Source organism: Streptococcus suis, assembly GCF_902702775.1.
In the GTDB taxonomy this organism is placed as follows: Bacteria; Bacillota; Bacilli; order Lactobacillales; family Streptococcaceae; genus Streptococcus; species Streptococcus hashimotonensis.
Genome location: NZ_LR738724.1, coordinates 1,095,756 through 1,153,426, shown reverse-complemented (window position 1 = coordinate 1,153,426; position 57,671 = coordinate 1,095,756). Strand labels below are relative to the sequence as shown.

Genomic DNA, 57,671 nt, shown 5'->3' with positions numbered 1-57,671 from the left:
GCAGATTGGCAAGATTTTTGACAAGTATGATATTCCTTACTATTTCGGCAAGGCAGAGGAGATGAGTCATCATCCCCTGGTTCATTTTGTGGAGTCCTTGGAGCGCTTGCGCCGCTATCGTTTCCGTGCGGAAGACCTGCTCAATCTCCTCAAATCTGGTTTGTACGCCAGCATTTCCCAAAAGGAGCTGGACCTATTTGAGTCTTACATCCTCTTTGCGGATATGAAGGGGCAGGCTGCTTTTTCGCGGGCTTTTTCGGTCAATGGCAGAGCGGACTACGATGCTGAAGCCATCAAGGAGAAAAGGCTTGTCTATGATTTGACTGTCTTGGAACCCCTACGTGCTAAGATTATGGAGCCTTTGAACCAGCTGTTTAAGGCTGGACCACAATCTGGAACTGCCTTGCTTGAGAAATTTATGGCTTTTTTGGAGGCAATTGAGCTTCCTAAAAATATGGAAAAAATGTCTCGAAATTTGAGTGAGGTAGAGCAAGAAAAAGAAGAGCAGGTCTGGAAAAGTTTTACCCATATTCTAGAGAATTTTCATCAGATTTTCGGAAAAGAAAAATTGAAAATGGATGATTTTCTGGCTATTTTACAGGCCGGCATGCAGGCTAGTCACTATCGTACCGTTCCTGCAACGGTTGATGTGGTCAATGTCAAATCCTATGATTTGATTGAGCCACACACTGCTAAGTATGTTTATGCTATCGGTATGGGCCAGTCCAATTTTCCAAAAGTTGCCAAGAATACCAGTCTATTGACAGAAGAAGAGATGGAGAAAATCAATCTTGTCTCAGCTAGCTCTTCACGTTTTGATTTGGTCAGCCGAGAGAATATCAAGAAGAACCATGCTGCCATGATGTCTCTGCTGAATGCTGCGACGGAACAGTTAGTTATTTCAACTCCTCAGATATATAATGAAGGCGAGGATAGTCTCTCCCCTTATATCAAGATTCTCCAAAAAATGGGGCTGAAAACCGAAGAACGTGGAAGGATGAAAACACTTAGTTCACAAGACATCGGTCACTACAAGAGTCTCTTATCCCGTTTGATTGAGTCGGAAAGACCATCTCTTGATCATGAAGAATGGGAAGGGCAGACGGCCTTCTGGACAGTCTTGGTTCGCCATTTGAAGAAGAAATTGGAGTCGCAAGGCATTGAAATTCCGACCATTACTGGCGAAATTACTTCTAAACAGCTTGCAGCTGATACCTTGGCTGCTTTATATCCAGAGGATAAGCCGCTCAATCTTTCTGCATCCAGCTTGACCAATTTCTACAACAACCAATATCTTTACTTTGTCCGTAATGTTCTTCGCTTGCGGGAACAGGAATCCATCCATCCGACTGCCTTTCAGCATGGTTTGTTCTTGCATCGGATTTTTGAACGAGTGGTCATGGACCAATCTGATCTAGATTTTGATCAAAAAGTGGACAAGGCCATCCTGCATACGCGTGACGAGGCAGAATTTGCTATGTTTTATAACCAGGATGCGGATGCTCGTTATACGGAGGAGGTGCTGGATAAGATTGCTCGCTCCAGTGCAACCATTTTGCGGGATAATGATTTGGTTGAAATTGATGGTCAGGAAAAGAGTTTCCGTCAGGATAAGGCGCTGGTTTTTGACCTTCAAAATGGCAAGAGTGTACATGTAAATGGTACAATTGACCGCTTGGATACCTTACAAATCAATCAGGCTGTCGGTGTTGTAGATTACAAGTCCAGCGACCAATCTTTTTCAGTTGGAGAATTTTACAATGGTCTAAAACCTCAGTTGGTGACCTACCTGGCAGCCTTACAAGAGCTGGATGAAACCAAGGATAAACCTGTTTTTGGGGCTATGTATTTGCATTTGCAGGATCCGATTATCAAGTTAAAAGACACAAAGAATTTAGAACAGCTAGAAGGAGCTGCCAATACGAGCTTGGTTTACAAGGGGCTTTTCTTGAAGGAGGGAAGTCAGGGGCTCAATCATTTTTATCAGACTCGTAACCAACTCTACACGGAAGAAGAGTTTGCGGTTTTATTGAACCACAACCAAGAACTCTACAAACAAGCTGCCAAGGACATCCTAGATGGTCGCTTTGCTATTAACCCTTATACCAAAGATGGGCGTTCGGTAGCAGGTGAGCAGTTGAAGGCAATCACTGGTTTTGAGGCGGATCGGCACATGGGCATGGCGCGGCGGTTGATCAAAGAGGCCAAGCGTCAAGATTGGATGGAACGAATGAAAGGAGGTCAGGACTAATGGCTTTTGAACAATTTTTAAGCGCGGAAGAAATCAAGGCTGTGCAGCTGGCGGAAGCTAATTCTGATAAGCAACAAAAACGCACACCTGAGCAGATTGAAGCCATCTACACGCACGGTCAGAATGTTCTGGTCTCTGCATCGGCAGGGTCAGGAAAGACCTTCGTTATGGTTCAACGGATTTTGGATAAGTTGAAGCGTGGTGTGGGAATCGACCAGCTCTTTATCTCGACCTTTACAGTCAAAGCGGCTGGTGAATTGAAGGAGCGGGTTGAGAAAAATCTCAATGAAACCATTGCTGAGACGACCGATATGGAATTGCGTCGGCATTTGTCGGCCCAGTTGGCGGATTTGACCAAGGCGGACATTGGGACCATGGACTCCTTTACGCAGAAATTGGTCATAACCTATGGTTATAGTCTTGGCATTTCTCCGCAGTTTCGGATTTTACAGGATGAGACAGAAAAAGCGAGTCTGAAAAAAGAGGTTTTTGATCAGCTCTTTGCAGATTATCTTGAACAGGATGAAAATGGTACATTCCGCAAACTGGTTCACAATTTTTCAGGCAACCGCAAGGATAATAGTGGTTTTCGTCAAGTTGTTTATCAGGTGCATGATTTTAGTCAATCGACGAGCAGTCCAACTAAATGGCTGAAAGAGCAGGCTGTTCAAGCTGATTTGTACAGTCAAGAGCGTATAGAGCAGATCTTAGAGCAAGGCTTTAAGGAAAAAGTATTAGACAAGCTCTATCAAGCTACAGATTTCTTCCGCTACCATGTGGAATGGGGCAGAAATGACTTTGGTTCCGCCAAGTATTTTGCCAATGTGGAAGAAGTCTTGGATTTGTTGACAGGTTTAGATAGTCTGGACCAGAAGGGCTTGATGGAGCGGGTTGAAAGAATCCTTCTCATCAATGACCAGTCCAGAGGCAAGGGCCTGACCAATGTCAATCGACCAAAAGATGAGCATTTGATAGCCTTTAAAGAAGAATACAATGCTGGCAAGAACCAGATTATCTCAGAATTACGAGATTTGGGTCAGGAAGTTTATGAATTGACCCTGCTGAAAGATTATCAGGTTCAAGCTTTGCCACTGCTTGTATTATTACGTGACTTTGTCTTGGATTTTTCGCAGGCTTATCTGGATGTCAAAATCAAGGAAGCAGCCTTTGAATTTGGCGATATTGGGCATTTCGCTATTCGTATTTTAGAAGAAAATGCGGACATCCGCCAGTTTTTCCAAGAAAAATACCACGAAGTCATGGTGGACGAGTACCAGGATAACAACCATAGCCAAGAACGGATGTTGGACTTGCTGTCTAACGGGCATAATCGCTTTATGGTGGGCGACATTAAGCAGTCCATCTATCGATTCCGTCAGGCGGATCCGATGATTTTCCAAGAGAAATTTGAACTGTATCAGGCAAATCCTCAGGCTGGGAAATTGATTCTGCTCAAGGAAAACTTCCGTAGTCAGATTGAGGTCTTGGAGGCAACAAATGCTATTTTCACGCGCCTGATGGACCGCCAAGTAGGGGAAATCAAGTATGACGACACCCACAGTCTGGTGGCTGGTAGTCCTGGTCAAAAAATTGCCCAGCCCAAGCATGAGATGGAATACTTGATTTACGACCAGCAGGATAGTGCACCTTCTTCAACGGATGCTGAGGAGGAAACTCCTCTGACTGCTGGTGAAATTGAGGTCGTTGCAAAAGAGATTATTCGTCTTCACAATGAAGAAGGAGCAGACTTCAAAGACATCACTCTCTTGGTGCAAAAACGAACGCACAATGATCTCATTATGTCCATTTTTGAAAAACATGGGATTCCTATTGTGGCAGATGGCGGAGCAGCCTCCTATCTGCAATCTTTAGAAGTCATGATTATGCTGGATACCTTGCGGGTTATCAACAATTCGCTCAATGACTATGCCTTGGTTGCCCTTCTCAAATCGCCTATGTTCCGATTCGATGAGGATGAGCTGACACGGATTTCCTTGCAGGCTGGGACAGGTTTCTTTTACCAGAAAATGGAATTAGCCCAGCAAGCAAGTGGGCAGTACCCTGAACTGATGTCAGGAGAGTTGAAGAAGAAAATCACGGATTTCTTGTCTATTTTGAAAAACTGGCGTGCCTTTGCCAAGCTGCACTCTATTTATGACTTGATCTGGAAGATTTTCAATGAAAAATTCTACTATGACTATGTCGGTGCTCTTACAAATGGCAGCAAGCGTCAGGCCAATCTCTATGCACTAGGTCTGCGTGCCAACCAGTTTGAAAAAACAGGCTACAAGGGCTTGTCCCGCTTCATCGCCATGATTGACCGTGCCTTAGCAAACGACAAGGACTTGGCAGATGTACAAGAGTTTCTACCGCAAAATGCTGTACAGCTTATGACCATTCACAAGTCAAAAGGTTTGGAGTTCAAATATGTCTTCCTCATGAACATCGATAAGCGATTCAACTTGGAAGACCATTACCAGTCAGTCATCATCAGCCGGAAAAATGGTCTAGGTATCCAATATTTAGCGGATATGAAAGATAAGGTAAATAGCCCATTACCTCAGGTGCGAGTCTTAATGAACACCCTTCCTTATCAAAATAATCTCCAAGAGCTAAAAATTGCCAATCTTTCAGAACAAATGCGGTTGCTTTATGTTGCACTAACGCGTGCAGTGAAGAAGCTGTATCTGGTTGGAAAGGGCAATGCTGACAAGTTAGCTGAAAAATACGATGGTAAGAAGGAAGATGGCGTCCTTGCCCAATCAACTCGTGAAAGTATGGCGACCTTCCAAGACTGGATTCTAGCCATTGATGAGGCCTTCTCAGGAGAAGACTTGCACTTCAAGAAAGTCTTTGTAACGGATGAGGATTTGACAGAGGAGAAGATTGGTAAACTGACATTGAAGAATAAGCTTGAAGACGCCAGCCTTAAAGATATTCGTCAATCAGAAGATATTGTCCAGGCCTTGGACCAATTATCTTCTGTCCAAAAGTTGAATGCCCGCTATAAGGCTGCCATCGAATTACCAAGTTTACGTACTCCAAGTCAAATCAAGAAACTCTATGAGCCTGTCTTGGAACAAGAAGGCATGGAAGTTATGGAAAAATACCAGCCAAAACGAACCTTCAACTTGCCAGATTTCTCCAAGAAACCAAAAATCACTGGAGCCCAAGTCGGTTCAGCAGTCCATGAACTCATGCAACGCTTGGATCTGTCTTGGTTGGTGACAGAAGATACGGTAAGAGAAGCCCTAGAAACTGTTCATGCTGAGCAAGCGGTTAAAGACAAAATCAATATTCAGATGATTTTAGATTTCTTTGATACAGACTTAGGAAGAGAAATTCTAGCCAATACGGACAAACTCCACCGAGAAGCTCCATTTGCAAGTTTGCAGACAGATTCTTTGTCGCAGGAACAATTTGTCCTTCGTGGGATTATCGATGGCTACCTACTGTACGATGACCATATTGTCCTCTTTGATTACAAGACTGACAAGTATGACCAACCAAGCCAACTCAGCCAACGTTACCAAGCTCAAATGCAACTCTATGCCGAGGCATTGAAAAAAGCCTACAAGATAGATCGTGTAGACTGTCATTTGATTTTGCTTGGTGGGGAGAGGATTGAAGTGGTTGAAGTCAACATATAGCCATTTAGTTTTTATTTTATTACTTCGACGCAAGAGGAAACTCCGTTTCCTTATTTCCAACTTCAAACATTCCACTGGATTGTTTGAACTCGCTTTGCCGTACTCTGCAGGGGGTAACTTGCTCCGCAAGTGCTATCTCCAACCTTGCACAGTCACTCGACTGTACAAGCTGTCTGCAGCTATTGAGGCGAACTTTGTTCGCTATATCTCCAACCTCCAAAGGTTCCCCGAACCTTTGGAGCGAGTACTAAAAGTAAACTAAAAGACTATAAATGAAAAGCGAGTGGTTAAACTCGCTTTTTCTGTTTGGTTAGATTGAGTCCGAATGGGACAAGGTTCTCTTCTTTTTTCAAAATCCGCTGGATATTTTCCTTGTGGCGGATAATGACAAATAGGCCCAAAAAGACGATGATGATGGTGAAGAGCCAGTCGTAGCTTGGCAGGATGATTCCTATTACTGGAAATAGCAGAGCTCCTAAGATTGCTAAAGCAGCAGCCAATACGCTGGAGAAGGAAACCATCGAAGTGAGGTAAAGAGAAGTCACAAAGATGACAACCAGATAGAGACAGAAAGCAGGTGCGACGCCTAGAAGCATACCAGCAGATGTTGCAACCGCCTTTCCACCTTTGAATTGGGCAAAGATAGGGAAAGTATGTCCTAAGACAGCCATTAACCCAAATACAATCGGAGAAATTCCTTGGGCATGAAAGATCAGCGGAAGCAAGGCTGCCAACGTTCCCTTGAGAAAATCAATTACAAATACAATCGTTCCTGCCTTCGGACCTAAAATACGGAATGTGTTGGTTGTTCCAGTATTTCCCGAACCATGTTCGCGAATGTTGATATTGAAAAAAGTTTGACCTATCCAAAGTCCTGACGGGATAGATCCCAATAAATATGCAATAAATAGTAAAATAAGATTGACTAACATGTTTTCATTATAGCATATTTTCATCTAATTTAGTCCAAAATCTTATTTTATGAGTTGTCTCAGCCGATAGGTAGCAGAAATATTTTGCAAAAATGCTAAAAAACTTGTAATATAGAAAGGATGATAAGTATGGAGGTCAATTTTGACTAAGAAAGAGATTAACATAAATAACTATAATGACGATGCCATTCAGGTATTGGAAGGCCTAGATGCCGTTCGCAAACGCCCTGGTATGTACATCGGATCCACAGACGGAAACGGCTTGCACCATATGGTCTGGGAGATTGTCGATAACGCTGTCGATGAGGCTCTTTCAGGTTTCGGTGATCGGATTGACGTGACCATTAACAAGGACGGCAGCCTGTCTGTTTCCGACCGTGGACGTGGAATGCCCGTCGGTATGCACGTAACAGGCAAGCCAACAGTCGAAGTCATCTTCACCGTTCTCCACGCAGGTGGTAAGTTCGGTCAAGGTGGCTACAAGACTTCAGGTGGTCTCCACGGGGTTGGTTCGTCGGTGGTCAATGCCCTGTCCAGCTGGTTGGAAGTTGAGATTACCCGTGACGGAGCTGTTTACAAGCAACGGTTTGAGCAGGGCGGAAAGCCAGTTACGACTTTAGAGAAGATTGGTACCGCTCCAAAATCAAAAACAGGTACAAAGGTTACCTTTATGCCTGATGATACCATCTTCTCAACGACTGATTTCAAGTTCAACACCATTGCCGAACGCCTGAAAGAATCAGCCTTCTTGCTCAAACAAGTCACTATGACCTTGACAGATGAGCGGACGGGTGAGCAGGAAGAGTATCACTATGAAAATGGCGTGCAGGACTTTGTATCCTACCTCAACGAAGACAAGGAAACTCTGACACCAGTCCTCTATTTTGAAGGAGAAGATGCAGGATTCCAAGTCCAAGTGGCCATGCAGTACAACGACGGTTACTCAGACAACATCCTCTCCTTCGTTAACAACGTTCGGACCAAGGATGGCGGTACCCATGAAACAGGTCTCAAACTAGCCATTACCAAGGCCATGAACGACTATGCTCGTAAGACCAACTTGCTCAAGGAAAAGGACAAGAATTTGGAAGGCTCTGACTACCGTGAAGGTCTGTCTGCTGTCCTCTCTATCCTTGTACCAGAAGAGCATTTGCAGTTCGAAGGGCAGACCAAGGACAAGTTGGGAAGCCCACTTGCTCGTCCTGTGGTTGACGGCATTGTATCAGACAAATTAACCTTCTTCCTTTTGGAAAATGGGGAATTAGCTTCAAATCTAGTTCGTAAAGCTATTAAGGCGCGTGACGCCCGCGAGGCTGCGCGTAAGGCGCGTGACGAATCCCGAAATGGTAAGAAAAACAAGAAGGACAAGGGCCTCCTATCAGGAAAATTAACCCCAGCCCAGTCTAAAAATCCAGCCAAAAACGAACTCTATCTGGTCGAGGGAGATTCAGCCGGAGGCTCTGCCAAACAGGGCCGTGACCGCAAGTTCCAAGCCATTCTACCTTTGCGTGGTAAGGTGATCAACACAGCTAAGGCTAAAATGGCGGACATCCTCAAAAATGAAGAAATCAACACCATGATTTACACCATTGGTGCAGGTGTTGGCTCAGACTTTACGCTGGAAGATGTCAACTATGACAAGATTATTATCATGACCGATGCGGATACGGACGGTGCCCACATTCAGACCCTCTTGCTGACTTTCTTCTATCGCTATATGCGACCGTTAGTAGAAGCAGGACGGGTTTACATCGCCCTTCCGCCCCTCTACAAGATGTCAAAAGGCAAGGGCAAGACAGAAAAGATTGCTTATGCTTGGTCTGACGGGGAATTAGAAGATCTCCGCAAGGATTTTGGCAAGGGCTTTATCCTCCAACGCTACAAGGGTCTTGGTGAGATGAATGCCGATCAGCTCTGGGAAACAACCATGAACCCTGAAACCCGTACCCTTATCCGTGTCACCATCGAAGATCTAGCCCGTGCTGAACGCCGTGTATCCGTCCTCATGGGCGACAAGGTCGAGCCACGTCGCAAGTGGATTGAAGACAATGTCAAGTTTACCTTGGAAGAAGCGACAGCTTTTACTAAATAATCTCAGAGAGGTTGAGGTGCAGTATGGTTTTAGAAAATAAATTTGGGATTGAAAATTCGGCGGAATTAGCCCGTCTTGAAGAACAAATCAGCAAGAAAAAGGCAGCCCTCTTGTTCGAAACAGGCCAACTGTTCCAGATAGAAGTAGGGACATTTGCAGGTTTGGCACACATTCATCAAGCTTTATTTGAGGATATTTACGACTTTGCAGGGAAAATTCGTGATGTCAACATTGCCAAAGATAATTTTCAATTTGCTCCTCGAATCTTTCTTGAGCAGTCTTTAACCTATATCAACAAGCTACCTCATGAAACCTTTGACGAAATCGTTGAAAAATATGCGGATATGAACATTGCACATCCATTCCGAGAAGGAAATGGACGCAGTATGCGTATCTGGTTGGATTGTATGCTACGGGATAGTTTGGGCAAGGTGGTTGATTGGAATAGCATTGATAAAGATGAGTATTTCAATGCCATGGTTAGAAGCCATGTGTCAACAGGAGAGCTTAAATATCTGTTATTGCAAGCCTTAACGGAAGATCTTGGTCAGGCTACTTATTTCAAGGGCATCGACCATTCTTATTTCTATGAGGGTTACAACCTATATCGTACTGAGGATTTGTAAATCTAGCAAAGACAAACTATGTGAGGTGTTTTATGCCATTAATAGGAAAATTAACTGACCGTTTTCAAAAACGGTTGTCTGAATGGGCTCGAAAGCGCAAGCCATTTAAAAACAAACAGGAGTTGGAAGAGAAATTTGAACAAGCATTGAAGATTTGGCAATCTTCCAAAACTCGACAACATGCAGAAAACTTGCTATCTGAGCAAGGAAAATTAGAACATTTTTTACATAGCACGGAACGGAAACTGTCTCGTATGCCTTTTGGTGGAGATAAGTTTGCGGCTATTCCAGGCTTGATTTCCATGGTGCGAAGCTATATCCGTAGAGATTACAGCAAGTTACCCAAAGGGACAATCCTCGCAATTATAGGTGCTTTGATTTATTTTTTCAGTCCTATTGATGCCTTACCAGATTTCATCCTTGGAGCAGGTCTACTTGACGATGCCTTTGTCCTTAATGCCTGTTTGAAATTAATCAAAACAGATGTCGATGACTTTAGAAGCTGGCAAGCAAGTCAGTGGAAGGCAGAAGGGTAGCTATGATAAAGTTTTTAAGAAAAAAGCCAACTATCGAGCAACTTAAGAAAGTTCCGTATGCTTCTCAGCATACAGAGGTTCTACGTTCAATTTGGCGAGCAGATGTGCCTAAATACGGGATTTCTTCTACTTTACAAGGTAAATTACTTCGACAATTAGAAAAACTTCGCTGGGAAGCTCAAGCAAATGGCAATGTCAATTGGTGTGAAGAGCACTCAGACTACTGTCGATTCATAAAGGAGACTCTCTATAAAGGAAAAGTCCTTTCTTCTCAACAGAAGCAAGAGTTAGTTTTAATAATGGATTATCTAAAATCGTGTGGTGAATATGCTCAAGCTTATCAAGAAAATTTGATTGATGATGAGGAACTAGAAATTGAGAAATTAGCATATGTTGATGATAATCTTTATGATAGAGTAGGGGATATGATTGCTTTCTTTTATCAGAGAACTTAGGTAAAGAACTAATGTTTAGCTAAGGCTATAGCAATAGAAATTGCTATATAAGGTCTCTTCCGTTCTCACTACTTAAGGCGATTATCAAAAAAAGTAAAAAAGAAAGAAAATTTAACTACCCACCAAGAAACAAAGAAAGGAATGTTCAGCTAGTCTGTCTAACTGAACACGGGACTGAATCGTCCCTTTGTATCTTAATTTATGTCTAACATTCAAAACATGTCCCTTGAGGACATCATGGGAGAGCGTTTTGGTCGCTACTCCAAATACATTATTCAGGAGCGGGCCTTGCCGGACATTCGTGACGGTCTAAAGCCCGTGCAACGTCGGATTCTTTATTCCATGAATAAGGACGGCAACACCTTTGACAAGGGCTACCGCAAGTCCGCCAAGTCAGTCGGGAATATCATGGGGAATTTCCACCCGCACGGTGATTCCTCTATTTATGATGCCATGGTCCGTATGAGTCAGGACTGGAAAAACCGCGAGATTTTGGTGGAGATGCACGGAAACAACGGTTCCATGGACGGCGATCCGCCTGCGGCTATGCGTTACACTGAGGCTCGCCTGTCGGAAATGGCTGGCTATCTCCTTGCCGACATCGAGAAAAAAACGGTGCCATTTGCCTGGAACTTTGACGATACGGAAAAAGAACCCACGGTGCTACCAGCTGCCTTCCCAAATCTCTTGGTCAATGGAGCGACAGGAATTTCGGCTGGGTACGCGACTGACATCCCGCCGCATAATCTGGCGGAGGTCATCGATGCCGTTGTTTACATGATTGATCATCCGACTGCTAAGTTAGAAAAGTTGATGGAGTTCCTGCCTGGACCAGACTTCCCAACAGGTGCCATTATCCAAGGGGCTGACGAAATCAAGAAGGCCTATGAAACTGGTAAGGGGCGTGTTGTTGTCCGTAGCCGTTGTGACATTGAGCAACTTAAGGCTGGTAAGAAACAGATTGTCATTACTGAGATTCCTTACGAGGTCAACAAGGCTGTTCTGGTTAAGAAAATCGATGATGTCCGTGTTAACAACAAGGTGCCTGGTATTGCTGAGGTGCGTGATGAGTCAGACCGTACAGGTCTGCGGATTGCCATTGAGCTGAAAAAAGACAGCGATGAGCAAACCATTCTCAACTACCTCTACAAATACACCGACTTACAAATCAATTACAACTTCAACATGGTGGCGATTGATAACTTCACACCGCGTCAGGTTGGCTTGCAGAAGATTCTGTCTAGCTACATCGCCCACCGCCGTGAGATTATCATTGCCCGTTCTAAGTTTGACAAGGAAAAGGCAGAGAAACGCCTCCATATCGTAGAAGGCTTAATCCGTGTTATTTCTATTTTGGACGAGGTCATTGCCCTTATCCGTGCTTCTGAAAACAAGGCGGATGCTAAGGAAAACTTGAAAGTCAGCTATGATTTCAGCGAGGAACAGGCAGAAGCAATCGTGACCTTGCAACTCTACCGCTTGACCAATACCGACATTGTGACCTTGGAAAATGAAGAGGCAGCCCTACGCGAGCAGATTCAGACCTTGGCAGCCATTATCGGCGATGAGCGGACCATGTTCAATCTGATGAAGAAAGAACTGCGTGAGGTTAAGAAGCAGTTTGGCAATCCTCGTTTGAGTGAATTGCAGGATCAGGCAGAAGCGATTGAGATTGACACCGCCAGCTTGATTGTCGAAGAAGAAACCTTTATCAGCGTGACCAAGGTAGGTTACATCAAACGGACCAGTCCACGTTCTTTCAATGCCTCAACCCTTGAAGAAATGGGCAAACGAGAGGATGACCAGCTGATTTTCTTGCAGAATGCCAAGACAACCCAGCATCTCCTGCTCTTTACCAATCTTGGAAATGTTATCTACCGACCTGTCCATGAACTGACAGATATTCGTTGGAAAGACATCGGTGAACACCTGAGTCAGACCTTGATGAACTTTGATACCAATGAAGAGATTATCTTCGCTGAATTGGTTGAGAATTTTGAAGAGGGAACTTATTTCGCGGTGACTAAATACGGTCAAATCAAACGTGTGGAGCGGAAGGAGTTTACTCCATGGCGAACTTACAAGTCTAAGTCAACCAAGTATGCCAAACTCAAAGATGCGGATGATGTGGTCATTACTGTATCGCCTGTAGTCTTGGATGACATCATGCTCATCACAGAAAAGGGTTACGCTCTGCGATTTAACATCGAAGAAGTGCCAATCATCGGTGCCAAGGCGGCCGGTGTCAAGGCGGTCAACCTCAAGGATGGGGATGTGGTGGCTGCGGCCTTTATCAGCAATACCAGCTCCGTCTATCTCCTGACCCAGCGTGGTAGTTTGAAGCGGATGGCAACGGAGGAAATCCCTGTGACTAGTCGTGCCAAGCGTGGTTTGCAGGTGCTTCGCGAACTCAAGTCTAAGCCTCACCGTGTCTTTGCGGCGGGTCCAGTCTTGACGGACCAGGGGGATTTTGACCTCTTTAGCACGGCAAATGAAGATGAAACGACTAGTCAAGTGCTTCACGTGCAGTCTAAAATGGGCAAACTCTATGAGGTCGATGTGACCCAGCTTAGCCTGTCTGAACGCACTAGCAACGGCAGCTTCATTTCGGATACCATTTCTGATGAGGAAGTCTTCAGAGCCTGGATAGACTAAAAAGATGAAAAGATTGCTCGCAAAGCAGTCTTTTTGCTATACTGTAGGGGAGGTAAATGCTATGAAAGTTATCAAATTATTTTTCAGTATAAAAGTCTATCTATGGCTTGTTCTGTCCTTCCTTCTGTTATTGTGTGGTGTATGGGGATACGGCTACATCTCTGGTGAAAAGAGTAATCAGCAGGAAGTGAGTGTCCATACGGCTATTGAGTCTGTCGAGCAAGTCAATGAATTGGTATTTCTAAATACGGCTGTCCAGAAAATTGTGACCGCTAAAAACTACACGGTCTTATTTGGTCAAGAAATGCCCTTCTCAGCAAAATCAGCCCTCTTAATCATCAAGTACAAGGCAAAATTTGGTATCAAAAGTCCTGTATCCATTGAACATCTTTCTGAAAATCGGTACAAAATTTCCCTTCCAGCCTTTGAAGTCATTGGATTGGAATTAGATGCAGAAGAACCTTATACCTTATATGATAAGAGTGGAGAGATACTGAGTTTTGCGACGGAAGAAATCGATACTGCCCAACTCATCACAGATGAATTTCAGTCAGCAGAACAAGAAACGTTTCTAGCAGATTATCAGGAAGACATAAAAGAGTCAGCCAAAAACTACTATCAAAATTTATTTAATGCTATCTCACCTGAAATTCAACTAGAATTTGTTTTTAAAGAGTAAAAGTCTGGTTTACCAGGCTTTTTCTTATATTCACAAAATTTTCTGAATTTTTAATTGAAAATCACTTTCAAAAGTAGTAAAATAGTAAAAAATACCTTTGGAGAATACCTATGACAGTAACAATCGACTGGGAAAAACTTGGTTTTTCTTATATGAAACTACCTTACCGCTTCATCGCTCATTTCAAAAACGGCCAATGGTCTGAAGGGCAATTGACCGAAGATGCGGAACTGCACATTTCAGAAAGCTCACCAGCCCTTCACTATGGTCAGCAGGCCTTTGAGGGCCTTAAAGCCTATCGCACCAAGGAGGGAAAACTCCAGCTCTTTCGTCCAGACCAAAACGCTGAGCGCCTTCAACGAACTGCTGACCGCTTGCTCATGGAACCTGTACCGACGGACCTTTTCATCAAGGCTTGTAAAGAGGTGGTCAAAGCCAATGCAGATTACGTTCCTCCCTATGGAACTGGTGGCACGCTCTATCTCCGCCCGCTCCTGATTGGTGTCGGCGACATCATCGGCGTAAAACCAGCAGAAGAGTACATTTTCACCGTTTTTGCTATGCCGGTTGGCAACTACTTCAAGGGTGGTTTGGCTCCGACCAACTTCCTCATTCAGGACAAGTACGACCGTGCGGCACCAAATGGAACAGGGGCAGCTAAGGTTGGTGGCAACTACGCGGCATCGCTCTTACCGGGCCAATATGCCAAAAAGCAGGGCTTCTCAGATGTGATCTACCTGGACCCAGCTACCCACACCAAGATTGAAGAAGTAGGGTCTGCTAATTTCTTTGGTATTACAGCCAATAACGAGTTTGTTACACCGATTTCGCCATCAATCTTGCCGTCCATTACCAAGTATTCTCTCTTGTATTTGGCAGAGCATCGTCTGGGAATGAAGGCAGTGGAACGAGAAGTCCTTGTCGAAGAATTAGACCAGTTTGTCGAAGCAGGAGCTTGCGGAACAGCTGCAGTCATCTCACCAATTGGTGGTATCCAGATTGCAGACAAACTCCATGTTTTCCATAGTGAAACAGAAGTAGGACCTGTCACTCGTAAATTATATGACGAATTAACAGGTATCCAGTTTGGTGATATTGAAGCGCCAGAAGGCTGGATTGTCGAAGTAGAATAGTCATAACCACCCGTGAAAACGGGTGGCTTGTACACCGGCTATAAGCCGTTTCTCTCCAGCGACGTCTAAAGACGTTCGCTGAACTTCGTTCAGGTTAGTGCTATAATTACTTGACTAATGCCCGTAACAACGGGCTTTTATCTTGTTCTAAAACTGCCATCTGAAAATGGATCTTCATACTCTTTGACGCTCAATTTATCAAGTGCAATGTCATTTTTCTCCTGCTCGCGAATGTATTTCGCAACTGTCTTTTCGTTCAGCCCAACGGTACTAACATAGTAGCCTCGGGCCAAAACTTTCGATTCCCATACTTATATTTTAAATTGGCATGTTTATCAAATATCATTAGAGCGATTTTGCTTTGCAAATATCCCATAAAATCGGAAATTGAAAGTTTTGGAGGTATCAAGACAAGCATATGAACATGGTCTGGCATCATGTGTCCCTCAATGATTCCCACGCCCTTGTATCGACATAGATGACGGAAAATATCAATTAAGTCCTGCCTTATTTTGTAGTAAATGGATTTTCTACGGTACTTAGATGTGAAAACTATGTGATAGAGCACATCCATTTGGTATGTGATAAACTGTAACTGGTTTTAGCCATTTCTTTTTCCTCCTTTATCTAACCTGAACAATTAGATTATATCAGGAAAAAGAAATGGAAGCTCAAAGCCTTGTCAGCCACCAGCATAGCTGGTGGTTTTCTTGTTTTTCTCTACGAGAAAAACTGGCTCGAAGCCATAATTTCAGAAGGCTTGCACTTGCAAGCTCTTCTCTTTTTTTGTAGAATAGTAAAAGTGAGGTTTGAAAATGAGTAAAAAAGATAAAAAAATTGAAATTCAGATTGAAGATAGCAAAGTTCTTGTCAATAGAGAAGAGTTCCCTGGCTACCGCCTTGTTATAGGTAAAAAAGTAATTGGAGAAATTGCAGAATTGGCTGAAAATAACTTTGCAGTTATTAAAAATGGAAATACCGAAAGCTTTTACAAAAAATTAGAAAAAGCAGTCGGAAATATTATTGAAAATTATAATTTAAGTCACTAAAAGGCTTGTAATAGTCGCTATTTTATGTTAGAATAGTGACTGTTAGTGCACGGAGAGATAGCGAAGAGGCTAAACGCGGCGGACTGTAAATCCGCTCCTTCGGGTTCGGGGGTTCGAATCCCTCTCTCTCCATGTCTAAGATACTAAGGTCGTCAAACGCATATTAAAAATAGGGAGTTGACTGCAAATCCTGATTTGCTAGGCGACTTATCTTTTTTACACAGCGTTTAGCCCGAGTTCATTTCAGAATACTATCTTAGAAAATGTTTTGGGGTATCGCCAAGCGGTAAGGCAAGGGACTTTGACTCCCTCATGCGTTGGTTCGAATCCAGCTACCCCAGTAAAGGTACTAGATATAGTCTAGTTCGTCAAAGATGTCTAATTGTTGTTGTCCTTGCGTGTGCCTTAAATAAAATATATTTTATGTTGGGTCGAAAGACCTGATTGTCGGAGGTTTTTTTATAATGAACGAATTTGAAGATTTGTTGAACAGTGTAAGCGAAGTTACACCTGGTGATGTGGTAACTGCAGAAGTATTGACAGTTGATGCTGGTCAAGCAAACGTAGCTATCTCAGGTACTGGTGTTGAAGGCGTATTGACTCTTCGTGAGTTGACTAACGACCGTGATGCTGATATCAACGACCTTGTAAAAGTTGGTGAAACACTTGAATTGTTAGTACTTCGCCAAGTTGTTGGTAAAGATACAGACACTGTTACTTATCTTGTATCTAAAAAACGTTTGGAAGCACGTAAAGCATGGGACAAGCTTGTTGGTCGTGAAGAAGAAGTTGTTACAGTTAAAGTAACTCGTGCAGTTAAAGGTGGTCTTGCAGTTGAATTTGAAGGTCTTCGTGGTTTCATCCCAGCTTCAATGATCGACAGCCGTTTCACTCGTAACACTGAGCGTTTTGTAGGTCAAGAATTTGATGCTAAAATCAAAGAAGTTGATCCTGCTGAGAACCGTTTCATCTTGTCACGTCGTGACGTTGTTGAAGCAGAAGCTGCAGCTGCACGTGCTGAAGTATTCGGTAAATTGGCAGTTGGTGAAGTTGTGACTGGTAAAGTTGCACGTATCACAAGCTTTGGTGCCTTCATCGACCTTGGTGGTGTAGATGGTTTGGTACACTTGACTGAATTGTCACACGAGCGTAACGTATCTCCTAAATCAGCTGTAACAGTTGGTGAAGAAGTTGAAGTTAAAGTTCTTGCAATCGACGAAGTTGAAGGTCGCGTATCATTGTCATTGAAAGCTACACAGCCTGGTCCATGGGATGGCGTTGAGCAAAAATTGGCAGCTGGCGATGTCATCGAAGGTAAAGTAAAACGCTTGACTGACTTCGGTGCTTTCGTTGAAGTATTGCCAGGTATCGATGGTTTGGTACATATCTCACAAATTTCACACAAACGTGTTGAAAATCCAAAAGATGCTTTGTCAGTAGGTCAAGAAGTAACTGTTAAAGTTCTTGAAGTAAACGCAGCTGATGAGCGTGTATCACTTTCTATCAAAGCTTTGGAAGAGCGTCCAGCAGCAGTTGAAGGTGAAGAAAAAGCTGAAAAACGTGCTCCACGTCCACGTCGTCAAAAACGTGAAGAAAAACGTGATTACGAATTGCCAGAAACTCAATCTGGATTCTCAATGGCTGACCTTTTCGGTGACATTGAATTGTAATTCATATAAAAACTTGCCTTGTGCAAGTTTTTCCTTTCCACCCTTAGTGTAATGGATATCACGTAAGATTCCGGTTCTTGAGATGGGGGTTCGATTCCCTCAGGGTGGACTAAATTGAAAAGCCTGCATTAACAGGCTTTTTTGTTATATTATATCAAGGAGGCTATGATATGTTACATTTTGAAAATGACTATAACAAAGGTGCCTATCCTGCCTTGCTAGAAGCCTTAGTTGCAAGCAACCAAGAAGGTTTATCTGGATATGGCACTGATAAATATACTGAATCTGCTATCGAAAAAATTAAAGTGGCAACTGCCTGCCCTCATGCACAAGTTACGTTTTTAGCAGATGGCACTCAGACCAATCAAATTGTCATTTCGTCTATGTTAGCTTCCTATGAAGGAGTCATTGTAGCGGATACTGGTCATATTGCAGTTCATGAAGCGGGGGCAATTGAATTCACAGGCCATAAAGTGTTGGCTTTACCGCATACGGATGGTAAACTTGTCGCAAGTGAAGTTGAGAACTATATTTCCGATTTCTACGCAGATGCTAATCATGCCCATATGGTTCATCCTGGTATGGTCTATATTTCCCATCCAACAGAGTATGGTACACTTTATAGCAAGTCAGAGTTGGAAGAATTATCCCAAGTTTGCCGCACCCATAATATTCCGATTTTTTTAGATGGAGCTCGTTTGGGTTACGGTCTTGCAGCTCGCGATACGGATCTTGATTTGCCAACAATTGCAGAGCTGACCGATGTTTTTTATATCGGAGGGACAAAACTTGGTGCTTTGTTGGGAGAAGCTCTGGTCTTCACCAAGAATAATCAGCCTAAGAATTTCGTATCGATCGTCAAACACCATGGTGCCTTGTTGGCGAAAGGACGAGTGACGGGTGTCCAGTTTGATTGCTTATTTACTGATGACTTGTATCTTGAATTGGGGTGTCATGCTATCGAAATGGCAGAGCAACTGATCCAGATTTTGGAAGAGAAAGGTTTTCAATTCTATCTCAAATCCCCGACCAATCAGCAATTCGTTATTGTTAAGAATGAAGAATTGGATAGATTGACAGAAGCTGGAATTGCCTATGGCTTCTGGGAAAAATACGACGATAGCCACAGTATCATCCGCTTTGCGACCAGCTGGTCAACTAGTCAAGCAGATATTGATGAATTGAGAAATAGATTATAGCAAGCAAAAAAGAAAGGGTTAGCCTTTCTTTTTAGTCTGTAAATAATGATAGCGATAAACTGCATAACGTTCAATAAGGCGGTAGCCTATTCCTCCTGCGATTGCATGTACAATTAGGGCAATGTGCAATTCTAGTGGTGCTTTTATAGTGATACCAAATAGAATACCGATTACAGTCCATCCTAGTATGACCCACCATAAGTACTTAAATGGAGCATACTGGCCATCCTGGTCTTTAACTTCACTGGAAACCTTGATTGAACAGCCGATTAATATTCCCATGGGGAGCAATGAACGAGTATCAAATGGTTCTGGTAAAAATGACGATAAGGCGAAGATTTGTATAAGCGCAAAAATCAGTAGCCAAACGAAAATCGGCGTTTTTAGAATGACGTATTTCATATTGTACCCTCCTGAAATTAGTATATCAAATCCAAGAAAGCAAAACAAATATTTATGTGCTATTGATTAGAAGTCGTTTCGGATGCTCCACTAGTTACCTCTGTATTAGTGCTGGTTTCTGTCATTGTCTCCGAAGCTTGGGTAGCAGACGTTTCTGTAGACGAGGAAGAGGCAGTAGACTCTACTGAAGAGCTGGTCTCGGTTTGGGTTGAGGATGTTGTTTCGGAGCTTGAACTTGTTGAATCTTGTTCTTCTGTTAACGGATTGCCGTTTGATGATTGGCTGGGGCTAGTGGCACTGGATGATGAAATGGTAGTACTTGGAGATGTTGAGGATGTTGCAGGTTTTGCTGTAAAGGTGTAGATAGTGATGCAGGCAGTGATAATCCCTAAAATAGATCCGATAAAGGTTAAATATTTTTGAAAATTAGTTAAACCAGCCGTTTTTTTATTTGTATTCTTACGTGTATTCATGATGTACCTCCACCTTTAGTTTAAGATAGGAAGTTTAAAACTATCTTAAAGATTGCCGAAAGGCATGAAAACATGATAAAATAGGACTATTGCAAGCAAAGGAATGAAAAAATGATTTATTTTGACAATGCAGCCACGACTCAGGTCTATCCAGAAGTTCTCAAGACCTATACGGAAGTGGCGACAAAAATCTGGGGAAATCCCTCTAGCCTCCATAGTCTCGGCAGTCAGGCAACCCGTATTTTGGAAGCATCTCGCAAGCAAATCGCAGAATTGCTTGGCAAGGATAGCAAGGAAATCTTTTTTACCTCAGGTGGTACGGAAGGTGACAACTGGGTCATCAAGGGAGTGGCATTTGAAAAGGCACATCTGGGCAAGCACATCATCGTGTCAGCAATTGAGCATCCAGCGGTAAAAGAATCAGCACTTTGGCTCAAAACGCAAGGTTTTGAGGTTGATTTGGCTCCGGTCAATGCCCAAGGTTTTGTGGATGTTTCAGCCTTAGAAAGCTTGATTCGTCCAGATACCACACTGGTTTCTATCATGGCCGTCAACAATGAAATTGGTTCCATTCAGCCCATTCAGGAAATATCTCAACTGTTAGCTGATAAGCCAACCATTTCCTTCCATGTGGATGCTGTGCAGGCTATCGGCAAGGTGCCAACGGAAGGGTATCTGACAGACCGAGTTGATTTTGCTAGTTTTTCAGGTCACAAATTCCACTCTGTCAGAGGAGTCGGTTTCGTCTATGTCAAAGCTGGCAAGAAAATCGCTCCGCTATTGACAGGAGGAGGGCAGGAAAGCGACAAACGCTCAACAACGGAAAATGTGGCTGGTATCGCCGCGACTGCTAAGGCGCTCCGCTTGACCTTGGACAAGGCGGTAGATAGCCAGAAGCGGCTGGCAGCTATGAAGCAGATTCTTGTGGATGAATTGGGCAAATATGCCGATGTGACAGTCTTTTCTGGGCTAGAGGACTTTGTGCCAAGCATTGTGACCTTTGGGATTAAGAATATTCGAGGCGAAGTCATTGTCCACGCCTTTGAAGATCACCAGATTTACATTTCGACCACCTCAGCCTGCTCATCCAAGGCTGGAAAACCAGCTGGAACACTGATTGCTATGGGTGTTCCGCAGAAGTTGGCTCAAACTGCCGTCCGTATCAGCTTGGATGATGACAACGATATGGGGCAAATTGAACAATTCCTCACGATTTTCAAACAAATTTATCAGAACACACAGAAAGTAAGGTAGCAACTGATGACGGATGTTCTTTCGGAATCAAAGTTAATCAAAAAAGGAAGTTTTTATGATTTTCAGCTTTCGCCAGTTGGGAAACTCTCAGTTGGAAATAATGTTGTTTTGCGTAATTTTATCAGTATTGAAGTCAACAATGGTGCGTCTTTAACATTGGGTGACAATGTTTATATCAACAACTATTCGAATATCCGTTGTTTTCACTCGATTGAGATTGGTGAAAATACTATGCTAGGAGATGGTGTGCGAATTTTTGACTTTGATCATTCTTATTCTGCTTACCATATTGGCAGGTTGTCTTCTACAGTTGCTCCAGTTGTAATTGGCAAAAATTCCTGGATTGGAGCGAACTGTGTGATTACAAAAGGAGTCACCATTGGAGATAATGTAATCATCGGTGCAGGGACTGTTGTTACAAAAGATGTTCCAAATGATTCTTTGGTATATGGTCAAAAGAATTTAGTTATAAAGAAAAGAGAACAAGCCAGTACACATGCTTTTATCCTTACAGTATCAGATAGGATTGAGCATATTGAGTATCTGCTGGAACATTTACCGGAGATGGATTTTCATATAGCTGCTCCAACCTGTATCTCTTCAAGTTTGGAACAATTAGGGCGCAAATTTTCCAACTGTCAACTTTATCCATTGGTGTATGCAGATTATAGTTTGGATATATTACTGAAGCAAGCAGATTGTTACTTAGATATCAATCATGGTAGAGAAGTAGATGAAATAATTAGTAAAGCATTAGAATACAATAAGGTTATCCTCTCTTTTTCAAATACTTCTCATCGTTTGGATGAAGATAAAATTATTCAAATTGATTCAGAGAAACCGGAGTTGATGGTTTCAGAACTTAAAAATATTATAGGAAGTAGGCAGTAGACTATTGAACTATTCAGAAATTATGATTCGCTACGGCGAATTGTCAACTAAAGGGAAAAACAAGATGCGGTTTGTTAACAAACTCCGCAATAATATCAAGCATGTCCTTTCTGTTTACCCAGAAGTGACCGTTTATTTTGACCGTGACCGTGGTCATGTCTATTTGAACGGGGCAGATTATCAGGAAGTCTCAGCTTCTTTGAAGAAGATTTTTGGGATCCAAAATTTCGCACCATCTTATAAGATTGAAAAGTCTGTTCCAGCCTTGAAAGAGGCGGTTGTGGAGATTATGCAGTCCATTTACAAGGAAGGGATGACTTTCAAGATTGCGGCACGTCGTAGCGACCACAGTTTTGAATTGGACAGCCGTGACCTTAACCAAGTCCTTGGAGATGTGGTTTTTACAGCTATTCCAAATGTGCAAGTGCAAATGAAGTCACCAGATATTACCTTGCGAGTGGAAATTCGTCCTGACGCAGCTTATATTTCCCATGAAGAAATCAAGGGGGCAGGCGGTCTTCCAGTTGGTACATCTGGCAAGGGTACGCTCATGCTATCAGGTGGTATTGATTCGCCTGTTGCGGGCTATTTAGCACTGAAACGTGGGGTTGAAATCGAAGCCCTGCACTTTGCAAGTCCGCCTTATACTAGCCCAGGTGCGCTTAAAAAAGCCCATGATTTGACTCGTAAATTGACTGCCTTTGGTGGTAATATCACCTTTATCGAAGTGCCGTTTACAGAAATTCAGGAAGAAATCAAGGAAAAGGCACCTGAAGCTTATTTGATGACCTTGACGCGTCGCTTCATGATGCGGATTACAGACCGAGTACGGGAAGAGCGTGGTGCCATGGTTATTATTAATGGTGAAAGTCTAGGACAAGTGGCAAGTCAGACCTTGGAATCCATGCAGGCTATCAATGCGGTGACAAATACACCTGTTATCCGTCCAGTCGTTACCATGGACAAGTTGGAAATCATTGATATTGCTCAAGAAATTGATACATTTGACATTTCCATCCAGCCATTTGAGGATTGCTGTACCATCTTTGCCCCTGACCGTCCAAAAACCAACCCTAAAATTAAAAACGTCGAGCAGTACGAAGCCCGTATGGATGTAGAAGGCTTGGTAGAACGTGCTGTGGCTGGGATTATCGTAACTGAAATCACACCGAAAGAGGAAGTGAAAGACGAAGTGGATAGTTTGATTGAAGACTTACTGTAGCATACAATTATTTCGACATACATGTAAATCCAGTTATTGCTGGATTTTTTAATACGAATCGTTCGGAAAAATCGAATTTGTATGATATAATAAGACTTCATAAAAAATACAAAGGAGTTATTATGAAAAAAGGAGCGCTAACAGGTTTACTCCTGTTTGGTATGTTTTTTGGTGCAGGAAACTTGATTTTCCCACCTGCACTTGGTGTCTTATCGGGTGAGAATTTCTGGCCAGCTATTTTAGGATTTGTCGTATCGGGTGTCGGTATTGCTGTCGTTGCCTTGATCGTCGGCACCTTAAACCCAAAAGGTTATGTACATGAGATTTCTCGTAAGATTTCTCCAGCCTTTGCAACGGTCTATCTTGTTGCCTTGTATTTGGCTATCGGTCCTTTCTTTGCCATTCCGCGTACAGCAACAACGTCCTTTGAAATTGGTATTGCGCCATTGTTGGGCGATGCGAATCTGGGTATCTGGTTGTTTGGCTTTACAGCCCTTTACTTTGTGGCAGCTTATTTGATTGCCCTCAATCCATCTCAAATCTTAAACAGTATCGGACGTATTTTAACCCCTGTTTTTGCCATTTTGATTGTGATTTTAGTGGTGCTAGGTATTGTTAAATATGGTTCTACAAATCCACTTCCTGCAGCCGATGCTTACTCAGCAGGACAGGCATTTGGTACAGGATTTATTGAAGGATACAACACCCTCGATGCCCTTGCCTCAATTGCCTTTAGTGTTGTAGCGGTGAATACCTTAAAACAACTTGGTTTCTCCAGCAAGAAAGAATATGTTTCAACCATCTGGTCTGTTGGTTTTGTTGTAGCCTTAGCTTTCTCAGCACTATATGTCGGTTTGGCTTTCCTAGGTAATCATTTCCCAGTTCCTGCTGATGTTTTGGCTTCCGATACCAACAAGGGTGTTTACATTCTTTCTCAAGCAACACAGGCTATTTTTGGGCCAGGTGCACAAATTTTCTTAGCTGCCATGGTTATCGTGACTTGCTTTACGACAACGGCTGGCTTGATTGTTTCTTCAGGTGAATTTTTCGCTGAGCGTTTCCCACGTTTTAGCTACAAAGTCTATGCGACAATTTTTACTTTGATTGGTTTTGGGATTGCTAACCTCGGTTTGAACAATATCATCACTTTCTCAGTTCCAGTTCTTTTGGTTCTCTATCCGATTACCATCTATATTGTCTTGATTACCATTGTGAACAAATTTGTACCGCTTTCGACCTACGGTATGCAATTAACTGTGGGAGTAGTGACAGCTTTGTCATTGGTAGAAGTTTTGGCTGGTCAATTTGGTTGGACAGCTGTTTCAAAAGTTATTTCAGCTTTGCCATTGGCTGGACAATCATTAGCATGGTTATTACCAGCTCTTGTCGGAATCGTCCTCTCTCTATTCTTACCAAACAAGCAGGAGAGCGAAGTTTTTGAAATGTAAGAAAAGTGATACAAAACACTTGCATTTGCAGGTGTTTTTGTTATAATAGGACTGTTGACTATGCACATTTCCTGTGCAACCGCACGAATGCCGTTCTTTCGATGAGAGTAGAGTAAGTGGTTCGTCCCACGGTACTAGGCGAGTCTTCACATTAAATTCGGGCAAGGCCCAAAAATCATAGGAGGTGCATAATGAGCACATATGCAATCATTAAAACTGGCGGCAAACAAGTTAAAGTTGAAGTCGGTCAAGCTATCTACGTTGAAAAATTGAACGTTGAAGCAGGTCAAGAAGTTACTTTCGAAGAAGTAGTTCTTGTTGGTGGTGAGAAAACTGTTGTGGGTACTCCACTTGTAGCAGGCGCTACTGTTGTTGGTACTGTTGAAAAACAAGGTAAACAGAAAAAAGTTGTTACCTTCAAGTACAAACCTAAAAAAGGTAGCCACCGCAAACAAGGTCACCGTCAACCTTACACAAAAGTTGTTATCAACGCTATCAACGCTTAATCGCGTAGCTTGAAGCAATCATTACAGAAATTCGGAGGAATAACATATGTTAAACTTGAATCTTGCTAACTTGCAATTTATGGCCCACAAAAAAGGTGGAGGTTCAACGTCAAACGGTCGTGACTCACAAGCAAAACGCCTTGGTGCGAAAGCTGCTGACGGCCAAACTGTATCAGGTGGTTCAATCCTTTACCGCCAACGTGGTACAAAAATCTACCCAGGAGCTAACGTAGGTCGTGGTGGAGATGACACTCTTTACGCTAAAGTAGAAGGCGTTGTACGCTTCGAACGTAAAGGTCGCGATAAGAAACAAGTATCTGTTTACCCAATCGCAAAATAAGTCTGAAAATGGCTTAACAATAGGCTTTCCGAGATTTCGGAAGGCCTGTTTTTTTGTTTTAATCTCCATTTTTCATTTACCAAGGGTTTGATGTGAAATGATCAGGCACTGGTAGTTATATAAAAAGTTATTAGTTGAAAATGAACATGTGAATATAGGTTGACTGACACGAGTAATATATGGTAGTATTACCATACAATAGAATGAAGGGAGGCGATTCAAATGAAAGCAATAGTAAGATATGTCAAAAAACAAGGAATCAAGAGTAAGGAGGTTAAGGCAATTTAACCTCCGAAAGGAGAAAATAATGCAAATTGTAGCAATAAGAGATTCAGTTGAAAAAGCTGATATTATAAAAATGGTATTGGCAGATTTACCTGAGTGGTTTGGCTTACCTGAAAGCACTAAAGAATATATTCAAGATGGGAGTTTGCTGCCATTATGGGCGGCATTTGACGAAGATGAGCCAGTAGGATTCGTAACCTTAACGTGCACCTCTGACGATTGTGGGGAAGTTCACTGTATGGGTGTTAAAAAATCTCATCATCGAAAAGGACTGGGTCGAGCGTTGATGCAAGCATTGGAAGGAGAGGCGAGAAAATCATATGCCTATCTACAAGTAAAAACGGTTGACCAAGGGCACTATGAAACATACGACAAGACCATTGCTTTTTATCATTCTTGTGGTTTTGCTAAGTTAGAAGTTTTTCCAAACTTGTGGGACGAATGGAATCCCTGTCTTATCATGATTAAAAAGTTATAATCACTTACCACTAGCAATTTTGCTGGTGGTTTTATTATGTGGTATAATAGAAAGATAGGAAATTGGAATGAAGAAAGGACGAGTCGATGAATATTCAACAATTGCGCTATGTGGTGGCGATTGCCAATAGCGGGACTTTTCGTGAGGCAGCAGAGAAAATGTACGTTTCCCAGCCTAGTTTGTCTATTTCCATTCGTGATTTGGAAAAAGAGTTAGGTTTTCAAATTTTTAGCCGAACTAGTTCAGGAACTTTTTTGACACAAAAAGGGATGGAATTCTATGAGAAAGCTCAGGCTTTAGTTAAGGGATTTGATCAGTTTGAGCATCTCTATTTGCAACCTGAGGAAGGTGAGAAGACTTTTTCAATTTCAAGTCAGCATTATGATTTTCTTCCCCCATTGATTACGGAGTTCTCTCGTAGCCACCCGCAGTACCCTCATTTTCGCATTTTTGAATCGACTACAGTACAGATTTTAGATGAAGTTGCTCAAGGTTATAGCGAGCTTGGTATTATTTATTTGAACGAGAGAAATACAAAAGGAATCATGCAGAAATTGGATAAACTTCACTTGCAAGCTGTAGATTTGTCTGCATTTCAGACTCATATCTACCTTCGTGAAGATCATCCTTTGACAAAGAAAGCTGAGATTGAGCCAGCAGATTTGGTAGGTCTACCTACCGTACGGTTCACTCAAGAAAAAGAGGCTTATCTCTATTATTCCGAGAACTTGATTGATACGTCGGATTCCTCGGTTGTGTTTGATGTGACAGACCGTGCTACTTTGAATGGAATTTTGGAGCGTACGGATGCCTATGCAACTGGTTCGGGCTATCTTGATGATGAGAGTGTCAATGGCATTACAGTAATTCCTCTCAAAGGAAAGGTAGACAATCGCATGGTCTACGTTAAACGAGCCAATGATGAACTTAGTTCTTGTGCCAAAGACTTTATTGAAACCATGCAGGCATATTTTGATAAGAAGAAGGATGAAAATGCGTAAAATTGGATTTCCATTTTTGATGGTAGTATTAATTGGTCTGGACCAGCTTGTAAAAGCTTGGACAGTTGCCAATGTTGAATTAGATACGGTAACGGAATTTATACCAGGATTGATGAGCTTAGCTTATCTAAGAAATTATGGTGCAGCCTGGTCGATTTTACAAAATCAGCAGTGGTTTTTCACGATAATGACAATTGTAGCTGTGACAGGCCTAGTGTGGTACTATATCAAACAGATCAAGGGCAATATCTGGACTCTATTCAGTCTGTCTTTGATGATTGCTGGTGCTCTTGGGAATTTTATTGATCGTCTTAGACTGGGATATGTGGTGGACATGTTTCACTTGGATTTTATTAGTTTCCCTGTATTTAATGTAGCAGATGTTTGTCTGACAGTTGGTGTAGGTATTTTATTTATTTGTATTATGAAAGAAGAGAGTAATGGAAGTAAGAGTTGAGGTTGGTGGCATTCGTTTGGATAAGGCATTGTCGGATTTGACGGATTTGTCTCGTTCGGTTGCAAATGAGCAGATTAAGGCTGGTCAGGTTTTGGTCAATGGACAGCCTAAAAAAGCTAAATATAGTGTACAGGTTGGAGATGTCCTAACCTATCAAATTCCAGAAGTAGAAGAAATCGACTATGTTGCTGAGGATATTCCTTTAGAGATTGTCTTTCAGGACGAGGATGTTGCTGTTGTAAATAAACCTCAAGGGATGGTCGTTCATCCGTCGGCTGGTCACACATCTGGAACGCTAGTTAATGCTCTCCTTTATCACGTAAAAGATTTGTCAGGCATCAATGGTGTCTTGCGACCAGGAATTGTTCATCGGATTGATAAGGATACTTCTGGCCTGCTCATGGTTGCTAAAAACGATGATGCCCATACAAAGCTTGCTGCTGAATTGAAAGACAAGAAATCCCTTCGTAAGTATTGGGCCATTGTCCACGGCAATCTACCAAACGATCGCGGAGTAATTGAGGCGCCGATTGGTCGTTCTGAAAAAGACCGCAAGAAACAAGCGGTGACTGCCAAAGGGAAAGAAGCTGTGACACGTTTTCAGGTTCTGGAGCGTTTTGGTGACTACACTTTGGTGGAATTGACCTTGGAAACAGGGCGAACTCACCAAATTCGTGTCCACATGGCTTATATTGGTCATCCGGTTGCGGGGGATGAGGCTTACGGCCCAAGAAAAACACTAAAAGGGCATGGTCAATTTCTTCATGCCAGAACGCTTGGATTTACCCATCCGAGAACTGGTGAGGTTGTTGAATTTACGGCAGAAGCGCCAGCTATTTTTCAGGAGACACTTGAAAAACTGCGCAAGGCTGAATAATAGTATGAAAACCTTATCATCTTGCCCATTTTTTCAACAAATGCTATACTAGAACATGAAAAATGTTAAGGAGAGTAAGAATGGAAACTTTACCAAATTGTCCAAAATGTAATTCTGAATATGTCTATGAAGACGGTGCCCTCTTGGTTTGCCCTGAGTGTGCTTACGAGTGGAACCCAGCAGATGTAGCTGAGGAAGAAAGTGGACCTGTTGCAATTGATGCTAACGGTAATCGTTTGGCGGACGGCGATACTGTGACGCTTATCAAAGATTTGAAAGTGAAAGGTGCGCCTAAGGACCTTAAACAAGGTACACGTGTTAAAGGCATCCGTATTGTTGAAGGCGATCACAATATTGATTGTAAAATCGATGGTTTCGGTGCGATGAAGCTGAAATCTGAATTTGTTAAGAAAATCTAAGAGAGGACTGGTTAACCAGTCTTTTCCTGTTTTTGAAAGGATATTATGAAACATCAAAGTATTTTGTTTTACAGTAGATGCCTGTTAGCCATTTTAGCCATCACAGGTACCGCCTTAGAAATCATTAAATACGGTATCGGGATGCTCATGTATTATACGGTGCAATCTAATTTATTAGTATCTCTGTTCGCTGTCTATATGGTATATGCCATGGGTAAAAGTGTGGATTTACAGACGTCACGTTTTCTTCGGATAAAGGCTGCTGTAACCATGTCTATCATGATTACTTGTGTAGTCTATCACTTTATGTTGGCACCTTTGGCAGACGATTTCTGGCGTCTTGAAAATCTACTCTGCCATTATATTGTTCCCTTATATTTTTTGTTAGATACCCTAATAGTAGATCGTCAGCAACAGTACAAGTGGTTTGACCCGATTTGGTGGACGCTTTTGCCTGTTCTCTACATGATTTTTGGTCTAGTGAATGGTCTTTTCATAAAAATTCCAATCCCAGATGCTAAGGACAGTCCTTTTGCTTATTTCTTTCTCAATGTCCCTAAGTATGGTTGGACTTATGTTTTGACTTATGCAGGTACAATTTTTGTTGCTTATCTGATTTGTGGGTTTATGTTGGCGGGACTTAAATCCATAAAACTTAAGACTTCATTGTCTTTTGGAAAAAATTCTCAGTAAAATCCGATAATTTCTATATTTTTTCAGAAAAAAATTGTCAAGGCTGAGATTTTATGCTATACTCTGCTTAATAAATCCTTTAAAACCTGTCCAGAGAGGCAGACAAGGAGTCGGATGTTAAGCAGGTTGGTTCTAACTAGCCTATATTTTCATAGTCTCCTTGTATAAGGAGACTTTTTCTATACTTTTGGAGGTCTTATGAAGACAAAAGAAATCGTTGACGATATGACTATGAAACGGGCGATCACCCGTATCACTTATGAAATTATCGAGCGGAACAAGAATTTGGATAATATTGTCCTTGCAGGGATTAAAACACGGGGTGTTTTCATTGCAAAGAGGATTCAGGAGAGGCTTAAGCAATTAGAGGGTATCGATGTTCCGTTGGGAGAGTTGGATACCAAGCCGTTTCGAGATGACATGAAGGTAGAAGATGATACGACAAATATGACTGCCAATGTCAACGATCGTGATGTTATATTAGTAGATGATGTGCTTTATACAGGACGAACTATTCGTGCTGCTATTGACAACATAGTGTCCTTGGGCCGTCCAGCTCGCGTTAGTTTAGCGGTACTTGTGGATCGTGGACACAGGGAGTTGCCTATTCGAGCAGATTATGTTGGGAAGAATATTCCAACTAGTCGTTCTGAAGAAATCATTGTGCACATGGCTGAAATCGATGGTCAAGACGCTGTCCTTCTGGTTGAAGGTGCATAGTCGCTTCGTTTACAAATTATCATTCTACATCTAGATCATAAAGGTAGGTATCATCATGACAATTACAAATGGTAAAGTTTCACTCAAACACTTGGTTACAATGGAGACCCTCTCAAATGAAGAAGTATTGGGACTCATTCAACGTGGTATTGCTTTTAAACGCGGTGAAAAGGTAGAGTTGGATCGGAAGTACTATGCTTCTAACCTTTTCTTTGAGGATTCAACTCGGACGCATAAGTCTTTTGAAATGGCAGAGCTTCGTTTGGATATGGGAATGATTGACTTCGATGCTCGTACCAGCTCAGTCAATAAGGGTGAAACCTTGTATGATACCATTTTGACCATGTCGGCACTTGGGGTAGACATTTGCGTGATTCGTCATTCGGAAGTGGATTATTACAAGCAATTGATTGATAGTCCTACCATCCAGACTTCAATTGTCAATGGTGGTGATGGTTCAGGCCAACACCCAAGCCAATCCCTACTTGATTTGATGACTATTTATGAAGAATTTGGAACTTTTGAAGGCTTGAAGATTGCCATTGCAGGTGATATTACACACTCACGGGTTGCTAAGTCCAATATGCAAATTTTGAAACGTCTGGGAGCTGAGATTTTCTTTGCTGGACCGGAGGAATGGTACGCAGAGGAATTTGATGTCTATGGTCAGCATTTGAATATTGATGATATTGTGGAAATGGTAGATGTACTGATGTTGCTCCGTGTGCAACACGAACGACATGATGGTGATGGTGGATTCTCTAAAGAAACTTATAACCGTTTGCATGGTTTGACTGATGAACGCTACAAACGCTTGAAAGATACTGCAATTGTTATGCATCCGGCCCCTGTTAACCGTGATGTAGAAATTGATGACCAATTGGTAGAGGCACCAAAATCACGTATTGTCCGTCAAATGCAAAATGGTGTCTTTGTTCGGATGGCGATTTTGGAAGCAATTGTCAATGGCAAGGCTTAAACTTTAACTATTTAGAAATTTGTTAGACTTATCTTATTTAATGTCGCTCAGAGAGGCGACGAATAGAAAGGTAAGGGACAGGTCAATGGTTGCAAGCAACTCATTTCCCTACGCCTGCCTCTATGGAGGTCAGGCTATCCCTTGCACTAGCAGTAAGGTTTATCTAATATCGAGCTAAACCTTACTGTGTCGGTCAGAGCAAGTCGGATGATATGCTAAAGCATTTGTCCTCCTATGCAAAGTCCTATGGGACCTTTGCTAACTTTGACACTAGTTTGTACAGTCAATTATTATCGAATTGACCGTACAAACGTCGGACTATTATTTAATTCTATCCGGAGAGATAGAAAATAGAAAGGAGAGTGGGTGCTCTGTTGCTCGGATTTGTAACTGAATTCGGGCTACGGACTGGGTCAAAAAGATAGTTTTTCCTCGAACGCAAGCGTTCTTGGTCAAACTCCTATTTTGACTGTGTCCGCTTAACGCCCTTAATATCTTATTATTATGTCAAAAAGACGTTTGATTTTAGAGGATGGCACTATTTTTGAAGGGGAGGCCTTCGGTGCTGATATTGATGTGACTGGTGAGTTGGTTTTCTCAACTGGGATGACAGGTTATCAGGAATCTATCACGGACCAGTCTTATAATGGTCAGATTTTAACCTTTACCTATCCCTTGGTAGGAAATTACGGGATTAACCGTGATGATTACGAGTCAATTAAGCCGACTTGTAAGGGAGTGGTTGTCAGTGAGTGGGCTCGTCGGGCAAGTAACTGGCGTAACCAGATGACTTTGGATGAATTTTTAAAGGCTAAGAAAATTCCAGCAATTTCTGGAATTGACACACGCGCCCTAACTAAAATTATTCGTCAGCACGGTACCATGAAGGCGACTCTTGCAAATGTCGGTGATTCTGTGGAGCATTTGACAGACCAGTTGAGAGCGACTGTTTTGCCAACCAACAACATCCAGCAAGTATCAACAAAAACAGCCTATCCTGCACCTGGAGTTGGACGTAGTGTCGTTCTGGTTGATTTTGGATTGAAACATTCTATTCTTAGAGAGTTAGCCAAGCGTGATTGCAATGTGACAGTTGTCCCGTATGATACGACTGCTGAAGAAATTCTTGCCCTCCATCCTGATGGTGTCATGCTATCAAACGGCCCAGGAAATCCAGATGATGTTCCAGAAGCGCTAGAAATGATTCGTGGGATTCTTGGTAAAATTCCAATTTTTGGTATCTGTATGGGGCACCAACTTTTTGCTAAAGCAAATGGGGCAACGACTTATAAAATGAAGTTTGGTCACCGTGGTTTCAACCATGCTGTTCGTGAAATTGCGACAGGTCGAGTGGACTTTACCAGTCAGAACCATGGTTATGCAGTGGCTCGTGAAGATTTACCTGAATGTTTAATGATTACTCATGAAGAAATCAATGACAAATCAGTAGAAGGGGTACGCCACAAGTACTATCCAGGTTTCTCTGTTCAATTCCACCCAGATGCTGCACCTGGTCCACATGATGCCAGCTATTTGTTTGATGAATTTATGGAATTGATGGATTCGTTTAAAAAAGGGCAGTAAGGTTTAACCACTATCGAGCTAAACCTTACTGCGTCGGACTTATCTTATTTAATGTCGCTCAGAGAGGCGACGAATAGAAAGGAGAAGGGGTGTTCTGTTGCTCGGATTTTGTAATTGAATTCGGGCTACGGACTGGGTCAAAAAGATAGTTTTTCCTCGAACGCAAGCGTTCTTGGTCAAACTCCTATTTTGACTGTGTCCGCTTAACGCCCTTAATATCTTAAAATTATGCCAAAACGTACGGATATTAAGAAAATTATGGTGATTGGGTCTGGTCCGATTATTATCGGTCAGGCTGCGGAGTTTGATTATGCTGGGACTCAGGCTTGTTTGGCTTTAAAGGAAGAAGGCTATAGTGTTGTCTTGGTCAATTCAAACCCTGCGACCATCATGACAGACAAGGAAATTGCGGATAAGGTCTATATTGAGCCGATTACGCTTGAATTTGTCACACGGATTTTACAGAAGGAGCGTCCAGATGCTCTCTTGCCGACTCTTGGTGGTCAGACCGGTCTAAACATGGCCATGGAATTGTCTAAGGCTGGTATTTTAGATGAGCTTGGAGTTGAGCTGTTGGGAACCAAACTCTCTGCAATTGATCAGGCAGAGGACCGCGACCTCTTCAAACAACTCATGGAAGATCTCAATCAACCTATTCCTGAGTCAACGATTGTGACAACAGTTGAAGAGGCTTTGGAATTTGCTGGTGAAATTGGCTATCCTGTCATTGTTCGCCCAGCCTTCACGTTGGGTGGTACTGGCGGTGGTATGTGTGCCAATGAAGAAGAACTGCGTGAAATAGCGGAAAATGGTCTGAAACTATCACCGGTGACCCAGTGTTTGATTGAGCGTTCGATTGCTGGTTTCAAGGAAATCGAATACGAAGTAATGCGCGATGCAGCTGACAATGCCTTGGTCGTATGTAACATGGAAAACTTTGACCCTGTGGGAATTCATACAGGAGATTCTATCGTATTTGCCCCAACGCAGACGCTTTCGGATATTGAAAACCAGATGCTGCGTGATGCCAGTCTCAGCATCATCCGTGCCTTGAAAATCGAGGGCGGTTGTAATGTGCAGTTGGCACTGGATCCACATAGTTTCAAATACTATGTCATCGAAGTGAACCCACGTGTGTCCCGTTCCTCTGCCTTGGCATCCAAAGCGACAGGTTATCCTATTGCCAAATTGGCAGCAAAAATTGCGGTTGGCTTGACCTTGGATGAAATGGTGAACCCTGTCACAGGGACAACCTATGCCATGTTTGAACCTGCACTTGACTACGTTGTGGCTAAGATTCCTCGTTTCCCATTTGATAAGTTTGAAAAAGGGGAGCGCCGCCTTGGAACGCAGATGAAGGCAACTGGTGAGGTCATGGCCATTGGTCGCAATATCGAAGAAAGTTTGCTCAAGGCCTGCCGTTCTTTAGAAATCGGAGTCTATCACAATGAAATGCCCGAACTCAGCCAAGTGACAGATGACCAATTGGTTGAAAAGATTGTCAAGGCACAGGATGATCGTTTATTCTATCTTTCAGAAGCTCTTCGACGTGGCTTTACAGTAGAAGAACTGGCTCAATTGACGAAGATTGATCTTTTCTTCCTTGATAAGCTGCTTCATATCTTAGAAATCGAGCAGGAATTGGTAACGAATTTTGATAATATTGATTTATTGAAGAAAGCCAAGAAATACGGTTTTGCAGATCGCAAGATTGCGGAACTCTGGGGACGGACAGAATCCTACATTCGTCAACTGCGGACAGAGCACAAAATTGTCCCTGTTTATAAGATGGTGGACACTTGTGCAGCTGAATTTGAAAGTGCTACACCTTATTTCTATTCAACTTATGAGTGGGAAAATGAGTCCATCCGCTCGGAAAAAGAATCTGTTTTGGTGCTGGGTTCTGGCCCAATCCGTATCGGACAGGGTGTGGAGTTTGACTATGCAACGGTGCATTCGGTCAAGGCCATTCAAGCGGCTGGCTACGAAGCTATCATAATGAACTCAAACCCTGAAACAGTGTCAACTGACTTTTCGGTTTCGGACAAGCTTTACTTCGAGCCGTTGACCTTGGAAGATGTCTTGAATGTGATTGACCTTGAGAAACCCAAAGGGGTTATCGTTCAGTTCGGTGGCCAGACGGCCATTAATTTGGCAGAGCCATTGGCAAAAGCAGGTATTCCAATCTTGGGGACGCAAGTGGAAGACTTGGATAGAGCTGAAGACAGGGATTTATTTGAAAAAGCCCTGAAAGACCTTGGTATTCCACAGCCACCAGGCCAAACCGCAACCAATGAAGAGGAAGCACTAGAAGCGGCCCACAAAATTGGTTTCCCAGTACTTGTTCGTCCCTCATATGTCTTGGGCGGTCGTGCTATGGAAATTGTCGAAAATGAAGAGGACTTACGTTCTTATATGAGAACGGCGGTCAAGGCTTCGCCGGAACATCCAGTTTTGGTGGATTCTTACATCGTCGGTCGTGAGTGTGAAGTGGATGCCATTTCAGACGGTAAGGATGTCTTGATTCCAGGTATTATGGAACATATCGAACGCGCAGGGGTTCACTCAGGTGACTCGATGGCTGTTTATCCGCCACAAACCCTGTCTAAAGAGGTGCAGGCGGCCATTGCAGACTACACCAGACGCTTGGCAATCGGTCTCAACTGTATCGGTATGATGAATATCCAGTTTGTTATCAAGGATGAGACGGTTTATGTGATTGAGGTCAATCCTCGTGCTAGTCGTACGGTTCCATTCTTGTCCAAAGTCACAGACATTCCAATGGCCCAGGTTGCAACCAAATTGATTTTGGGACAAAGCCTTGCGGAACTGGGTTACCAAGATGGTCTTTATCCTGAGAGCAATCAGGTGCACGTTAAAGCACCAGTATTCTCATTTACAAAATTGGCTAAAGTTGACAGTTTGTTAGGACCTGAGATGAAATCTACTGGTGAGATTATGGGGTCTGATACAACTCTCGAAAAAGCACTTTATAAGGCTTTTGAAGCAAGTTATCAGCATTTGGAAGATTTTGGCACTATCGTCTTTACAGTTGCGGATGAGGACAAGGAGGAGGCCTTCCGTCTAGCGGAAAGATACCGTGAAATTGGCTTTATTATTGCGGCTACAAGCGGTACGGCAACTGCCTTTCAAGCTAAGGGCTTAGACTGTCTGCCTGTTGGGAAAATCAGTAGAGACCAAAGAGAGTCGATTCCTCAGCTGGTCCGTAAAGGAAAAGTGCAAGCCATTGTCAATACAGTAGGCAAAAAGCGTGTGGCAGACGAGGATGGAGAGGTTATTCGTGCATCTGCTATCGAAGCAGGGATTCCGCTTTTTACAGCCTTAGATACTGCTGCGGCTATGTTGGCTGTACTAGAAAGTCGTAGTTTTTCGACGCGAGCAATTTAGGAGATAAAAAATGAAGGTTCATTTAGTGGATGAGTTTGGGAATGTAAAGGAAGTGAAGGCTGGTTTTTCATGGACAACCTTTTTCTTCAAGTTTTTTGTACCGCTGATTCGAGGTGATTTAAAATGGTTTGCGATTATTTTGGTAGCATTCTTATTTGCCTTGTTAATTGATCGTCGCTTTGATATTCCTTTTATTAATACTGGCTTTGGGATTTTGTGGGGCTATCTCTACAATCGAATCTATATCAAGGAAGCCTTGGCAAAAGGATGGCGTCCGGTTAGTGAAGCTGATCAGGAAGCCATTCGCCAATTTCTACAATCCTAAGTCTTGATTCACAAAGAGATTTAAGTGTGACTTCGTAAGAAGTCACGCTTTTTCTGTTATAATATTTAATATGAAAGTAATCGTAACAACAAGTTTGGGAATGGATGGGCACTTGGTTCAGAAGGCCAAACGGCTAGCTGAAGATTTAGGGATTGTTTACTGTGAGCGGCGGAAGCAAGCCGTGAAGGTCTTACTCAAGCAGGCGGATGCGGTTTTGGTGGTTTATAAGGATCGATTGGTTTTTGAGCAAAAAGAAGGGAGAAAACTCTTTTTCCATCCAGATACTGCCATGTTGCGGATTAAGTCTGGAAGAGATCCGATTTTAGAATTACTTGGAAAAGAAAAACAATCAATAATAGACTGTACTATGGGCTTGGGATCTGATAGCATAGTGTTAGCGAGTGCTGGTCATCGGGTGACAGCCTTGGAAAGTTCTAAGCTAGTGCACTTTATTGTGAGTCGGGGTTTACAGGATTTTGATAGTGGGCTGCAAGAGGTCAATCGAGCCATGAAATCTATCCAGACAATTTGGACAGATAGTTTGACTTATTTGAAAGAGCAAATAGATAAGTCTGTTGATGTCATTTACTTTGATCCCATGTTTTCAGAAGAAATCAAGGAATCACAAAATCTTTCTGGCTTGTCTGGTTTGGCTGACAGAAGCCGTTTAACGGAGGAAATTGTATCTGAGGCTAAACGAGTAGCTAGGAAGAAATTGATTATAAAGGCTCATTTTCGAGATCAGGTCTTTGAAGAATTTGGCTTTAAACGTCATGTCAGACCTAATCAAAAATTTCACTACGGAGAAATTATTTTGGAGGAGGAAGTATGAAAATCATCGTAACAGGCTTTGATCCCTTTGGTGGCGAGCCTATTAACCCAGCCTTGGAAACAATCAAATCTCTACCTAAGACCATTGCTGGTGCAGAGATTATTCTTGTAGAGATTCCGACTGTTTTTGACAAGGCTGCGGATGTTTTAGAGGAGAAAATGGCAGAACATTTACCTGATGCGGTACTATGTATTGGTCAGGCTGGTGGGCGAGTTGATTTAACTCCTGAGCGTATAGCCATTAACCAAGATGATGCACGCATTCCAGACAATGAAGGGCAACAGCCGATTGATAGAACGATTCGAGAAGATGGTCAGCCTGCTTATTTCTCCACCTTACCCATCAAAGCAATGGTTGAAGCTATTCATAAGATTGGGCTTCCAGCTTCTGTTTCTAATACTGCTGGGACCTTTGTCTGCAACCATCTCATGTATCAAGCTCTTTACTTGGCGGAGAAACAATTTCCAAAGACTAAGGCCGGTTTTCTCCATATTCCCTTCTTGCCAGAGCAGGTTGTCGACAAGCCAGGACTGGCTTCCATGTCTTTGAACGATATTGTAAGAGGAGTTGAAGTAGCCATAGGAGCAATCGTTGAATATAGGGATAAAGAGGATATAAAAAAGGGTGGTGGTAGTACACACTAATGAAAAATATTATGGAAGCAAGAAAACGTGTAGAGGAAATGGAAAAAATATTTAATAGGCATCTAGAGCTGAACAAGTCCCTTTCCGATAGTGTGACCCAACTCAATCAGGAACAATCGACTTATTTACAGTTATTAGATTATTACCAGAGCCAGATCTATATGGAAGATCTTGATTTATCTAATAAGGGGGATTTCAATGGTATTCCTTGCGGAGTATTGAGTGAAGATGGAGTCTATAATTTACTGTTTGACCGTATAAATCTAGCAAGTCAACTGAGAGAACTAGCAGATATGCTCGAGCAATAAATTTTTTTAAAACCTGTCAAGTTTTTTTCTTGACACCCTGTTAAAGTGTGGTATAATAGAACATGTGCTAAATAGCTCTGCTATTTCACCGAATAAAAATACAAAGAAAAGAGAACATTTAAAAATGGCAGTAAAAATCCGTTTGACTCGTATGGGTTCTAAAAAGAAACCTTTCTACCGTATCAACGTTGCAGACTCACGTGCACCACGTGATGGTCGTTTTATCGAAACTGTTGGTACTTACAACCCACTTTTGGCTGAAAACTCAGTAACTCTTAAAGAAGAGCGTGTACTTGAGTGGTTGGCAAAAGGTGCACAACCATCTGATACAGTTCGTAGCCTTCTTTCAAACGCTGGCGTATTGAAGAAATTCCACGAACAAAAATTCTCTAAGTAAGAACAGTAAGCGAGAACACTTATGGACATGATTGAAAATCTCATTATTGCGATTGTGAAACCTTTGATTTCACAGCCTGATAGCTTGACAATAAAAATTGTTGATACACCTGAATTCTTGGAATATCATTTGGATTTGGATCAATCTGATATTGGACGTATCATTGGTAGAAAAGGACGCACAATTTCTGCAATCAGAACGATTGTCTATTCTGTTCCAACAAGTGATAAAAAAGTTCGTTTAGTGATCGACGAGAAAGAATAGAAAGTCACCGTTTGGTGGCTTTTAACTTTACAGAAGGGGTTATGCCCCTTTTTAACATATAGAAAGGGAGATAAGATGAATCTGATTTGGACCTACTTAAAAAAATATCCTAAGTGGATTGCCTTAGACTTGTTAGGGGCCTTCTTATTTGTAGTGGTAAACTTGGGCTTGCCGACTTTTTTGGCTAGGATGATTGACCAAGGAATTACAAAGAACGATGTTAGTCAGCTCTATTTCTGGGCGGGGATGATGGGACTGATTGTCTTGCTTGGAATTGTTGGACGAATAACGCTTGCCTATGCGGCTGGTCAGTTGACAACCAATATAGTAAAAGATATTCGAAATGATTTGTACGAGAAAATTCAGGACTACTCTCATCACGAGTATGAGCAGATTGGTGTTTCTTCTCTAGTTGCTCGTATGACAAATGATGCTTTTGTCTTGATGCAGTTTGCGGAGATGGTATTGAAGCTGGGAATTATCACTCCCTTGATGATGATTGCCTCTGTCATCATGACCTTGGTAACTAGTCCAAGTCTGGCTTGGACAGTCGCAGTAGCTATGCCGTTTCTCGTTATCGTTATTTTCTATGTAGCAACCAAAACCCGTCCTCTTTCTGAAAAGCAACAAAAACGTTTGGATACGATCAACCAATATGTTCGTGAAAATCTCATGGGCTTACGTGTCATTCGTGCCTTTACTCGTGAGGAGTTTCAAGAGGAGCGCTTTGAGTCGGTCAATGAGGAATATACCGATATTTCCAAAAAACTCTTTAATCTGACTGGTCTGACAGAACCTCTCTTTGTCCAGATTATCATTGCTATGATTGTGGCCATTGTCTGGTTCGCTTTGGAGCCCTTGAAAACAGGTAGTCTGCAAATCGGTGATTTGGTAGCCTTTATCGAATATAGTTTCCACGCGCTTTTCTCATTCTTGCTCTTTGCTAACTTGTTTAACATGTATCCACGTATGTCCGTATCGAGCCAACGGATTCAGGAAGTCTTGGACATGCCCATTTCCATTTCTAAGAATGAAGATGGGATTACTGAAACAGACACTCGTGGTTATTTGGAATTTGAAAATGTAACTTTTGCCTATCCTGGTGAAACGGAATCGCCTGTTCTCCACAATATTTCATTTAAGGCTAAGCCTGGGGAAACCATTGCCTTTATTGGTTCAACAGGTTCTGGTAAGTCTTCCTTGGTCAACTTGATTCCACGTTTCTATGATGTGACACTTGGTCGTATCTTGGTGGACGGTGTGGATGTCAGACGCTACAATCTAAAGGCACTCCGCAGCAAGATTGGTTTTATTCCGCAGAAAGCTCTGCTATTTACCGGAACTATCGCGGAAAACTTAAAGTACGGTAAGATGGATGCTAGTCTTGCTGAACTTCATGATGCGACGGATGTGGCTCAGGCTAAGGAGTTTATCGAGAGTAAGGAAGAGAAGTTTGACACCCATCTAGCAGAAGGCGGAAGCAACCTGTCAGGCGGGCAAAAGCAACGTTTGTCCATTGCACGTGCTATTGTCAAGCAGCCGGATATTTATATTTTTGATGATTCTTTCTCAGCCTTGGATTATAAGACGGATGCAATTTTGCGGAGTCGTTTGAAGGAAGTGACGGAAAATGCGACGGTGCTAATTGTGGCTCAACGTGTCGGAACCATTATGGATGCTGACCAGATTATCGTGCTGAACGAAGGTGAAATCGTTGGTCGCGGCACCCACAATGAATTGATGGAAAGCAATGAGATTTATCGAGAAATCGCCAATTCTCAGCTTAACCGTCAATCTCTGACAGAAGAATAGGAGGAATTATGAAGAATAAATCAGTATTTACCCGTGTTTGGGACTATTTACGTCGTTACAAATCTTCTGTATTTTTAGCCGTTTTTCTAAAGACCATCAGTGCAGTTATGAATGCCTTAGAACCCTTTGTACTGGGGCTTATCATTACAGAATTGACCAAGAATCTGTTGGATATTGCTAATGGAGTAGAAGGAGCGCAGATTAACTATTCCTACATTGCCATCATGCTTGCCATCTATGCCCTTCGCGCCCTTCTATATGAAATCGGTGCCTACGGTTCTAACTATTTTATGACCAAGGCAGTGCAGGGAGCAACTAAGGAACTACGTCAGGACTTGAGCCACAAAATTAACAAGATTCCAGTATCTTATTTTGACAAGCACCAGTATGGTGATTTACTCGGACGTTTTACAAGCGATGTGGAGACTGTTTCAAACGCCCTGCAACAAAGTTTTCTCCAGCTAGTCAATGCCGTTCTGACCCTCTCTCTAGCCATTTTCATGTGTTTCTGGTTGGATGTATCCCTAGCACTTGTAGTCGTAACCTTGGTTCCAGTGACCTATTTTGGTTCTAAGTTTGTCATGGGCAAATCCCAGCCGTATTTCAAACAACAGGCTGATGCCCTAGGTCGTTTGAACGGCTTTGTCCAAGAAAATCTGACTGGTTTTAACGTTCTCAAACTTTACGGCCGTGAAGAAATTTCTACAGAAGAGTTTCGCCAGATTACCGCAGATTTGCAGAAAGTTGGTTTCAAGGCTAGTTTCATGTCTGGTTTGCTCATGCCTCTAGTTCACGGCTTCTCAAACATCGCCTACGTTGTCGTCGCCCTGCTATCTGGATTGAAAGTTCTTGCAGGCACATTGACGGTGGGTAATATGCAGGCCTTCGTCCAATATGTCTGGCAGATTTCTCAGCCAGTCCAAACTTTGACCCAATTGGCACCACAGTTGCAGTCTGCCAAATCCTCCCTTGAACGCATCTTTTCAGTCTTAGATGAGCTTGACGAAGAAGACGCCAATGCGCTGGAGTTGACAGCTGGTTTGACCGGACAAGTCAGCTTTGAACAGGTTGAATTTGGCTATTCAGAAGATAAGCCGCTTATCCGTAACTTTAATCTTAATGTTAAGCCAGGAGAAATGGTGGCTATCGTTGGACCAACGGGGGCAGGTAAGACTACTCTTATCAACTTGCTCATGCGTTTCTACGATGTGACATCAGGTTCTATCAAAGTGGATGGTCAGGACATTCGAAATCTTTCACGTCAATCCTACCGTAGTCAATTTGGCATGGTCTTGCAGGATGCTTGGCTCTATGAAGGGACCATCAAGGAAAACCTGCGTTTTGGACGTCTGGATGCGACGGATGAGGAAATTGTGGAGGCTGCTAAAGCTGCCAACGTTGACCATTTTATCCGTACCCTGCCTGGTGGTTATAATATGGAAATGAACCAGGAATCCAGCAATATTTCCCAAGGTCAGAAACAGCTTTTGACCATTGCGCGTGCCTTGTTGGCGGATCCTGCTATTCTGATTCTTGACGAAGCGACTTCTTCAGTTGATACCCGTTTGGAACTCTTGATTCAAAAGGCTATGAAACGGTTGATGAAAGGGCGGACAAGTTTCGTCATCGCTCATCGCTTATCTACCATTCAGGAAGCTGATAAGATTTTGGTCTTAAAAGATGGACAGATTATCGAACAAGGTAACCATGAAAGTCTTTTGGCAGACAAAGGTTTCTATTATAATCTTTATCAAAGCCAGTTTAGTGAATCCAAATAAAAAACGAACTCCCTTGTCAGTGACAGGGAGTTTTCTCATATACATGTTTGTGAAAATTAATAGGAAATTTCGGATAATAGTCCCTCGGCGGTAGTGGTTGGGAGGATGCGGACACGATTGAGAGTCAGTAATCCGTCACTAGCAGAAGCCAAGCCGTTGTTAGTAGTCACACCAAGTTTGTAGCCAGCTTGTTCAGTTAAGGCTACTGTATCTGCTGAGTATCGTCCACCAGGGTAGGCGATAGCGATGGTTTCCTGATTTAATTGGCTGTCAAGATAGGCTTTAGAGGAAGTAAGTTCATTTGTTTGATCCTCGATAGAACTATACTCTAAATCAGGGTGGTTGACGGTATGCCCTTGAAAGGAGAGCCCTGCGGTCTGCATTTCCTTGATTTGATCAAGAGTAAGGTGCCCTGCTTGTCCATATTCAGTAAATCCTGTAATGACATTGTTGGTTGCTTTCATTTGATATTGCTTAAGCAATGGATAGGCATAACTATAAAAATCCCAGAGGCTATCGTCAAAGGTTAGCCAGACAACCTTTTTGCCAGCAGGAAGGACATTTTCTGTCAATACCTTATATGCCTCTTCAGGTGATAAAGTATAGTAACCTGCATCTTGCAATGCTTTTAGATGACTTTCGAAAGTCGTTGGATCTACGATAAGATTCGCATTAGCTTCTTCCTCAGGAGCCATTACGTGAATGGCATGATACATGAGGATTGGAAGTTTGATAGGTTCAGTTTGCTGTTCCCAAATGATTTCTGTTTGTACTTCACTACTTTCTGAAGTCATAACACTCGAACTGGCTGTTGTCTCTACCGTTGAAGCTTTGGAATCACTTTGTTGCTTAGATGGCTGTTTTAGAAAGATTAGAAAAATAGATAGTAGAGTCACTACTAATAATGCGATACCAAGTAGCATTGGCACAAGTTGTTTCTTTTGCGTGCGACCTCGACGGGCTCTTCTTGAATGTTTCATTATCTTATCTCCATAATCATATATTAAAACAATTATATCAAATTTTTTGCCAAATAGTCAGAATATTTGTTATAATGGGAGAAATACCTTTTAAAGGAGAGCACATGGTAGTTAAGATAGGATTATTAGGATTTGGAACCGTTGCGAGTGGTGTGCCATTTTTATTAGAAGAAAACCAGGAAAAAATAGAGAAAGCCGCGCATGATAGTATTGAAGTTGCGAAGGTTTTGGTCAAGGATGAAGCAGAAAAAGACCGTCTCTTGGCTGCAGGTCATGACTATCATTTTGTAACAAATATTGATGACATTTTGGCTGACGAAAACATCGCCATTGTAGTTGAGCTGATGGGACGTATTGAGCCAGCAAAAACATTTATTACACGTGCCTTGGAAGCAGGCAAGCATATTGTAACAGCCAATAAGGATTTACTTGCTGTTCATGGTAGCGAATTGCGTGCCTTGGCTGAAGAGAAAGGTCTTGCGCTTTATTATGAAGCTGCAGTTGCAGGTGGTATTCCAATCTTGCGTACCTTGGTCAACTCTTTGGCTGCTGATAAGGTAACTCGTATCCTCGGTGTATTGAATGGTACTTCAAACTTCATGTTGACTAAGATGGTTGATGAAGGCTGGACTTACGAAAAAGCTCTTCAAACAGCGCAGGAACTTGGCTATGCAGAATCTGACCCAACAAATGACGTTGAGGGGATTGATGCGGCTTACAAGGCTGTTATCCTCAGTCAATTTGCTTTCGGTATGACAGTTGATTTTGAACACGTAGCACACAAGGGTATTTCAAATATCACGCCAGAAGATGTAGCAGTGGCACAAGAGTTGGGCTACGTCATCAAACTTGTGGGTGATATTCAAGAAACTACCTCTGGTATTGCTGCCGAAGTATCTCCAACCTTCCTACCGAAAAATCATCCACTTGCAAGCGTGAATGGTGTGATGAATGCTGTATTTGTCGAATCTATCGGCATCGGCCAGTCTATGTACTATGGACCGGGCGCTGGGCAAAAACCGACTGCAACAAGTGTTATGGCTGACATTATTCGTATCGTTCGTCGCTTGAAAGACAATACTATCGGCAAAGCTTTTAATGAATATAGCCGCCCACTTCAATTGGCAGCCCCAAGCGATGTGAAGAGCGAATATTATTTCTCAATTGATGCGCCTGATAAAAATGGAAAAATGCTTCGTTTAGCAGAAATCTTCAATTCTGAAGAAATTTCCTTCAAGCAAATTCTGCAACAAGCTGCAGATGGAGAAACAGCCCGCCTAGTGATTGTGACCCATGAAATGAGTAAGACTCAGTTGGAAAATGTAACAGACAAATTGAGCAAAGAAACAGACTTTACTGTCTTAAATACCTTTAAAGTACTGGGAGAATAAGCAATGAAAATTATTATTCCAGCAACTTCAGCTAATATCGGTCCAGGATTTGATTCAGTAGGTGTTGCCCTTTCGAAATATCTAACGATTGAAGTGTTTGAAGAGACTGATGAATGGGTGATTGAGCACAATCTTGAACATGTTCCATCAGACAAGAACAATCTTTTGATCAAGACAGCTTTAAAGATTGAAAAAGGATTGCAGCCGCATCGTATCAGAATGATTAGCGATATTCCCTTGGCACGTGGTTTGGGTTCATCCAGTTCCGTTATCGTAGCTGGTATTGAATTGGCTAATCAATTAGCAGGTTTGAATATGACAGCGGATGAAAAATTGCTCAAAGCTACAGAAATTGAAGGACATCCTGATAATGTAGCCCCAGCAATTTTCGGTAATTTAGTCATCTCTAGCTATGTTAATAAGAAAGTACAGGCAGTTGTAACAGAATTCCCAGAAGCAAGTTTTGTTGCCTTTATTCCAAACTACCCACTGCGTACGGTTGAAAGCCGAGGTGTACTACCTTCTCAGATGGGGTACAAAAAAGCAGTGGCTGCTAGTGCCATTGCAAACGTTGCTGTTGCCAGTTTGATGGCAGGTGATCTGAAAAAAGCTGGGAGAGCAATTCAGTCAGACATGTTCCATGAACCGTTTCGTCAGCTACTTGTTAAGGAGTTTTGTCCAATCAAGCAAACTGCACAGGAGTTGGGAGCCTATGCAACCTACTTATCAGGTGCCGGTCCAACAGTGATGGTATTAGCGCCCAAAGATAGGGAGGACGCTATTGTTCTAGCATTAGAGGAACTAAATCTAGACGGAACTGTCCACCGCCTTCAAGTTGATACCAAAGGGATTGCTATTGTATAGATAGTGATAATCTATCATTTGCAAAACTAAAAATGTTTATTTTATTGGAGTTCACCATCGCTACTATACGCAGTAGGAAGGGAATTCCTTTTTTTGTGCATTCCATTCTTCATTTCAAAATATTGGGGCAAATTAATTTGGCTTGTGAAAGTATTTTTGTTGAATTTTATTCGTTTTCTCCTGTAATTTTTGGTATAATAAATCCTGTATATCTTAAATTGAAATGAGAAGGTTATGAAAGATAAAATTAGGCTTGAATTAGAAGGCATCGATATTCGATTCGATGAGCCTTTAAAAGAATATACCTATACAAAAGTAGGAGGAGCTGTTGATTATCTAGCTTTTCCGCGGAATCGTTACGAGATTGTTCGTATAGTAGAATTTGCTAAACGCGAAGGTATTCCATGGCAAGTATTAGGAAATTCAAGTAATATCATTGTCCGCGATGGCGGTATTCGTGGTTTTGTTATCCGTATGGATAAACTTAACTCCGTTACTGTATCAGGATACACCATTGAAGCGGAAGCAGGTGCCAATCTAATCGAAACGACAAAAGTCGCACTTTTCCATTCTTTATCAGGATTTGAATTTGCTTGTGGTATTCCGGGAAGCATTGGTGGTGCTGTCTATATGAATGCAGGTGCTTACGGAGGTGAAGTAGCACACATTCTAGTTTCAGCGCAGATTTTGACTCCAGCAGGTTATGTCGAAACATTGGACAATCGTGAGTTACGATTTGGCTACCGTTCTTCTATTTTGCAGGAAAACGGTGCGATTGTTTTGTCTGCAAAATTTGCCCTCAAGCCAGGAAATCATACGGTTATTCAACAAGAAATGGCTCGTTTGACACATTTACGCGAGCTCAAGCAACCTTTGGAATATCCATCTTGTGGTTCAGTCTTCAAACGTCCACTTGGTCACTTCGCAGGACAGTTGATTATGGATGCGGGTTTAAAAGGTTATCGAATCGGTGGAGTCGAAGTTTCTGAAAAACACGCTGGCTTTATGGTCAATGTTGCTGATGGAACGGCATTGGACTATGAAAATTTGATTGCCCATGTGATTGAAGTCGTTGAAAAATCTTCAGGAATTACTCTGGAGAGAGAGGTGCGTATTATCGGCGACCCTGCTGATACACTCTAGCCATCTGGCTCTGTTTAAAAAGAAGGAATTTATGAGAATTGAAAAAGCCAATTATTGAATTTAAGAACGTTTCAAAAGTATTTGAAGACAGTGGAACAACTGTATTGAAGGATATTAGTTTTGAATTGGAAGAGGGGAAATTTTATACCCTTTTAGGAGCTTCTGGTTCAGGTAAATCAACGATTTTGAACATTATTGCTGGTCTATTGGATGCGAGTTCAGGTGATATTTATCTGGACGGTCAACGGATTAATGATGTTCCGACTAATAAACGGGATGTCCATACAGTTTTCCAGTCCTATGCCCTTTTCCCACATATGACTGTCTTTGAAAATGTGGCTTTTCCTCTTAAATTACGAAAGGTTGACAAGGCTGAAATCGAACGCCGTGTGACAGAAGCCTTACAAATGGTCCGACTTTCTGGTTATGAAAATCGTTCCATTCAGAAATTGTCTGGTGGTCAACGCCAGCGGGTTGCTATTGCACGTGCGATTATCAACCAGCCTCGCGTTGTCTTGCTAGATGAACCACTTTCTGCTCTGGACTTGAAACTAAGAACAGAAATGCAGTACGAACTTCGTGAATTGCAACAACGTCTAGGAATTACCTTCGTCTTCGTTACCCATGACCAAGAAGAAGCTCTGGCCATGAGTGACTGGATTTTTGTCATGAATGAAGGTGAGATTGTCCAGTCTGGGACGCCAGTGGACATTTACGACGAGCCAATCAACCATTTTGTTGCTACCTTCATCGGTGAATCCAATATCCTTCCAGGCCGCATGATAGAAGACTACTTGGTTGAGTTTAACGGCAAACGCTTTGAAGCTGTCGATGGCGGTATGCGACCAAACGAAGAAGTTGAAGTTGTTATCCGTCCAGAAGATTTGCAGATTACCTTACCTGAAGAAGGCAAATTGCAGGTAAAAGTGGATACACAGCTCTTCCGTGGTGTTCACTACGAAATCATCGCCTATGACGACCTTGGTAATGAGTGGATGATTCACTCAACTCGTAAGGCCATTGTCGGAGAAGTGATTGGACTAAGCTTTGAGCCCGAAGATATTCATATCATGCGTCTCAATGAAACAGAGGAAGAATTCGATGCTCGTATCGAAGAATATGTGGAAGTGGAAGAAGTAGAAGATGGCTTGATTAACGCCATTGAGGAGGAACGCAATGAAGAAAACCTCTAGGCTTTTTGCAATTCCCTATGCCCTATGGGTCTTTCTCTTTGTACTCGCTCCAGTTGCCTTGATTATCTTCAAATCTTTCTTTGATATTCATGGCAATTTCACTTTGGCCAACTACCAGACCTATTTTAACTCGCCAAATATGACCTATCTGCGAATGAGTTTTAACTCTATTTTTTACGCAGGTATTATTACTCTGGTCACACTTTTGGTTTCCTACCCAACAGCCTATTTCTTGACCAAGCTCAAGCATAGACAACTCTGGCTCATGTTGATTATCTTGCCAACCTGGGTCAATCTTTTGCTGAAAGCCTATGCCTTTATCGGTATTTTTGGGCAACACGGCTCTATCAACCAGTTCCTAGAATTTATTGGTCTAGGAGCTCAGCAAATTCTTTTCACGGATTTCTCCTTTATTGCTGTTGCAGCCTATATCGAGATTCCGTTTATGATTTTGCCGATCTTTAACGCATTAGATGATTTGGATAAAAACCTCATCAATGCCAGTCGTGATTTGGGTGCAACTTCTTGGCAGACCTTCACAAAAGTTATTTTTCCTCTTTCCATGAACGGCGTTCGTTCAGGTGTACAGGCGGTTTTCATTCCAAGTCTGAGCCTCTTCATGTTGACCCGTTTGATTGGCGGTAACCGAGTCATTACACTTGGTACAGCTATCGAGCAACATTTCCTCACAACACAAAACTGGGGAATGGGGTCAACCATTGGTGTGGTCTTGATTTTGGCCATGCTCTTGATTATGTGGATGACGAAAGAGAGGAAGAAATAATGAAGAAATTTGCAAATATCTACTTAACAGTTGCCTTCCTCCTTCTTTACTTGCCCATTTTCTATCTCATTTTCTACGCTTTCAATGAAGGTGGAGATATGAATGGCTTTACAGGCTTTACCTTGGACCATTTTTCATCCATGCTTGGTGATAGCCGTCTGATGTTGATTTTGGCACAAACCTTTTTCTTGGCCTTCTTGAGCTCATTGATTGCGACCCTTATCGGAACATTTGGTGCCATCTATATTTATCAGGCAAAACCTCGTTTCCAAAATGCCTTGCTGTCTGTCAATAATATCTTGATGGTAGCACCGGACGTCATGATTGGGGCGAGTTTCTTAATTCTCTTTACCATGATTGGTTTCCAGCTTGGCTTTGTCTCAGTATTGCTCAGTCATATTGCCTTTTCTATTCCAATCGTAGTATTGATGGTCTTGCCACGGCTGAAAGAGATGAACGCGGATATGATTTCAGCAGCTTATGATTTGGGGGCAACTCAACCACAAATGCTGAAAGAAATCATGTTGCCATACCTAACACCAGCCATCATTGCAGGCTACTTCATGGCCTTTACCTATTCCTTGGATGACTTTGCCGTGACCTTCTTTGTAACAGGGAATGGCTACTCAAACCTTTCGGTTGAAATCTACTCGCGGGCTCGTCAAGGGATTTCTCTAGAAATCAATGCCTTGTCAACCCTAGTTTTCCTTTTCTCTATCTTATTGGTAGTGGGTTATTATTTCATCTCGCGTGAAAAGGAGGCCAACTAATGAAACGATTGTATTCATTTTTTGTAGGAATTATAGCTATTGTCCTAGTTTTATGGGGAATTAGTTATAAGTTAGAAGCTGATTCAACCCAGGGGACAACTGATAAACTTGTCATCTATAACTGGGGCGATTATATTGACCCAGAATTACTCGCAGAATTCACTGCTGAAACAGGTATTCAGGTAGATTATCAGACCTTTGACTCCAACGAATCCATGTACACAAAGATTAAGCAGGGTGGAACAACATACGATTTGACAATCCCATCTGAGTACATGATTTCTAAGATGACAGAAGAAAATATGTTAATCAAGCTGGATAAATCTAAGATTGAAGGGATAGAAAATATCGATCCACGATTTATGGGACTTAGCTTTGACAAGAATAATGATTATTCTATTCCATATTTCTGGGGAACCTTGGGTATTGTTTACAATGAAACCATGGTAGAAACTCCTCCTCAGGAATGGGAAGACTTGTGGTCAGAGGAGTACCGTGACAATATCATGTTAATTGATGGTGTGCGTGAAGTCATGGGCTTTGGTCTACAATCACTGGGCTATAGTCTCAATTCCAACAATCCTACCGAGATTGAAAAGGCGGCCGAACATCTTTATAATTTAACTCCAAATGTCAAAGCAATTGTTGCTGATGAGATAAAAGGTTATATGATACAAGATGCGGCAGCAATTGCTGTTTCGTTCTCAGGTGAGGCGAGTGAAATGTTAGATGGAAATGAAAATCTGCGCTATGTTGTACCATCAAAAGGTTCTAACCTTTGGTTCGATAACATGGTCATTCCAAAAACAGCAAAAAATATTGATGGAGCTTACGCCTTTATGAGTTTTATGCTTCGTCCTGAAAATGCGCTTCGCAATGCAGAATATGTTGGTTATTCAACACCAATTCCTGCAGCCAAGGCTATGCTGGATGAGGAGACTCAGAACGACGAATCTTTCTATCCTTCAGAAGAAACGATGAAGAAGATGGAAGTTTATGATAATCTTGGACCAGAGATGCTTGGAATGTATAATGACCTCTATCTCCAATTCAAGATGTATCGGAAATAGTCTGAATATCCATATCTAGTTTTCAAATCAGAATAGTATGAGCAACCGCAAATAGTGGTTGCTTTTTACTGTTCATTTAATACATTCAGTATCACAGATTCCAGTTATAAATATTAACTATACCTAGTTATAGTTTGAAGAAATAACTGAATTTTCAGAATATACTTGCAATGCTGATAATTTTATGTTTTAATATATTTATTGGTTTTGCCAATAATGAAGGAGAAAAACTAGGAGGAAAAGTTATGAAAAAGAAAGAAACTTTCTCACTTCGGAAGTATAAGATTGGAACTGTGTCTGTTCTTTTGGGTGCAGTTTTTTTGTTTGCAGGTGCACCATCGGTAGCTGCAGATGAATTGACAAGCCTTGTAGAGACTAAGGTGGAAGCAACTGTTCCTGATGCAATCGTCAGCGAATCAGCCTCAGAAAGTCCCGTAGTCGAGGAGTTGGTTGACACTTCTGTGGAGGCTACCTCAACTGATGTAACCACTACAGATAATGAAGAGGAAACACCTGGCTCAGAAGCTCTTGAAAACATCACAAATGCAGAAGTAGAGACAACTCAACCAGCTGTAGAAACTCCAGTTATTTCAGAGAAAAAAGTAGAAGAAGAGGAGAAGCTTTCCGTAGCAGATGAGACTACTGCTATTGCGAATCAGGAAGAAGCGAAACCACAAAACATTGATAGTAATACGATCATTACAGTACCTAAAGTTTGGGATAGTGGTTACAAGGGCGAAGGAACAGTAGTTGCAATCATAGATTCCGGTCTTGACGTTGACCACGATGTATTGCATATTTCAGACCTCTCAACTGCAAAATATAAATCAGAAAAAGAGATAGAAGCAGCTAAAGAAGCAGCAGGAATTACCTACGGTGAATGGTTTAACGATAAGGTTGTATTTGGTTATAATTATGTTGATGTGAATACTGTCTTGAAAGAAGAAGACAAACGTTCACACGGTATGCACGTAACAAGTATTGCCACAGGAAATCCGACACAACCAGTCGCTGGACAATTAATGTATGGTGTAGCTCCTGAAGCGCAAGTCATGTTTATGCGTGTATTCTCAGACCTCAAAGCTACAACAGGCGCAGCATTGTACGTAAAGGCGATTGAAGATGCTGTAAAATTAGGTGCAGATAGCATCAACCTCAGTCTGGGAGGAGCTAACGGCTCTGTTGTTAACATGAATGAAAATGTGACTGCAGCAATCGAGGCTGCTCGTCGTGCAGGGGTTTCTGTTGTTATTGCAGCTGGTAATGATGGAACATTTGGTTCAGGTCATTCTAATCCGTCAGCCGATTATCCAGATTATGGCTTGGTCGGTGCTCCTTCAACAGCGCGCGATGCAATTTCTGTCGCTTCTTACAATAACACAACGGTTGGTAGTAAAGTAATTAATATCATTGGCTTAGAAAACAATGCTGATTTGAATTACGGTAAGAGTTCGTTTGATAATCCAGAGAAAAGTCCTGTACCGTTTGAAATCGGGAAAGAATATGAATATGTCTATGCGGGAATCGGTCAAGCTTCGGATTTTGATGGTCTAGATTTGACTGGAAAGCTTGCACTCATCAAACGAGGAACGATTACTTTCTCAGAAAAAATAGCCAATGCAACAGCTGCAGGTGCAGTAGGGGTGGTCATTTTCAATAGTCGTCCAGGTGAAGCCAATGTAAGCATGCAACTTGATGATACAGCTATTGCAATTCCATCTGTCTTCATTCCATTGGAATTTGGTGAGGCTTTGGCAGCTAACTCATATAAGATTGCGTTCAATAACGAAACGGATATTCGCCCTAACCCAGAAGCAGGTCTTCTTTCAGATTTTTCAAGTTGGGGTCTATCAGCGGATGGCGAGCTAAAACCAGACTTAGCTGCTCCAGGTGGTGCTATTTATGCAGCCATCAATGATAATGACTATGCCAACATGCAGGGAACAAGTATGGCTTCACCACACGTGGCAGGAGCAGCCGTACTAGTAAAACAGTATTTACAGGCAACTTACCCTACTAAGTCCCCTCAAGAAATCGAAGCCTTAGTAAAACACTTGCTTATGTCTACTGCTAAAGCACATGTGAACAAAGAAACAACGGCCTACACTTCCCCACGCCAACAAGGTGCAGGTATCATCGATACTGCAGCAGCTATTTCTACAGGTTTATATTTGACTGGCGAAGATGGGTATGGCAGCATTACCTTGGGAAATGTTGAGGATACATTCAGCTTTACGGTCACACTTCATAACATTACAAACGAAGATAAGACTTTAAACTACTCAACACAATTAACAACGGATACTGTTCAAAACGGATTGATCACCTTGGCTCCACGTCTATTAGCAGAGATTCCTGGCGGTAAGGTGACTGTGAAAGCCAATTCAAGTACAACTGTTACAATTAATGTCGATGCATCAAGCTTTGCAGAAGAATTGACAGGATTGATGAAAAATGGTTACTATCTTGAAGGTTTTGTTCGATTTACAGATGTAGCCGACGGCGGTGATATTGTCAGCATTCCATACGTTGGTTTCCGTGGGGAATTCCAAAATCTAGCCGTTCTAGAAGAGCCGATTTACAATCTTATTGCCGATGGTAAGGGGGGCTTCTACTTTGAACCTGTTACAGCACAGCCAAATACTGTTGACATCAGCCATCACTACACAGGTCTTGTTACAGGAAGTACAGAGTTAATCTATTCTACAGACAAACGATCTGACCTTGCAATCAAGACTCTTGGTACATTTAAAAATGAAGCAGGATACTTTGTTTTAGAGCTTGATGAGTCTGGTAAACCTCATTTAGCTATCTCGCCAAATGGGGATAACAACCAAGATTCGCTCGCTTTCAAAGGTGTCTTCTTGAGAAATTATACTGATTTAGTCGCAAGCGTCTATGCTGCAGATGATACTGAGCGAACAAATCCACTTTGGGAAAGTCAACCACAGTCAGGCAATAAAAACTTCTATAGTGGTGATCCTAAAAATCCAAAATCAAGCATTATTTATCCTACTGAATGGAATGGAACAGATAGTGACGGAAATGCTTTAGCAGATGGTAAGTATCAATACGTTTTGACCTACTCATCTGAAGTTCCAGGTGCAGCAGTACAAACTATGATTTTCGACGTTATCATCGATAGAGAATCACCAGTTATCACCACAGCTACCTATGATGAAACAAACTTTACATTTAACCCTCGTCCAGCCATTGAAAAAGGAGAATCAGGTCTATATCGTGAGCAAGTATTCTATCTTGTAGCAGATGCAAGCGGTGTGACAACTATTCCTTCCTTATTAGAAAATGGTGATGTAACCGTTTCTGATAATAAGGTATTTGTGGCACAAAACGATGATGGCTCCTTCACATTGCCTCTTGATCTTGCAGATATTTCAAAATTCTACTACACAGTGGAGGATTATGCTGGTAACATCAGCTATGAAAAAGTAGAGAATCTGATCAGTATTGGCAATGAAAAAGGGTTGGTAACTGTCAATATTCTTGATAAAGATACAAATAGTCCTGTACCAATACTTTTCTCTTACTCAGTCACCGATGAAACAGGCAAGATTGTTGCAGAATTACCACGATATGCCGGCGATACTAGCGTTCTTAAGCTACCATTTGGTACTTACACCTTTGATTTATTCTTATATGATACAGAGTGGTCAAGCCTAGCAGGTGAAACAAAAGCAGTCGTGACGATTTCGGAAGAAAATAGCACTGCCGAGGTGAATTTCTATGTGACTTTGAAAGATAAGGCCAACTTGCTGGTAGATATTGATGCATTACTACCTTCTGGTTCAACCATCCAACTGGTAACTGCTGATGGCCAGACTATTCAGCTACCAAATGCTAAATATTCTAAGACCGATTATGGTAAATTTGTACCAGTTGGTACCTACACTATCCTTCCAACCCTCCCAGAAGGCTATGAATTTTTGGAAGAATTAGACGTAGCAGTACTAGCAAACCAGTCAAATGTTAAGAAATTAACCTTGATTAATAAAGTTGCTTTGAAAGAACTGATTGCTGAACTTGCAGGACTTGAAGACACAGCGCGTTATTACAATGCTAGTCCGGAACTTCAAACTGCCTATGCTAAAGCATTAGAAGATGCCAATGCAATATATGCCAATAAACACAATCAGGCACAAGTAGATTCAGCACTTGCCAGTCTTGTGGCGGCGAGAGAACAGCTAAACGGTCAGGCTACTGATAAGGAAAAACTAATTGCTGAAGTATCAAACTACACACCGACTCAGGCAAACTTTATTTATTACAATGCTGAAAATACCAAACAAATTGCCTATGATACAGCTATTCGTTCAGCACAACTTGTATTGAACCAAGAGAATGTAACACAGGCAGTTGTCAACCAAGCGTTGGCTGACTTGTTAGCAGCGAAAACCAACTTAGATGGTCAAAAGACTGATATTTCAGCCCTTCGTAGCGCAGTATCCGTTTCTTCCGTATTAAAAGCGACAGATGCTAAGTATCTCAATGCATCTGAGAACGTGAAACAAGCTTATGACCAGGCAGTTGAAGCAGCGAAAGCGATTCTAGCTGATGAATCTGCAAGCCAAGCAAGTGTCGATCAAGCCCTAGCCGTTCTGACAAGCGCTCAGGCAGAACTGGATGGTGTTGCTACTTCAACAAATGATGCCAAAGAGCCAGCAAATACTGCCACTGACAAAAAAGATGAAGGCACTGTAACGCCTCTACCTATAGACTCAGAAAAAGTTGATGTACAGGCACCTCCTGTAAAAGATACTGGGAATTCAGGGCATGTACCGATAGGTCAGAAGCCAAACCCTCAACCAGCTTTACCTCGTCCAGTCACTTTGCAAGCTAGTCTATCTAGCCCTAATCAAGAAAAACAGGTGACTCAACTACCAAATACTGGAGAAAATGATACGAAATACTATCTTGTTCTTGGTATCATTATTGGGCTAGGGACTCTGTTGGTAAGCAAACGACGTCACAAGGAAGAAGTATAACCAACACTAGCTTTATCACAAGTTTGCTAAATAATAAAACCGCTTAATCATTGATTAGGCGGTTGTTTGTGTTTGAAATTGAAGCCATTGTCTTTTGGATGTTTCTTGAGACATCAGTTGGCTTTACAAGATAATAATCTTGAGCCAGTTGGTCGGCAATATAGGAGTGGAGGTAGGTTGCCACAAGGATTCTTTCATATAGTTGAACATGGGGAAATTGTACAGCAAATCCTGCAATCATACCTGCAAGAGTATCTCCCATACCTCCTGTTGCTTGGTAGGGACCACCAGCTCCTGTTGGAGTGACTTGGTTTGGCTGGGTTTTTAGGATTTGAGTAGCAGAACTTTTAGCTACAAGGATTGTATTTTCTTGAAAAGATTGCAAGGCTTCAAGATTTCTTTGGCTTGTTTGGTCAGCAACCGGAATGGCTGATAACCGTTCCCATTCTTTCTGGTGGGGTGTCAGGATGACTTGTTTACACGGGAAGTTCTTTCTGTTTTGTTTTGCGACTAAGGTAAGGGCTGAGCCGTCAAGAACTAAAATCTGCTGGTCAGATAAATGTCCAAAAACAAAGTCCAATAACTGTTCAGCTCTGCTATTTTCCCCCAAACCTGGACCAATCAGTACCAAGTCAGCATTTTCTAAGCTACTTATCAGCAAGGCTTGATCGTCAAATGAAAATGCCATGGCTTCAGGCAGATGACTATGTAAGGCTGGTATGTTGTCTTTTTCAGTAGCAACAGTTACCAAGCCTGCTCCACTGTTGACGGTTGCTAGTGCGGCCATGATAATCGCTCCACCATAAGGATACAGTCCACCAATCAGCAAGACTCGACCATAGCTTCCCTTATGGCTATTGCGTGGTCTTGCTTGAATAACCTTTCTACAGAGTTCTTGTAAGTCCATACTTATTCCCCCTTTTCTTCTTATTATATCACGAGGAATGAGGTTTATGACAATCCAGATTTTAGATAAATCCAAGTTTTCATGCTATAATGAATTCATGGTATTATCAAAAAAACGTGCAAGAAAAGTTATTGAAGAAATCATCGCTCTATATCCTGATGCTAAGCCAAGTTTGGATTTTCGAAATCACTTTGAGTTGGTATGTGCAGTGCTCTTATCTGCTCAAACTACAGACGCTGCGGTGAATAAGGCAACACCTGGTTTGTTCGCTGCTTTCCCAACGCCACAAGCCATGGCAGCAGCAGAAGTAAAGGATATTGAGCCTTATATTTCTCGTTTGGGTTTGTATCGTAATAAAGCCAAATTTTTAAAAGAATGCGCCCAGCAGTTATTGGAACGGCATAATGGCATTGTTCCGCAGACTCGTGAGGAATTAGAAGCTCTGGCAGGAGTGGGAAGAAAAACGGCCAATGTTGTCTTAAGTGTCGGTTTCGGAATCCCAGCCTTTGCAGTTGATACCCACGTGGGACGGATTTGTAAACACCACGATATTGTCAAAAAATCGGCTACACCCCTGGAAACAGAAAAACGAGTCATGGAAGTCCTACCTCCTGAACTCTGGCTCCCTGCTCATCAAGCTATGATTTATTTTGGTCGTGAGGTTTGCCATCCTAAGAACCCTGAATGCGAAAAATTCCCACAATTATATGAATTTGACTAAAAAATATTCTGTTTTTGAAGATTTTTTTAGTTTTTATGTGAAATTGTTTGAGTAAATTCTGAACATTTTTTTAAATTTTATAAGAATAGTAACTCAGAAAAGAATTATACGAATGTTATGT

The 57,671-nt window shown here is 42.1% G+C and carries 50 protein-coding genes, 3 tRNA genes, 1 pseudogene and 1 other annotated feature (1 of these 55 only partly in view); of the genes and pseudogenes, 48 read left to right on the top strand and 6 right to left on the bottom strand.

Annotated features, from left to right (window positions below; translation table 11 throughout):
- On the top strand, positions 1-2,251 hold the 3' portion of the coding sequence (gene rexB / locus GPW69_RS05720) for an ATP-dependent nuclease subunit B (protein WP_074391176.1). Its footprint begins 1,016 nt before the window's first position; 2,251 of the gene's 3,267 nt are visible here — the last part of the coding sequence; its start codon lies beyond the left edge, outside the window; its stop codon occupies positions 2,249-2,251.
- Entirely contained in the window at positions 2,251-5,901 is a 3,651-nt protein-coding gene (gene addA / locus GPW69_RS05715; protein WP_171841456.1) for a helicase-exonuclease AddAB subunit AddA, read from the top strand. Before rexB ends, addA begins: the two co-directional genes overlap by 1 nt.
- 287 nt (positions 5,902-6,188) lie before the next feature.
- Here the strand turns inward: addA and plsY are convergent, their stop codons facing one another.
- On the bottom strand, positions 6,189-6,833 hold the full coding sequence (plsY, locus tag GPW69_RS05710) for a glycerol-3-phosphate 1-O-acyltransferase PlsY (protein ID WP_044762136.1): 645 nt from the start codon (positions 6,831-6,833) through the stop codon (positions 6,189-6,191).
- Positions 6,834-6,975: 142 nt separating this feature from the next.
- Here plsY and parE point away from each other — a divergent pair, with 142 nt between their 5' ends.
- The 7 genes from parE (at position 6,976) to GPW69_RS05675 (ending at position 15,009) form a co-directional block, all read left to right on the top strand.
- The gene (gene parE / locus GPW69_RS05705) at positions 6,976-8,925 is read left to right on the top strand and encodes a DNA topoisomerase IV subunit B (RefSeq protein ID WP_074391174.1); all 1,950 of its coding nucleotides are present in this window, start codon (positions 6,976-6,978) and stop codon (positions 8,923-8,925) included.
- 23 nt (positions 8,926-8,948) lie between these two features.
- Positions 8,949-9,551: a protein adenylyltransferase Fic gene (gene fic / locus GPW69_RS05700; protein WP_074391173.1), complete on the top strand. Its 603-nt coding sequence runs from the start codon at positions 8,949-8,951 to the stop codon at positions 9,549-9,551.
- 32 nt (positions 9,552-9,583) lie between these two features.
- A complete protein-coding gene (locus GPW69_RS05695; protein ID WP_074391172.1) occupies positions 9,584-10,087 on the top strand; it encodes a YkvA family protein in 504 nt (167 codons plus the stop codon).
- Between the two features lie 2 nt (positions 10,088-10,089).
- Positions 10,090-10,542, top strand: a complete 453-nt coding sequence (locus GPW69_RS05690; protein ID WP_074391171.1) for a hypothetical protein — start codon at positions 10,090-10,092, stop codon at positions 10,540-10,542.
- A gap of 201 nt (positions 10,543-10,743) precedes the next feature.
- Positions 10,744-13,197 carry a DNA topoisomerase IV subunit A gene (gene parC / locus GPW69_RS05685; RefSeq protein ID WP_074391170.1) on the top strand — a complete coding sequence of 818 codons (2,454 nt, stop codon included), beginning with the start codon at positions 10,744-10,746 and terminating at the stop codon, positions 13,195-13,197.
- 61 nt (positions 13,198-13,258) lie between these two features.
- Positions 13,259-13,876, top strand: coding sequence for a DUF4230 domain-containing protein (locus GPW69_RS05680; protein ID WP_074391169.1), 618 nt, complete (start codon positions 13,259-13,261; stop codon positions 13,874-13,876).
- A gap of 110 nt (positions 13,877-13,986) precedes the next feature.
- Positions 13,987-15,009 carry a branched-chain amino acid aminotransferase gene (locus GPW69_RS05675; RefSeq protein WP_074391168.1) on the top strand — a complete coding sequence of 341 codons (1,023 nt, stop codon included), beginning with the start codon at positions 13,987-13,989 and terminating at the stop codon, positions 15,007-15,009.
- A 137-nt stretch (positions 15,010-15,146) separates the two neighbouring features.
- On the opposite strand, the pseudogene tnpA reads toward GPW69_RS05675, so the two are convergent.
- Positions 15,147-15,618: pseudogene (gene tnpA / locus GPW69_RS05670) on the bottom strand (IS200/IS605 family transposase).
- Positions 15,619-15,824: 206 nt separating this feature from the next.
- Between tnpA and GPW69_RS05665 the strand changes: the two are divergent.
- From GPW69_RS05665 to GPW69_RS05640, 6 genes are all read left to right on the top strand, one after another.
- A complete protein-coding gene (locus GPW69_RS05665) occupies positions 15,825-16,058 on the top strand; it encodes a DUF2969 domain-containing protein (protein ID WP_012775068.1) in 234 nt (77 codons plus the stop codon).
- 51 nt (positions 16,059-16,109) lie between these two features.
- Positions 16,110-16,190: transfer RNA gene (locus tag GPW69_RS05660), tRNA-Tyr, on the top strand.
- Between the two features lie 137 nt (positions 16,191-16,327).
- Positions 16,328-16,399 (top strand) — tRNA-Gln (locus GPW69_RS05655).
- Positions 16,400-16,522: 123 nt separating this feature from the next.
- A complete protein-coding gene (gene rpsA, locus GPW69_RS05650; RefSeq protein ID WP_013730343.1) occupies positions 16,523-17,728 on the top strand; it encodes a 30S ribosomal protein S1 in 1,206 nt (401 codons plus the stop codon).
- 37 nt (positions 17,729-17,765) lie between these two features.
- Positions 17,766-17,837, top strand: a tRNA-Arg gene (locus GPW69_RS05645).
- A 61-nt stretch (positions 17,838-17,898) separates the two neighbouring features.
- Positions 17,899-18,927, top strand: coding sequence for a threonine aldolase family protein (locus GPW69_RS05640; RefSeq protein WP_074391167.1), 1,029 nt, complete (start codon positions 17,899-17,901; stop codon positions 18,925-18,927).
- A gap of 18 nt (positions 18,928-18,945) precedes the next feature.
- Here the strand turns inward: GPW69_RS05640 and GPW69_RS05635 are convergent, their stop codons facing one another.
- Together GPW69_RS05635 and GPW69_RS05630 are read right to left on the bottom strand one after the other, a co-directional pair.
- Complete coding sequence (locus GPW69_RS05635; RefSeq protein WP_074391166.1) at positions 18,946-19,329, bottom strand: hypothetical protein; 384 nt, start codon at positions 19,327-19,329, stop codon at positions 18,946-18,948.
- A gap of 59 nt (positions 19,330-19,388) precedes the next feature.
- Positions 19,389-19,802, bottom strand: coding sequence for a DUF6556 family protein (locus GPW69_RS05630; RefSeq protein WP_074391165.1), 414 nt, complete (start codon positions 19,800-19,802; stop codon positions 19,389-19,391).
- Between the two features lie 111 nt (positions 19,803-19,913).
- Here GPW69_RS05630 and GPW69_RS05625 point away from each other — a divergent pair, with 111 nt between their 5' ends.
- From GPW69_RS05625 to GPW69_RS05510, 24 genes are all read left to right on the top strand, one after another.
- Positions 19,914-21,056 (top strand): cysteine desulfurase family protein, encoded by a 1,143-nt coding sequence (locus tag GPW69_RS05625; protein WP_074391164.1) that lies wholly within the window; start codon positions 19,914-19,916, stop codon positions 21,054-21,056.
- A gap of 6 nt (positions 21,057-21,062) precedes the next feature.
- Positions 21,063-21,947, top strand: a complete 885-nt coding sequence (locus tag GPW69_RS05620) for an acyltransferase (protein ID WP_044762094.1) — start codon at positions 21,063-21,065, stop codon at positions 21,945-21,947.
- Positions 21,948-21,951: 4 nt separating this feature from the next.
- Positions 21,952-23,169: a tRNA uracil 4-sulfurtransferase ThiI gene (gene thiI / locus GPW69_RS05615; RefSeq protein WP_074391163.1), complete on the top strand. Its 1,218-nt coding sequence runs from the start codon at positions 21,952-21,954 to the stop codon at positions 23,167-23,169.
- 119 nt (positions 23,170-23,288) lie between these two features.
- Positions 23,289-24,617 (top strand): branched-chain amino acid transport system II carrier protein, encoded by a 1,329-nt coding sequence (gene brnQ, locus GPW69_RS05610; RefSeq protein ID WP_415668468.1) that lies wholly within the window; start codon positions 23,289-23,291, stop codon positions 24,615-24,617.
- 67 nt (positions 24,618-24,684) lie between these two features.
- Positions 24,685-24,773, top strand: a sequence feature (ribosomal protein L21 leader region).
- Between the two features lie 35 nt (positions 24,774-24,808).
- Entirely contained in the window at positions 24,809-25,123 is a 315-nt protein-coding gene (rplU, locus tag GPW69_RS05605; RefSeq protein ID WP_002941330.1) for a 50S ribosomal protein L21, read from the top strand.
- A gap of 46 nt (positions 25,124-25,169) precedes the next feature.
- Complete coding sequence (rpmA, locus tag GPW69_RS05600) at positions 25,170-25,463, top strand: 50S ribosomal protein L27 (protein WP_009909754.1); 294 nt, start codon at positions 25,170-25,172, stop codon at positions 25,461-25,463.
- Between the two features lie 307 nt (positions 25,464-25,770).
- Positions 25,771-26,226: a GNAT family N-acetyltransferase gene (locus tag GPW69_RS05595; protein WP_029171825.1), complete on the top strand. Its 456-nt coding sequence runs from the start codon at positions 25,771-25,773 to the stop codon at positions 26,224-26,226.
- Positions 26,227-26,312: 86 nt separating this feature from the next.
- Positions 26,313-27,227, top strand: coding sequence for a LysR family transcriptional regulator (locus GPW69_RS05590; RefSeq protein WP_023370460.1), 915 nt, complete (start codon positions 26,313-26,315; stop codon positions 27,225-27,227).
- Entirely contained in the window at positions 27,220-27,684 is a 465-nt protein-coding gene (lspA, locus tag GPW69_RS05585; RefSeq protein WP_015646892.1) for a signal peptidase II, read from the top strand. Before GPW69_RS05590 ends, lspA begins: the two co-directional genes overlap by 8 nt.
- Positions 27,668-28,561 (top strand): RluA family pseudouridine synthase, encoded by an 894-nt coding sequence (locus tag GPW69_RS05580; RefSeq protein ID WP_029171823.1) that lies wholly within the window; start codon positions 27,668-27,670, stop codon positions 28,559-28,561. The genes lspA and GPW69_RS05580 overlap by 17 nt, the downstream gene beginning before the upstream one ends.
- Positions 28,562-28,641: 80 nt before the next feature.
- The gene (locus GPW69_RS05575; protein WP_012775074.1) at positions 28,642-28,980 is read left to right on the top strand and encodes a zinc ribbon domain-containing protein YjdM; all 339 of its coding nucleotides are present in this window, start codon (positions 28,642-28,644) and stop codon (positions 28,978-28,980) included.
- A gap of 45 nt (positions 28,981-29,025) precedes the next feature.
- On the top strand, positions 29,026-29,673 hold the full coding sequence (locus tag GPW69_RS05570) for a Pr6Pr family membrane protein (protein WP_074391161.1): 648 nt from the start codon (positions 29,026-29,028) through the stop codon (positions 29,671-29,673).
- A 198-nt stretch (positions 29,674-29,871) separates the two neighbouring features.
- Positions 29,872-30,393 (top strand): bifunctional pyr operon transcriptional regulator/uracil phosphoribosyltransferase PyrR, encoded by a 522-nt coding sequence (pyrR, locus tag GPW69_RS05565; protein WP_011922318.1) that lies wholly within the window; start codon positions 29,872-29,874, stop codon positions 30,391-30,393.
- 55 nt (positions 30,394-30,448) lie between these two features.
- Positions 30,449-31,372 carry an aspartate carbamoyltransferase catalytic subunit gene (locus GPW69_RS05560; RefSeq protein ID WP_074391160.1) on the top strand — a complete coding sequence of 308 codons (924 nt, stop codon included), beginning with the start codon at positions 30,449-30,451 and terminating at the stop codon, positions 31,370-31,372.
- A 504-nt stretch (positions 31,373-31,876) separates the two neighbouring features.
- Positions 31,877-32,956, top strand: coding sequence for a carbamoyl phosphate synthase small subunit (locus tag GPW69_RS05555; protein WP_024388785.1), 1,080 nt, complete (start codon positions 31,877-31,879; stop codon positions 32,954-32,956).
- 228 nt (positions 32,957-33,184) lie between these two features.
- Entirely contained in the window at positions 33,185-36,364 is a 3,180-nt protein-coding gene (carB, locus tag GPW69_RS05550; protein WP_074391159.1) for a carbamoyl-phosphate synthase large subunit, read from the top strand.
- A 10-nt stretch (positions 36,365-36,374) separates the two neighbouring features.
- Positions 36,375-36,689: a hypothetical protein gene (locus GPW69_RS05545; protein WP_044667780.1), complete on the top strand. Its 315-nt coding sequence runs from the start codon at positions 36,375-36,377 to the stop codon at positions 36,687-36,689.
- A 70-nt stretch (positions 36,690-36,759) separates the two neighbouring features.
- A complete protein-coding gene (locus GPW69_RS05540) occupies positions 36,760-37,521 on the top strand; it encodes a class I SAM-dependent methyltransferase (RefSeq protein ID WP_044761281.1) in 762 nt (253 codons plus the stop codon).
- Positions 37,518-38,165, top strand: coding sequence for a pyroglutamyl-peptidase I (pcp, locus tag GPW69_RS05535; RefSeq protein ID WP_024411282.1), 648 nt, complete (start codon positions 37,518-37,520; stop codon positions 38,163-38,165). The genes GPW69_RS05540 and pcp overlap by 4 nt, the downstream gene beginning before the upstream one ends.
- Positions 38,165-38,473: a DUF4298 domain-containing protein gene (locus GPW69_RS05530; protein ID WP_029171816.1), complete on the top strand. Its 309-nt coding sequence runs from the start codon at positions 38,165-38,167 to the stop codon at positions 38,471-38,473. The genes pcp and GPW69_RS05530 overlap by 1 nt, the downstream gene beginning before the upstream one ends.
- Before the next feature lie 124 nt (positions 38,474-38,597).
- Entirely contained in the window at positions 38,598-38,870 is a 273-nt protein-coding gene (gene rpsP, locus GPW69_RS05525; RefSeq protein ID WP_002940682.1) for a 30S ribosomal protein S16, read from the top strand.
- A gap of 21 nt (positions 38,871-38,891) precedes the next feature.
- Positions 38,892-39,134 (top strand): KH domain-containing protein, encoded by a 243-nt coding sequence (locus GPW69_RS05520; RefSeq protein WP_012028079.1) that lies wholly within the window; start codon positions 38,892-38,894, stop codon positions 39,132-39,134.
- A gap of 75 nt (positions 39,135-39,209) precedes the next feature.
- The gene (locus tag GPW69_RS05515; RefSeq protein WP_074391158.1) at positions 39,210-40,946 is read left to right on the top strand and encodes an ABC transporter ATP-binding protein; all 1,737 of its coding nucleotides are present in this window, start codon (positions 39,210-39,212) and stop codon (positions 40,944-40,946) included.
- Positions 40,947-40,954: 8 nt separating this feature from the next.
- Positions 40,955-42,724 carry an ABC transporter ATP-binding protein gene (locus tag GPW69_RS05510; protein WP_074391157.1) on the top strand — a complete coding sequence of 590 codons (1,770 nt, stop codon included), beginning with the start codon at positions 40,955-40,957 and terminating at the stop codon, positions 42,722-42,724.
- 56 nt (positions 42,725-42,780) lie between these two features.
- On the opposite strand, the gene GPW69_RS05505 is transcribed toward GPW69_RS05510, so the two are convergent.
- Positions 42,781-43,704: a polysaccharide deacetylase family protein gene (locus GPW69_RS05505; protein WP_074391156.1), complete on the bottom strand. Its 924-nt coding sequence runs from the start codon at positions 43,702-43,704 to the stop codon at positions 42,781-42,783.
- A gap of 104 nt (positions 43,705-43,808) precedes the next feature.
- On the opposite strand from GPW69_RS05505, the gene GPW69_RS05500 reads away from it, so the two are divergent.
- From GPW69_RS05500 to GPW69_RS05465, 8 genes are all read left to right on the top strand, one after another.
- Complete coding sequence (locus GPW69_RS05500) at positions 43,809-45,095, top strand: homoserine dehydrogenase (RefSeq protein WP_024410098.1); 1,287 nt, start codon at positions 43,809-43,811, stop codon at positions 45,093-45,095.
- A 3-nt stretch (positions 45,096-45,098) separates the two neighbouring features.
- Entirely contained in the window at positions 45,099-45,959 is an 861-nt protein-coding gene (gene thrB / locus GPW69_RS05495; protein ID WP_074391155.1) for a homoserine kinase, read from the top strand.
- Between the two features lie 234 nt (positions 45,960-46,193).
- A complete protein-coding gene (murB, locus tag GPW69_RS05490; RefSeq protein WP_024410097.1) occupies positions 46,194-47,102 on the top strand; it encodes a UDP-N-acetylmuramate dehydrogenase in 909 nt (302 codons plus the stop codon).
- Positions 47,103-47,140: 38 nt separating this feature from the next.
- Complete coding sequence (locus tag GPW69_RS05485; protein ID WP_014637974.1) at positions 47,141-48,295, top strand: ABC transporter ATP-binding protein; 1,155 nt, start codon at positions 47,141-47,143, stop codon at positions 48,293-48,295.
- On the top strand, positions 48,279-49,079 hold the full coding sequence (locus GPW69_RS05480; protein WP_024400543.1) for an ABC transporter permease: 801 nt from the start codon (positions 48,279-48,281) through the stop codon (positions 49,077-49,079). Before GPW69_RS05485 ends, GPW69_RS05480 begins: the two co-directional genes overlap by 17 nt.
- Entirely contained in the window at positions 49,079-49,849 is a 771-nt protein-coding gene (locus tag GPW69_RS05475) for an ABC transporter permease (RefSeq protein ID WP_074391154.1), read from the top strand. Before GPW69_RS05480 ends, GPW69_RS05475 begins: the two co-directional genes overlap by 1 nt.
- Positions 49,849-50,919, top strand: coding sequence for an ABC transporter substrate-binding protein (locus GPW69_RS05470; RefSeq protein WP_074391153.1), 1,071 nt, complete (start codon positions 49,849-49,851; stop codon positions 50,917-50,919). Before GPW69_RS05475 ends, GPW69_RS05470 begins: the two co-directional genes overlap by 1 nt.
- A gap of 245 nt (positions 50,920-51,164) precedes the next feature.
- Positions 51,165-55,922 carry a S8 family serine peptidase gene (locus GPW69_RS05465; protein ID WP_074391152.1) on the top strand — a complete coding sequence of 1,586 codons (4,758 nt, stop codon included), beginning with the start codon at positions 51,165-51,167 and terminating at the stop codon, positions 55,920-55,922.
- A gap of 43 nt (positions 55,923-55,965) precedes the next feature.
- On the opposite strand, the gene GPW69_RS05460 is transcribed toward GPW69_RS05465, so the two are convergent.
- Positions 55,966-56,829, bottom strand: coding sequence for an NAD(P)H-hydrate dehydratase (locus tag GPW69_RS05460; RefSeq protein ID WP_074391151.1), 864 nt, complete (start codon positions 56,827-56,829; stop codon positions 55,966-55,968).
- 97 nt (positions 56,830-56,926) lie between these two features.
- On the opposite strand from GPW69_RS05460, the gene nth reads away from it, so the two are divergent.
- Positions 56,927-57,550 carry an endonuclease III gene (gene nth / locus GPW69_RS05455; protein ID WP_024384233.1) on the top strand — a complete coding sequence of 208 codons (624 nt, stop codon included), beginning with the start codon at positions 56,927-56,929 and terminating at the stop codon, positions 57,548-57,550.
- The last annotated feature ends 121 nt before the right edge of the window (positions 57,551-57,671 follow it).

Coding starts and splice junctions, on each gene's coding strand:
- addA (WP_171841456.1), top strand. CDS start 2,251: ATGGCTTTTGAACAATTTTTAAGCGCGGAAGAAATCAAGGCTGTGCAG.
- plsY (WP_044762136.1), bottom strand. CDS start 6,833: ATGTTAGTCAATCTTATTTTACTATTTATTGCATATTTATTGGGATCT.
- fic (WP_074391173.1), top strand. CDS start 8,949: ATGGTTTTAGAAAATAAATTTGGGATTGAAAATTCGGCGGAATTAGCC.
- GPW69_RS05695 (WP_074391172.1), top strand. CDS start 9,584: ATGCCATTAATAGGAAAATTAACTGACCGTTTTCAAAAACGGTTGTCT.
- GPW69_RS05690 (WP_074391171.1), top strand. CDS start 10,090: ATGATAAAGTTTTTAAGAAAAAAGCCAACTATCGAGCAACTTAAGAAA.
- parC (WP_074391170.1), top strand. CDS start 10,744: ATGTCTAACATTCAAAACATGTCCCTTGAGGACATCATGGGAGAGCGT.
- GPW69_RS05680 (WP_074391169.1), top strand. CDS start 13,259: ATGAAAGTTATCAAATTATTTTTCAGTATAAAAGTCTATCTATGGCTT.
- GPW69_RS05675 (WP_074391168.1), top strand. CDS start 13,987: ATGACAGTAACAATCGACTGGGAAAAACTTGGTTTTTCTTATATGAAA.
- GPW69_RS05665 (WP_012775068.1), top strand. CDS start 15,825: ATGAGTAAAAAAGATAAAAAAATTGAAATTCAGATTGAAGATAGCAAA.
- rpsA (WP_013730343.1), top strand. CDS start 16,523: ATGAACGAATTTGAAGATTTGTTGAACAGTGTAAGCGAAGTTACACCT.
- GPW69_RS05640 (WP_074391167.1), top strand. CDS start 17,899: ATGTTACATTTTGAAAATGACTATAACAAAGGTGCCTATCCTGCCTTG.
- GPW69_RS05635 (WP_074391166.1), bottom strand. CDS start 19,329: ATGAAATACGTCATTCTAAAAACGCCGATTTTCGTTTGGCTACTGATT.
- GPW69_RS05630 (WP_074391165.1), bottom strand. CDS start 19,802: ATGAATACACGTAAGAATACAAATAAAAAAACGGCTGGTTTAACTAAT.
- GPW69_RS05625 (WP_074391164.1), top strand. CDS start 19,914: ATGATTTATTTTGACAATGCAGCCACGACTCAGGTCTATCCAGAAGTT.
- GPW69_RS05620 (WP_044762094.1), top strand. CDS start 21,063: ATGACGGATGTTCTTTCGGAATCAAAGTTAATCAAAAAAGGAAGTTTT.
- rplU (WP_002941330.1), top strand. CDS start 24,809: ATGAGCACATATGCAATCATTAAAACTGGCGGCAAACAAGTTAAAGTT.
- rpmA (WP_009909754.1), top strand. CDS start 25,170: ATGTTAAACTTGAATCTTGCTAACTTGCAATTTATGGCCCACAAAAAA.
- GPW69_RS05595 (WP_029171825.1), top strand. CDS start 25,771: ATGCAAATTGTAGCAATAAGAGATTCAGTTGAAAAAGCTGATATTATA.
- GPW69_RS05590 (WP_023370460.1), top strand. CDS start 26,313: ATGAATATTCAACAATTGCGCTATGTGGTGGCGATTGCCAATAGCGGG.
- lspA (WP_015646892.1), top strand. CDS start 27,220: ATGCGTAAAATTGGATTTCCATTTTTGATGGTAGTATTAATTGGTCTG.
- GPW69_RS05580 (WP_029171823.1), top strand. CDS start 27,668: ATGGAAGTAAGAGTTGAGGTTGGTGGCATTCGTTTGGATAAGGCATTG.
- GPW69_RS05575 (WP_012775074.1), top strand. CDS start 28,642: ATGGAAACTTTACCAAATTGTCCAAAATGTAATTCTGAATATGTCTAT.
- GPW69_RS05570 (WP_074391161.1), top strand. CDS start 29,026: ATGAAACATCAAAGTATTTTGTTTTACAGTAGATGCCTGTTAGCCATT.
- pyrR (WP_011922318.1), top strand. CDS start 29,872: ATGAAGACAAAAGAAATCGTTGACGATATGACTATGAAACGGGCGATC.
- GPW69_RS05560 (WP_074391160.1), top strand. CDS start 30,449: ATGACAATTACAAATGGTAAAGTTTCACTCAAACACTTGGTTACAATG.
- GPW69_RS05555 (WP_024388785.1), top strand. CDS start 31,877: ATGTCAAAAAGACGTTTGATTTTAGAGGATGGCACTATTTTTGAAGGG.
- carB (WP_074391159.1), top strand. CDS start 33,185: ATGCCAAAACGTACGGATATTAAGAAAATTATGGTGATTGGGTCTGGT.
- GPW69_RS05545 (WP_044667780.1), top strand. CDS start 36,375: ATGAAGGTTCATTTAGTGGATGAGTTTGGGAATGTAAAGGAAGTGAAG.
- GPW69_RS05540 (WP_044761281.1), top strand. CDS start 36,760: ATGAAAGTAATCGTAACAACAAGTTTGGGAATGGATGGGCACTTGGTT.
- pcp (WP_024411282.1), top strand. CDS start 37,518: ATGAAAATCATCGTAACAGGCTTTGATCCCTTTGGTGGCGAGCCTATT.
- GPW69_RS05530 (WP_029171816.1), top strand. CDS start 38,165: ATGAAAAATATTATGGAAGCAAGAAAACGTGTAGAGGAAATGGAAAAA.
- rpsP (WP_002940682.1), top strand. CDS start 38,598: ATGGCAGTAAAAATCCGTTTGACTCGTATGGGTTCTAAAAAGAAACCT.
- GPW69_RS05520 (WP_012028079.1), top strand. CDS start 38,892: ATGGACATGATTGAAAATCTCATTATTGCGATTGTGAAACCTTTGATT.
- GPW69_RS05515 (WP_074391158.1), top strand. CDS start 39,210: ATGAATCTGATTTGGACCTACTTAAAAAAATATCCTAAGTGGATTGCC.
- GPW69_RS05510 (WP_074391157.1), top strand. CDS start 40,955: ATGAAGAATAAATCAGTATTTACCCGTGTTTGGGACTATTTACGTCGT.
- GPW69_RS05505 (WP_074391156.1), bottom strand. CDS start 43,704: ATGAAACATTCAAGAAGAGCCCGTCGAGGTCGCACGCAAAAGAAACAA.
- GPW69_RS05500 (WP_024410098.1), top strand. CDS start 43,809: ATGGTAGTTAAGATAGGATTATTAGGATTTGGAACCGTTGCGAGTGGT.
- thrB (WP_074391155.1), top strand. CDS start 45,099: ATGAAAATTATTATTCCAGCAACTTCAGCTAATATCGGTCCAGGATTT.
- murB (WP_024410097.1), top strand. CDS start 46,194: ATGAAAGATAAAATTAGGCTTGAATTAGAAGGCATCGATATTCGATTC.
- GPW69_RS05480 (WP_024400543.1), top strand. CDS start 48,279: ATGAAGAAAACCTCTAGGCTTTTTGCAATTCCCTATGCCCTATGGGTC.
- GPW69_RS05475 (WP_074391154.1), top strand. CDS start 49,079: ATGAAGAAATTTGCAAATATCTACTTAACAGTTGCCTTCCTCCTTCTT.
- GPW69_RS05470 (WP_074391153.1), top strand. CDS start 49,849: ATGAAACGATTGTATTCATTTTTTGTAGGAATTATAGCTATTGTCCTA.
- GPW69_RS05465 (WP_074391152.1), top strand. CDS start 51,165: ATGAAAAAGAAAGAAACTTTCTCACTTCGGAAGTATAAGATTGGAACT.
- GPW69_RS05460 (WP_074391151.1), bottom strand. CDS start 56,829: ATGGACTTACAAGAACTCTGTAGAAAGGTTATTCAAGCAAGACCACGC.
- nth (WP_024384233.1), top strand. CDS start 56,927: ATGGTATTATCAAAAAAACGTGCAAGAAAAGTTATTGAAGAAATCATC.